This window comes from Pelosinus sp. sgz500959 (assembly GCF_042610375.1).
Lineage (GTDB): Bacteria > Bacillota > Negativicutes > DSM-13327 > DSM-13327 > CTSoil-075.
On record NZ_JBGJZL010000016.1, the window covers coordinates 1 to 57,671 of the forward strand.

General features: G+C 38.8%; 49 protein-coding genes and 2 pseudogenes (1 of these 51 running past the window's edge). 43 read left to right on the forward strand and 8 right to left on the reverse strand.

Features of this window, described 5'->3' with window-relative positions; genetic code table 11:
• From ACAN52_RS18945 to ACAN52_RS19005, 13 genes and pseudogenes are all read left to right on the forward strand, one after another.
• Positions 1-797, forward strand: a pseudogene (locus ACAN52_RS18945) (ABC transporter ATP-binding protein); the annotation flags it as partial.
• A 506-nt stretch (positions 798-1,303) separates the two neighbouring features.
• Positions 1,304-2,125 carry a nitrogenase iron protein gene (nifH, locus tag ACAN52_RS18950; protein WP_378956532.1) on the forward strand — a complete coding sequence of 274 codons (822 nt, stop codon included), beginning with the start codon at positions 1,304-1,306 and terminating at the stop codon, positions 2,123-2,125.
• A gap of 55 nt (positions 2,126-2,180) precedes the next feature.
• Positions 2,181-2,507, forward strand: a complete 327-nt coding sequence (locus ACAN52_RS18955) for a P-II family nitrogen regulator (RefSeq protein WP_378956534.1) — start codon at positions 2,181-2,183, stop codon at positions 2,505-2,507.
• Positions 2,508-2,519: 12 nt separating this feature from the next.
• Positions 2,520-2,930, forward strand: a complete 411-nt coding sequence (locus ACAN52_RS18960; protein ID WP_378956535.1) for a P-II family nitrogen regulator — start codon at positions 2,520-2,522, stop codon at positions 2,928-2,930.
• Positions 2,931-2,945: 15 nt separating this feature from the next.
• Positions 2,946-4,559 carry a nitrogenase molybdenum-iron protein alpha chain gene (nifD, locus tag ACAN52_RS18965; protein WP_378956536.1) on the forward strand — a complete coding sequence of 538 codons (1,614 nt, stop codon included), beginning with the start codon at positions 2,946-2,948 and terminating at the stop codon, positions 4,557-4,559.
• A gap of 1 nt (position 4,560) precedes the next feature.
• Positions 4,561-5,949, forward strand: coding sequence for a nitrogenase molybdenum-iron protein subunit beta (gene nifK, locus ACAN52_RS18970; RefSeq protein WP_378956537.1), 1,389 nt, complete (start codon positions 4,561-4,563; stop codon positions 5,947-5,949).
• Positions 5,950-6,085: 136 nt separating this feature from the next.
• Complete coding sequence (gene nifE, locus ACAN52_RS18975) at positions 6,086-7,465, forward strand: nitrogenase iron-molybdenum cofactor biosynthesis protein NifE (RefSeq protein WP_378956538.1); 1,380 nt, start codon at positions 6,086-6,088, stop codon at positions 7,463-7,465.
• The gene (locus ACAN52_RS18980; RefSeq protein ID WP_378956539.1) at positions 7,458-8,837 is read left to right on the forward strand and encodes a nitrogenase component 1; all 1,380 of its coding nucleotides are present in this window, start codon (positions 7,458-7,460) and stop codon (positions 8,835-8,837) included. The genes nifE and ACAN52_RS18980 overlap by 8 nt, the downstream gene beginning before the upstream one ends.
• Before the next feature lie 151 nt (positions 8,838-8,988).
• Positions 8,989-10,215 carry a nitrogenase cofactor biosynthesis protein NifB gene (gene nifB / locus ACAN52_RS18985; protein WP_378956540.1) on the forward strand — a complete coding sequence of 409 codons (1,227 nt, stop codon included), beginning with the start codon at positions 8,989-8,991 and terminating at the stop codon, positions 10,213-10,215.
• A 14-nt stretch (positions 10,216-10,229) separates the two neighbouring features.
• Positions 10,230-10,538: a 2Fe-2S ferredoxin gene (locus tag ACAN52_RS18990; RefSeq protein ID WP_378956541.1), complete on the forward strand. Its 309-nt coding sequence runs from the start codon at positions 10,230-10,232 to the stop codon at positions 10,536-10,538.
• A 39-nt stretch (positions 10,539-10,577) separates the two neighbouring features.
• On the forward strand, positions 10,578-11,207 hold the full coding sequence (locus ACAN52_RS18995; protein ID WP_378956542.1) for a Fe-only nitrogenase accessory AnfO family protein: 630 nt from the start codon (positions 10,578-10,580) through the stop codon (positions 11,205-11,207).
• Entirely contained in the window at positions 11,204-12,256 is a 1,053-nt protein-coding gene (locus ACAN52_RS19000; RefSeq protein ID WP_378956543.1) for a pyruvate carboxyltransferase, read from the forward strand. The genes ACAN52_RS18995 and ACAN52_RS19000 overlap by 4 nt, the downstream gene beginning before the upstream one ends.
• Before the next feature lie 14 nt (positions 12,257-12,270).
• Complete coding sequence (locus ACAN52_RS19005; RefSeq protein WP_378956544.1) at positions 12,271-13,128, forward strand: homocitrate synthase; 858 nt, start codon at positions 12,271-12,273, stop codon at positions 13,126-13,128.
• 104 nt (positions 13,129-13,232) lie between these two features.
• On the opposite strand, the gene ACAN52_RS19010 is transcribed toward ACAN52_RS19005, so the two are convergent.
• Entirely contained in the window at positions 13,233-14,156 is a 924-nt protein-coding gene (locus tag ACAN52_RS19010; RefSeq protein ID WP_378956545.1) for a LysR family transcriptional regulator, read from the reverse strand.
• A gap of 252 nt (positions 14,157-14,408) precedes the next feature.
• Between ACAN52_RS19010 and buk the strand changes: the two genes are divergently transcribed.
• The 9 genes from buk (at position 14,409) to ACAN52_RS19055 (ending at position 21,437) form a co-directional block, all read left to right on the forward strand.
• On the forward strand, positions 14,409-15,470 hold the full coding sequence (buk, locus tag ACAN52_RS19015; RefSeq protein WP_378956546.1) for a butyrate kinase: 1,062 nt from the start codon (positions 14,409-14,411) through the stop codon (positions 15,468-15,470).
• A 15-nt stretch (positions 15,471-15,485) separates the two neighbouring features.
• Positions 15,486-16,406: a phosphate acyltransferase gene (locus ACAN52_RS19020; RefSeq protein WP_378956547.1), complete on the forward strand. Its 921-nt coding sequence runs from the start codon at positions 15,486-15,488 to the stop codon at positions 16,404-16,406.
• Between the two features lies 1 nt (position 16,407).
• Complete coding sequence (locus tag ACAN52_RS19025) at positions 16,408-16,611, forward strand: ferredoxin family protein (RefSeq protein ID WP_378956549.1); 204 nt, start codon at positions 16,408-16,410, stop codon at positions 16,609-16,611.
• Positions 16,612-16,631: 20 nt separating this feature from the next.
• Positions 16,632-17,693, forward strand: coding sequence for a 3-methyl-2-oxobutanoate dehydrogenase subunit VorB (vorB, locus tag ACAN52_RS19030; protein ID WP_378956550.1), 1,062 nt, complete (start codon positions 16,632-16,634; stop codon positions 17,691-17,693).
• Position 17,694: 1 nt separating this feature from the next.
• Positions 17,695-18,447 carry a thiamine pyrophosphate-dependent enzyme gene (locus ACAN52_RS19035; protein ID WP_378956551.1) on the forward strand — a complete coding sequence of 251 codons (753 nt, stop codon included), beginning with the start codon at positions 17,695-17,697 and terminating at the stop codon, positions 18,445-18,447.
• Positions 18,444-18,977 (forward strand): 2-oxoacid:acceptor oxidoreductase family protein, encoded by a 534-nt coding sequence (locus ACAN52_RS19040; RefSeq protein WP_378956552.1) that lies wholly within the window; start codon positions 18,444-18,446, stop codon positions 18,975-18,977. Before ACAN52_RS19035 ends, ACAN52_RS19040 begins: the two co-directional genes overlap by 4 nt.
• Before the next feature lie 101 nt (positions 18,978-19,078).
• Positions 19,079-19,786, forward strand: coding sequence for an MgtC/SapB family protein (locus ACAN52_RS19045; RefSeq protein ID WP_378956553.1), 708 nt, complete (start codon positions 19,079-19,081; stop codon positions 19,784-19,786).
• 36 nt (positions 19,787-19,822) lie between these two features.
• The gene (locus ACAN52_RS19050) at positions 19,823-20,446 is read left to right on the forward strand and encodes a trimeric intracellular cation channel family protein (protein WP_378956554.1); all 624 of its coding nucleotides are present in this window, start codon (positions 19,823-19,825) and stop codon (positions 20,444-20,446) included.
• A 22-nt stretch (positions 20,447-20,468) separates the two neighbouring features.
• Positions 20,469-21,437: a 3'-5' exoribonuclease YhaM family protein gene (locus tag ACAN52_RS19055; RefSeq protein WP_378956555.1), complete on the forward strand. Its 969-nt coding sequence runs from the start codon at positions 20,469-20,471 to the stop codon at positions 21,435-21,437.
• Between the two features lie 46 nt (positions 21,438-21,483).
• Here the strand turns inward: ACAN52_RS19055 and ACAN52_RS19060 are convergent, their stop codons facing one another.
• Positions 21,484-22,716 (reverse strand): LL-diaminopimelate aminotransferase, encoded by a 1,233-nt coding sequence (locus tag ACAN52_RS19060; protein WP_378956556.1) that lies wholly within the window; start codon positions 22,714-22,716, stop codon positions 21,484-21,486.
• 294 nt (positions 22,717-23,010) lie between these two features.
• Between ACAN52_RS19060 and ACAN52_RS19065 the strand changes: the two genes are divergently transcribed.
• The gene (locus tag ACAN52_RS19065; protein ID WP_378956557.1) at positions 23,011-23,433 is read left to right on the forward strand and encodes a bacteriohemerythrin; all 423 of its coding nucleotides are present in this window, start codon (positions 23,011-23,013) and stop codon (positions 23,431-23,433) included.
• A gap of 178 nt (positions 23,434-23,611) precedes the next feature.
• On the opposite strand, the gene ACAN52_RS19070 is transcribed toward ACAN52_RS19065, so the two are convergent.
• Positions 23,612-24,181 (reverse strand): hypothetical protein, encoded by a 570-nt coding sequence (locus ACAN52_RS19070; protein ID WP_378956558.1) that lies wholly within the window; start codon positions 24,179-24,181, stop codon positions 23,612-23,614.
• Between the two features lie 278 nt (positions 24,182-24,459).
• On the opposite strand from ACAN52_RS19070, the pseudogene ACAN52_RS19075 reads away from it, so the two are divergent.
• From ACAN52_RS19075 to ACAN52_RS19100, 6 genes and pseudogenes are all read left to right on the forward strand, one after another.
• Positions 24,460-25,854: pseudogene (locus tag ACAN52_RS19075) on the forward strand (PTS mannitol transporter subunit IICB); the annotation flags it as partial.
• A gap of 156 nt (positions 25,855-26,010) precedes the next feature.
• Positions 26,011-28,149, forward strand: a complete 2,139-nt coding sequence (locus ACAN52_RS19080) for a BglG family transcription antiterminator (protein ID WP_378956559.1) — start codon at positions 26,011-26,013, stop codon at positions 28,147-28,149.
• A gap of 2 nt (positions 28,150-28,151) precedes the next feature.
• The gene (locus ACAN52_RS19085) at positions 28,152-30,002 is read left to right on the forward strand and encodes a PTS mannitol transporter subunit IICBA (protein ID WP_378956560.1); all 1,851 of its coding nucleotides are present in this window, start codon (positions 28,152-28,154) and stop codon (positions 30,000-30,002) included.
• A gap of 201 nt (positions 30,003-30,203) precedes the next feature.
• Entirely contained in the window at positions 30,204-31,136 is a 933-nt protein-coding gene (pfkB, locus tag ACAN52_RS19090; protein WP_378956562.1) for a 1-phosphofructokinase, read from the forward strand.
• Between the two features lie 36 nt (positions 31,137-31,172).
• Entirely contained in the window at positions 31,173-32,435 is a 1,263-nt protein-coding gene (locus ACAN52_RS19095; protein ID WP_378956563.1) for a zinc-binding dehydrogenase, read from the forward strand.
• A 133-nt stretch (positions 32,436-32,568) separates the two neighbouring features.
• The gene (locus ACAN52_RS19100) at positions 32,569-34,806 is read left to right on the forward strand and encodes an EAL domain-containing protein (protein ID WP_378956564.1); all 2,238 of its coding nucleotides are present in this window, start codon (positions 32,569-32,571) and stop codon (positions 34,804-34,806) included.
• A gap of 70 nt (positions 34,807-34,876) precedes the next feature.
• Here ACAN52_RS19100 and ACAN52_RS19105 read toward each other — a convergent pair whose 3' ends face one another.
• The 3 genes from ACAN52_RS19105 to ACAN52_RS19115 all read right to left on the reverse strand — a co-directional run bounded on the left by ACAN52_RS19105 (position 34,877) and on the right by ACAN52_RS19115 (position 39,771).
• On the reverse strand, positions 34,877-36,049 hold the full coding sequence (locus ACAN52_RS19105; protein ID WP_378956565.1) for a metallophosphoesterase: 1,173 nt from the start codon (positions 36,047-36,049) through the stop codon (positions 34,877-34,879).
• 135 nt (positions 36,050-36,184) lie between these two features.
• Complete coding sequence (hcp, locus tag ACAN52_RS19110) at positions 36,185-37,486, reverse strand: hydroxylamine reductase (protein WP_378956566.1); 1,302 nt, start codon at positions 37,484-37,486, stop codon at positions 36,185-36,187.
• Positions 37,487-37,614: 128 nt separating this feature from the next.
• Complete coding sequence (locus ACAN52_RS19115; RefSeq protein ID WP_378956567.1) at positions 37,615-39,771, reverse strand: cell division protein FtsA; 2,157 nt, start codon at positions 39,769-39,771, stop codon at positions 37,615-37,617.
• A 218-nt stretch (positions 39,772-39,989) separates the two neighbouring features.
• Between ACAN52_RS19115 and ACAN52_RS19120 the strand changes: the two genes are divergently transcribed.
• The 5 genes from ACAN52_RS19120 to ACAN52_RS19140 all read left to right on the forward strand — a co-directional run bounded on the left by ACAN52_RS19120 (position 39,990) and on the right by ACAN52_RS19140 (position 44,001).
• A complete protein-coding gene (locus ACAN52_RS19120; protein ID WP_378956568.1) occupies positions 39,990-40,832 on the forward strand; it encodes a DegV family protein in 843 nt (280 codons plus the stop codon).
• Positions 40,833-40,864: 32 nt separating this feature from the next.
• The gene (locus tag ACAN52_RS19125; protein ID WP_378956569.1) at positions 40,865-42,481 is read left to right on the forward strand and encodes a DAK2 domain-containing protein; all 1,617 of its coding nucleotides are present in this window, start codon (positions 40,865-40,867) and stop codon (positions 42,479-42,481) included.
• A gap of 104 nt (positions 42,482-42,585) precedes the next feature.
• The gene (locus ACAN52_RS19130) at positions 42,586-42,855 is read left to right on the forward strand and encodes a hypothetical protein (protein WP_378956570.1); all 270 of its coding nucleotides are present in this window, start codon (positions 42,586-42,588) and stop codon (positions 42,853-42,855) included.
• 6 nt (positions 42,856-42,861) lie between these two features.
• Positions 42,862-43,326 (forward strand): hypothetical protein, encoded by a 465-nt coding sequence (locus ACAN52_RS19135; RefSeq protein ID WP_378956571.1) that lies wholly within the window; start codon positions 42,862-42,864, stop codon positions 43,324-43,326.
• A gap of 207 nt (positions 43,327-43,533) precedes the next feature.
• A complete protein-coding gene (locus ACAN52_RS19140; protein WP_378956573.1) occupies positions 43,534-44,001 on the forward strand; it encodes a nucleoside deaminase in 468 nt (155 codons plus the stop codon).
• 59 nt (positions 44,002-44,060) lie between these two features.
• Here the strand turns inward: ACAN52_RS19140 and ACAN52_RS19145 are convergent, their stop codons facing one another.
• Complete coding sequence (locus tag ACAN52_RS19145; RefSeq protein WP_378956574.1) at positions 44,061-46,232, reverse strand: Tex family protein; 2,172 nt, start codon at positions 46,230-46,232, stop codon at positions 44,061-44,063.
• A 226-nt stretch (positions 46,233-46,458) separates the two neighbouring features.
• Between ACAN52_RS19145 and ACAN52_RS19150 the strand changes: the two genes are divergently transcribed.
• The 6 genes from ACAN52_RS19150 to ACAN52_RS19175 all read left to right on the forward strand — a co-directional run bounded on the left by ACAN52_RS19150 (position 46,459) and on the right by ACAN52_RS19175 (position 52,126).
• Positions 46,459-48,156, forward strand: a complete 1,698-nt coding sequence (locus ACAN52_RS19150; protein WP_378956605.1) for a LytS/YhcK type 5TM receptor domain-containing protein — start codon at positions 46,459-46,461, stop codon at positions 48,154-48,156.
• Entirely contained in the window at positions 48,149-48,907 is a 759-nt protein-coding gene (locus ACAN52_RS19155; protein ID WP_378956575.1) for a LytR/AlgR family response regulator transcription factor, read from the forward strand. Before ACAN52_RS19150 ends, ACAN52_RS19155 begins: the two co-directional genes overlap by 8 nt.
• A gap of 159 nt (positions 48,908-49,066) precedes the next feature.
• The gene (locus tag ACAN52_RS19160; RefSeq protein WP_378956576.1) at positions 49,067-50,860 is read left to right on the forward strand and encodes a carbon starvation protein A; all 1,794 of its coding nucleotides are present in this window, start codon (positions 49,067-49,069) and stop codon (positions 50,858-50,860) included.
• A 132-nt stretch (positions 50,861-50,992) separates the two neighbouring features.
• Positions 50,993-51,190, forward strand: coding sequence for a ferritin-like domain-containing protein (locus ACAN52_RS19165; protein ID WP_378956577.1), 198 nt, complete (start codon positions 50,993-50,995; stop codon positions 51,188-51,190).
• A gap of 20 nt (positions 51,191-51,210) precedes the next feature.
• The gene (locus ACAN52_RS19170; RefSeq protein ID WP_378956578.1) at positions 51,211-51,537 is read left to right on the forward strand and encodes a spore coat protein; all 327 of its coding nucleotides are present in this window, start codon (positions 51,211-51,213) and stop codon (positions 51,535-51,537) included.
• 163 nt (positions 51,538-51,700) lie between these two features.
• Positions 51,701-52,126 carry a Fur family transcriptional regulator gene (locus ACAN52_RS19175; protein ID WP_378956579.1) on the forward strand — a complete coding sequence of 142 codons (426 nt, stop codon included), beginning with the start codon at positions 51,701-51,703 and terminating at the stop codon, positions 52,124-52,126.
• A gap of 104 nt (positions 52,127-52,230) precedes the next feature.
• Here the strand turns inward: ACAN52_RS19175 and ACAN52_RS19180 are convergent, their stop codons facing one another.
• Positions 52,231-53,952 carry a SulP family inorganic anion transporter gene (locus ACAN52_RS19180; protein ID WP_378956580.1) on the reverse strand — a complete coding sequence of 574 codons (1,722 nt, stop codon included), beginning with the start codon at positions 53,950-53,952 and terminating at the stop codon, positions 52,231-52,233.
• Between the two features lie 193 nt (positions 53,953-54,145).
• Here ACAN52_RS19180 and ACAN52_RS19185 point away from each other — a divergent pair, with 193 nt between their 5' ends.
• The 3 genes from ACAN52_RS19185 to ACAN52_RS19195 all read left to right on the forward strand — a co-directional run.
• On the forward strand, positions 54,146-54,481 hold the full coding sequence (locus tag ACAN52_RS19185) for an ArsR/SmtB family transcription factor (RefSeq protein ID WP_378956581.1): 336 nt from the start codon (positions 54,146-54,148) through the stop codon (positions 54,479-54,481).
• Positions 54,482-54,575: 94 nt separating this feature from the next.
• Entirely contained in the window at positions 54,576-55,988 is a 1,413-nt protein-coding gene (locus ACAN52_RS19190; RefSeq protein ID WP_378956582.1) for a sigma-54 interaction domain-containing protein, read from the forward strand.
• 311 nt (positions 55,989-56,299) lie between these two features.
• Positions 56,300-57,671, forward strand: partial view of a hypothetical protein gene (locus ACAN52_RS19195; RefSeq protein ID WP_378956583.1) — the 5' portion only. 41 nt of this gene lie beyond the right edge of the window; 1,372 of the gene's 1,413 nt are visible here — the first part of the coding sequence; it begins with the start codon at positions 56,300-56,302; its stop codon lies beyond the right edge, outside the window.

Genomic DNA, 57,671 nt, shown 5'->3' on the forward strand with positions numbered 1-57,671 from the left:
AAAATTGATAATATTAATGTCTATTATGGTGCGATTCATGCGCTCAAAGGAATTAGTGTTGACGTTAAGGAAGGTGAAATTGTCACCTTAATCGGTGCCAATGGCGCTGGTAAGAGTACGATACTTCGTACGATTTCCGGTCTTTTAAAACCCAAGACTGGTGAAATTACCTTTGAAGGTCAAAATATAGCAGGGAAAGCTGCACAAGATATTGTGAAAATGAGTATTTCTCAGGTTCCAGAAGGCCGTCGTGTATTTGCAAATATGACAGTCATGGAAAATTTGGAGCTTGGTGCTTATATTCGTACAGATAGCAAAGGGATCAAGGAAGATTTTGATCAAGTCTTTACACGTTTTCCTAAACTTGCTGAACGTCGGAGTCAGCTTGCAGGTACCATGTCAGGTGGTGAGCAGCAGATGTTAGCCATGGGGAGAGCTCTCATGAGCCGTCCGCGTTTACTGCTTCTTGATGAACCTTCGATGGGTCTTGCTCCGCTTTTAGTCCGAGAAATTTTCTCGATTGTGAAAGATATTAATGCCAGTGGCACAACGGTCTTACTGGTTGAACAAAATGCTCATATGGCTTTATCCATTGCTCATCGTGCTTATGTANCTCGATTGTGAAAGATATTAATGCCAGTGGCACAACGGTCTTACTGGTTGAACAAAATGCTCATATGGCTTTATCCATTGCTCATCGTGCTTATGTACTGGAAACAGGACGCATTACTTTAGCTGGTGATGCGAAGGAACTAGCAGCGAGTGAAGACATACGAAAAGCATATTTGGGTGGCTAATGGTTAATGACATAAAGAAGAACGTCCCTTCTGTTTAGAGATGGGACGTTCTTTTCTATGTTAAATGTTATTATTTTACTTTGAAAATTTAATATTGCGACTATTAATAAAGGTATTGCTCTAGTAAATGATCTATGTTATACTCAACTCAAGTTAATAAGCAAAAGCAATGGCGCTTACAAGTGGATTCATTCCCTTGTAAGCTTTCTGTCTTTTGTTAGGTAATGTAATTTATAAGCAATGGAGCTTATAAACGTCAAGGCGTTTATGAGCTCCATCTGTCTTTTTCTAGACATTGAAGGAGGTGGTATTATCGATTACAGACAGATGAAAGTAAGAAAAATGCTCCATAGATATTTGCGGTATCTATGAAGCGTAGGTAATCTTTTAACTCCCAGCGGACACTAGGGTCTATTTGACGTACCCATATTTCATTATAATTTAAATCAAACTTATTTTCAACTCAAAATAAAAAATAAATTCAAAATATGAGGAGGATTTCAATCATGAGACAAATCGCGATATATGGTAAAGGTGGTATTGGTAAATCCACTACAACTCAAAATACAGTAGGTGCTTTAGCTGAAGCCGGTAAACATATTATGGTGGTTGGATGCGATCCTAAAGCTGACTCCACTCGACTTTTACTTCATGGATTGTGTCAAAAAACAGTACTAGATACTTTACGTGATGAAGGCGACGATATTGATCTAGAAGATATCCTCAAACCAGGTTTTGGTGGTACTATGTGTGTTGAGTCAGGCGGTCCTGAGCCAGGTGTTGGTTGCGCAGGTCGTGGTATCATTACTTCCATTAATATGCTTGAATCTTTAGGTGCTTACACTGATGATCTTGATTATGTATTCTACGATGTACTAGGTGACGTTGTATGCGGCGGGTTTGCAATGCCGATTCGTGAAGGTAAAGCTGAAGAAATTTACATTGTTGCTTCTGGAGAGCTCATGGCACTATATGCTGCTAACAACATTGCAAAAGGTATTCAAAAATATGCTGTAAACGGTAAAGTAAGACTAGGCGGTATTATTTGCAACAGCCGTAAAGTTGACAAAGAATATGAACTATTAAAAGCATTCGCTGAAGAAATTGGTTCCCAATTGATCTATTTTGTACCTCGCGACAATCTGGTTCAACGTGCAGAAATTAATAAAAAGACAGTTGTTGACTTTGACCCAGAATCAGGTCAAGCCAATGAGTATCGTGCACTAGCTAAAGCGATTGACAGTAACAAAATGTTTGTTATCCCTAAACCAATGACACAAGACAGACTTGAAGAAATCATGATGCAATATGGTTTTATGGATCTATAATTCATAAAAAAATACGTACTGTTTAAAAAATAAAGAAATTTTAGGGGGAAACAGCATGTTAATGGTAAGAGCAATTGTTAGACCTGAGAAAAAAGATGAAGTATTAAGCGAACTTTCAAGAGCTGGCTTTCATGCCGCAACTGTTGTCGATGTAGTTGGGCGCGGTAAACAAAAAGGGATTAAAATATCCGGTGTTATTTATGACGAAATTCCTAAAGTGATGATCATGATGGCAATTCGTGATGAGGATAAAGAGGATCTAGTTCGTATCGTTTTAAAATACGCTAAAACTGGTGAACAAGGTGCGTATGGCGACGGTAAAATTTTCGTTGGACCAGTTGAAGAGGCTTATACAATTTCTAGTGGCATTCCAACTCTATAAGGAGGGCTGAAGATGAAAGAGATTATCGCTGTAGTGCGTATGAATAAGACTGGAGCTACTAAGCAAGCCTTGGTAGAGTCTGGAGTTGCTGGTTTCACAGCTATAAAAGTAGAAGGCCGTGGAAAACTTGTCACCAATCCAACGCTCATTTCAGATCGTAAAAAAGAGCTTCTAATGATGGCAGGAGACGATGAGACTGGGGAAGCAGAAAAATTGATTACAGATTTTCTGGTAGGAACTAGCTTATTTCCTCGCAGACTCTTTACCATCCTTGCCCATGATGAGGATGTAACAAAAATAGTGCAGGCCATTATTCTCGCAAATAAAACTTGCAACAATGTTGGTGATGGTAAAATATTCGTCTTGCCAGTGAGCGATGTTGTGCGTGTTCGTACTGGTGAAACAGGAGAAAGCGCTGTATAAAAGGAGGTAATAAAAATGGGAATGACAGAAAGTCAATTGCAAGAGATACTTGATCAGTATCCATCTAAAGTGCAAAAAAATCGTAAAAAACATATATTTATTAAAAATGGGGAGTTAGAAGCTCAACAAATCGAAGCAAATACTCGAACCATTCCTGGTATTATTACCAATAGAGGCTGTGCTTATGCAGGCTGTAAAGGCGTTGTTCTTGGCCCAATAAAAGATATGGTGCATATTGTTCATGGACCAATCGGTTGCGGTTATTATGCATGGGCAACACGTAGAAATAAAGCACAAAGTGACGATCCTACGAACAATTTCATCAATTATTGTATCTCTACTGATATGCAAGAAAGTGATATTGTATTTGGCGGCGAAAAGAAACTGGCTAAGGTTATCGATGAAGTCATGGAAATTTTTAATCCGAAAGCAATTACCTTATCTGCAACTTGCCCAGTCGGTCTAATCGGTGATGATATGGGTGCTGTCGCAAAAGTTGCTGAAGAAAAACATGGCGTTCAAGTATTGTCCTTTAGCTGTGAAGGTTATAAAGGCGTTAGCCAATCCGCAGGTCACCATATTGCAAATAATATCCTGATGGAAAAGGTCATTGGTACTGGTGATCTAGAAAAAGCACCCGCTAAATTCCCGATTAATCTCCTTGGTGAGTATAATATCGGTGGTGATGGCTGGGAAGTTGAACGTATTCTTGAAGACGTCGGTTATCATGTAGTATCAGTTATGACTGGTGATGGTGCTTATGAAGATCTCAAAAATGCTCATGTAGCAGAGCTTAACTTAGTTCAATGTCACCGTTCCATTAACTACATTGCAGAAATGTTAGAAAAGAAATATGGAACACCATGGCTGAAAGTTAACTTTGTTGGTATTCAGGCAACCATTGAGACACTACGTAACATGGCTCTATACTTTGATGACGAAGAATTAACAAAAAATACAGAAGCTGTTATCGCTAGAGAATTATCAAGAATCGAACCAATCATTGATCAGTACAAGAAAATTTGTGAAGGAAAAACTGCATTCTGCTTTGTTGGTGGATCACGTGGTCATCACTTCCAAAATTTATTTACTGAACTTGGTGTTGAAACATTATTGGCAGGTTATGAATTTGCCCATCGCGATGATTATGAAGGACGTCATGTTATTCCTACCATCAAAACAGATGCAGATAGCAAAAATATCCCTCACTATATGCCTGAGGCCGATGAAAAACGTTTCAAACTGAAAGTTTCTCCAGAGAGATTAGAAGAACTAAAAACTAAAATTCCGCTCAGTGAATATAAGGGCATGCGTTTTGATATGAAAGATGGCAGCATCATTGTTGATGATCTCAACCATTTCGAAACAGAAGAATTTATCAAAATCTTAAAACCAGATATTTTTACTTCAGGGATCAAGGACAAATACGTCATTCAAAAAATGGGTATTCCGTCGAAACAATTACATTCCTATGATTATAGTGGACCATATGCTGGTTTTAATGGTGCTGTAAATTTTGCTAGAGATATTAGCATGGGTTTTTCGACTCCTACGTGGAATTACATTACTCCACCATGGAAAGATCAACCATTATTAGAAGGAAAATTCGCTGAGGAAGGAGTGGCATAACATGTTAGATTGCACACCAAAAGAGATAAAAGAACGTACAAGTGGCGGTATGATTAACCCAGCAAAAACTTGTCAACCAATTGGTGCAATGTATGCTGCTCTTGGTATTCATGGATGCTTGCCGCATAGTCATGGTTCACAAGGTTGCTGCTCATATCACCGCATGCACTTAACTCGTCATTTCCGTGATCCGGTAATGGCGTCGACTAGTAGTTTTACTGAAGGATCATCCGTATTTGGTGGTGGTGCAAACTTAAAAGCATCCATCCAAAACGTTTTTCACCTTTATAAACCAGAAGTGATCGCGGTTCATACCACTTGCTTAACTGAAACAATCGGTGATGATGTTCCAAGTATCATCAAAACCGCTGACGTTCCTGAGGGCAAAGTCGTTATTCATGCTAATACTCCTAGTTATGTAGGATCTCATGTTACTGGTTTTTCTAATATGACAAAAGCTATGGTGACTTATTTCGCAGAAAGTGCTTCCAATGAGAAAAAAGAACAAGTTAATTTGATTCCTGGTTTTGTGAACCCTGGTGATATGCGGGAAATTAAGCGTTTAACAGAAAGCATGGGTATTAAATATATCATGTTCCCGGATACATCAGGTGTTGTTGACTCACCAATGACTGGCGAGTTTCAAATGTATCCTGAAGGCGGCGCAACAGTTGCGCAGATAAAAGATACAGGTAATTCTAAAATTACAGTAGCACTTGGACGTTTTGCATCGAATGATGCGGCGGAACTATTAACTAAAAAATGCAATGTTCCAGCTACTGTTTTAAATACGCCGATTGGCATTAAAGCAACTGATGCATTCTTAATGGCACTTCGTAAAAACTTTGCCACTGAAATTCCTAAAGAAGTAGAAGTTGAACGCGGTCAATTAGTAGATATTATGACAGATACTCACTTTCATTTCCATGGTAAGACAGTAGCTATATTTGGTGATCCTGATATTGTTACTGGCGTTACTGAATTAGTACTCAGTTTAGGTATGAAACCCATTCATGTATTGACAGGTACTCCAGGCGGAACTTCAAACTCTCTCTCAGGAAGTTTTGAAGACAATATTCGCACAATGATGGAAGGTACTGGAATTGAGGCGAATATCAAGAGTGCAGGTGACTTATTTACCTTGCATCAATGGATGAAAAATCAACCAGTTGATTTATTAATTGGTAATACCTATGGTAAATATATTGCTCGGGCTGAAGATGTTCCATTTGTACGGATTGGCTTCCCAATCCTAGATCGTAGTGTACATTCCTACTTGCCAATCGTTGGTTATCGTGGAGCGCTTCGTGTAGTAGAAATGATTAGTAATGCACTACTTGATCGAGCTGACCGTGATGCAAGTGATGAAGATTTCGAATTGGTTATGTAATGAATAGTTAAACTGCTGGTTTGCTGGGAATATCATATAGAGGGTCTGTGTGATATCCCCAGTAATCCCTTTAGTCTTAATTAAGATAGTATAATTGCTTATTCTATATGTTTTCGGGAGAGGAGTGAGATGTGCAATGGTTGAGAACAATACGGGAACAATTGCAGAAAGAGATGGGTTTATTCTAACTAAAGGAAAAAATAAAAAACAACTACAATGTGATACTGACAGTTCCGCTGGCTGTGTAAGTCAAAGAGCCTGTGTGTATTGTGGAGCCAGAGTGGTTCTCAATCCAATTACAGATGCCATACATTTGGTACATGGGCCGATTGGCTGTGCTAGCTACACTTGGGATATTCGCGGTAGTCTTAGCAGCGGCGCTGAGTTATATCGCAATAGCTTTTCCACTGATTTGAAAGAGCGAGACGTCATTTTTGGTGGCGGGAAGAAACTCACGACTGCCATTGACGAGCTAATGGAGAAGTACCGGGCTAAGCTGATTTTTGTGTATTCGACATGTATAGTGGGCGTAATTGGTGATGACCTAAAAGCCATCTGCGCAGAAGCCTCCCGAAAGCATAATATTGAAGTTATACCTGTAGAGTCTAGCGGATTTATTGGCAATAAATCCGCAGGCTACAGGGCGGCAGCAGACGCTCTTTTGACATTGATAAAGCCGACAGAAGAAATTGTCATTCAAAAAACAGAGAGTATCAATTATCTAGGTGACTTTAATTTAGCTGGTGAAGCATGGATTATTCATAATTATCTACGAGAAATTGGTGTTCAAATTAATGTTACTTTTACTGGTGATTCTAACTATGAAGCATTGAAATTAGCTCCGAAAGCCAAGCTTAATATCATACAATGTGCTGGTTCTATGATCTATCTTGCAGGGAAAATGGAAGAGTTATACGGTATTCCTTATGTTCAAATCTCTTTTCTTGGAATTGAAGATACAGCGACTTCACTTCGCAAAATTGCTGCAGCCATAGGTAATGACTCAACCATTCGTAAAACAGAAGAGTTGATTTCAAGAGAAACAGCACGTGTGGAAAAGATTATTGCAGGATACCGCAGTAAACTCCAAGGTAAGAAAGCAGCCGTTTATGTTGGTGGTGGATTTAAAGCAATCTCTCTCATTAAACAATTTAGAGAAATTGGTATTGATGTCGTCATGATTGGGACACAAACAGGCAGAGAAGAAGAATATCAAACTATCAACAACTTAGTTGATGATGGAACGGTGATTTTGGATGATGCCAACCCTGCTGAATTAGAACGATTTATGATGGAAAAAGGTGCTCATTTACTAGTAGGTGGTGTGAAAGAAAGACCTCTCGCTTATAAGCTAGGAGTGGCTTTCATCGATCATAACCATGATCGTAAGCATCCGTTGAGTGGTTTTGAAGGTGCTGTAAATTTTGCGGAAGAAGTGTACTCCACCGTTTGTTCCCCTGTGTGGAACAGTCTTATCGAATCCGAGTTTGGCAAGGGGGTGACAGACCATGGCTGAGAAGTTAAACGATCATGTGCAATATCGTAATGTGAATGAAAATCCATGTAATATGTGTATGCCAATGGGTGGAATTTTAGCACTAAAAGGTATTGAACAGTCCATGGTAATTGTTCATGGGTCCCAAGGCTGTAGTACCTATATGCGTAGACATATTGCTGAACATTTTAATGAACCCGTAGATGTAGGTTCCTCTTCTCTTAATGAAAAAGGTACGATTTATGGTGGTGAAAAGAATCTGCGGCTCGCTTTTGATAATATTATAAAAGTCTATCATCCTAAACTGATTGGTGTGGTCACAACCTGTTTGGCAGAAACGATTGGTGAGGATATTGAACGAATTTCTAGCCAATATCTCCTTGACCGCGAAATGGATGGCTTTCCAATTGTAACAGCATCAACACCTGGATATGGTGGAAGTCATTTTGAAGGATATTTTTTTACGATTAAAAGAGTGCTGATGCAGTTGGTAGAAGAGACGCAAAAAAACAATAAAATTAATATTATTATTCCGAATATGAGTCCTGCTGATATCCGTGAATTAAAACGTATTTTACAAGAAATGAAAGTAGACTATGTATTATGTCCTGATTTTTCCGACACATTAGATCGTCCTTTTATCCGTCCGTATACAAAAATGAGTGCTGGCGGGACGAAAATTGAGGATATAAAAAATATGGGTGGCGCATTGGCGACCATTCAAATGGGTATTACCGTTGATGATGAAATATCTCCAGGAAAATATTTAGAAGAAAAATTTAATGTTCCTTTATATAATTTGCCCTTGCCGATTGGTGTGGAAAATACAGATCGTTTCATTAATACTCTAATCGAAATTACCGGTCATAGTGTAACTGATGGGTTAAAGAGAGAACGTGGACGTTTGCTGGATGGGATGGTTGATTCCCATAAATATAATTTTGCCGGTCGGTGTGTTATTTTTGGTGAACCAGAAATGGTTTATGCGATCACCAAAACTTGCTTAGAAAATGGAGTTTTCCCAGCTGTTATTGCGACAGGGAGTCAAGTGGGTAAATTAAACCAGTTATTAGCAGCGGCATTAGCCGATGGGGTAGAGGACAGTACTATCTTAATTGAAACTGATTTTGCCCATATTTTAGCTGCCAGCCAGGAAGCAAGAGTCAATGTTGGAATTGGTCCTTCAGATGGTCGTTATTTGACTGAAAAAGGCGAGATTCCATTGGTTCGATTGGGATTTCCCATTCATGACCGGGTTGGCGGACAGCGATTGTTATCCTTAGGCTATACTGGGACTATGATGCTGCTTGATCGAATTACCAATACGCTGCTGGAAAACAAATATAAATCTTACAGAAGTTCTATGTATGAGAAATTTTATCAAAAAGCTTAAAAGTAACTCTTTAACTTTAAATAGGAAGTACGTCTGTAGGGTATGAGTATACCTCATACCCTATGATTCCTTTAGTAATAATTGTCCGAATTTATATCTTATTAATGATAATATTACCCTACAATCTTTAGGGAAAATTGAGGTGAAAGTGATGGATAATAGTAAACATCCTTGTTACAATGCGGATGCTCATACTAAGTATTCGCGGATGCATTTACCAGTAGCGCCACAGTGCAACATAAGCTGTAATTATTGTAATCGTAAATTTGATTGCGTGAATGAAAGTCGACCAGGTGTAACGAGCGAAGTGCTTACACCTGATATGGCGAGCCAAAAGTTTTCTTGGGTGAAAGAAAAGATTGAGAATTTAAGTGTAGTGGGTATTGCTGGTCCAGGGGATGCCTTGGCAAATTGGGATGTAGCGCGAAAATCCATTGAACTTATTCAGGCCAAGGGTGAAGATGTCTTATTTTGTTTATCGACGAATGGTTTAATGTTACCCAAATATGCCCATGAACTGATCGAGCTTGGCATTCATCATGTGACAGTGACAGTGAACTGTCTTGATCCTGAGATTGGTGCAAAATTGTATAAGGTTGTCAATTATGAGGGGCAAGCCTATACAGGGGCTGTGGGGGCTGAGATTTTACTTAAAAACCAGCTTGAAGGAATTGCCTACTTAGTGGCACATGGTGTATTGGTTAAAATCAATATTGTCATGGTCAAAGGTATTAATGACCATCATATTCCTGAAGTCGTAAAAAAGATGAAAGAGTTAGGCGTTTTTATGACGAATATTATGCCGCTCATTCCAGCTCCCGGAAGTGCTTTTGAGCAATTTCCTCAGACTAGCATGAAAGAAATTAATGAAATGAGAGATCTTTGTCAACTTGATGTGCAGCAAATGCGCCACTGTAAGCAGTGTCGTGCTGATGCCATTGGTTTACTTGGCAACGACCGATCCAATGAATTCCGTATGACACAACCTAAAGAAGAAGTTTCCGTGGAAAAAAGTGATGCCAGTAAAGAATATAAGATTGCCGTGACTTCCAAGCATGGTAAGCTAGTGGATAAACATTTTGGTCATGTAACAGAATTTTTGATTTATGAAGGCGATGGCAAAAATTTTAAATTATTAGAAAATCGTAAAACTGAGCAATATTGCTTAGGTAGTGAAGAGTGTGATTCTGAAGAAGGACGAAAAGATGCAACGATTCAGGCTCTTAGTGATTGTGATGCAGTGCTCACCATGCGAATTGGTTATCATGGTAAGCAACGATTAGCAGAGCACGGTATTATGAGTGTTGAATATTGTTATACCATTGAAGACGGTTTGGGATATGCGGTCAAGCAATTAGAATTAAAAAAAGCAATTTGAAAGGATGATGCACAATGAATAAACCTAAAGCTCATATCTTTGTATGTACGAGTTCAAGAATTAATGGACAACAAAAGGGGTATTGCCACTCAAAAGAAAGCGTAGATCTTGTAATGAAATTTATGGAAGAAATTGAAGAAAGAGATCTTGGTGGTGAAGTATTTGTCACGAATACAGGATGTTTTGGCATTTGTGAAAAAGGACCGATCGTTGTTGTATATCCTGATAATGTTTGGTACGGATCAGTGACTGCTGACGATGTGGAAGCGATTATGGAAGAACATATCGAAGGCGGTACGCCTGTTGCACGCTTAGAAATATAAATCAAATGATTTGTAATCGAGGTGAAGGGAGGAATTTATGTGGCTCCGGATATTGCAGTATGCATGAATGAAAATGGCGTAACGAGTTCTTTCTATGATGGAAGTCTGCTTGTCATTTATCAAAAGGTACAAGGTCAGTGGACCATTAGTCGTGAACAAAAAATTTCTTTAGAGCAAAAAGGCGGTATGGCTGGACTGCGTCGGCAAATGGCTGAGATTGGGTTGTTTTTAGGTCAATGTAAAATCGTTGTTGGTGCATCGATTGTAGGTATGCCTTATTTTGAGTTGGAAAAAATGCAGTGTAGTATTTGGGAGTTTGAAGGCGAACCACTTTCTTTCTTAGATTATGTGTTAGGACAAGAGGAAGAAAAATTGGCAGCAAGTAAGTTGCCAAAGAGTGAGATCATTCCTGTTCCTGTTGAAAGAGAAAATGGAGATTATTATATTTCCATTAAGGAGGTACAGGAAACGGGTGGTGGAATTACTTCCAAACAAGTGTTGATGGGTTTTTTACAACAAGGTCAATTTTATAGTCTTGAAGTTCTTTGTAATCATATTCCCCCTTGGCTAGAAATCCAGTTACAAAGTGGTCCTTTAGTTGGCAGAATCGACAAGAAATCACCAACTGAAACTCATGTTTATATCACGAAACGAGGCTGTGCCCAATGATCTGGGTCGATCAAACCTTAAATGAAGGATTGCGTATCGGCATGGACAAGGGGAATATAGAAAAATTATTGGATCTTTTACAAGAACTTCAACTTGGTATGATTGATTGTAGGGTCATAGAGTCGGAAAAATATGATTGGGCTTTTAGTAATAAAGTAACTCCTGTACAAGTGCGTGGCATCATTCATGCTACAGTGGAAGACGTGAAGTTCGCTCATGAATTGGGATTTACGAATATCATGCTCACTTACGCACCAATTTCTGGCAAGGAAATCACTGATCGGATCAGTGATTCCTTGTTAGCGGCTCAAAAATTTAACATGAACATTGCTTTATGCATAGAAAATGCATCACATTTTTCCATAGAAGAACTTGAAGGATTATGGAGGGAACTTCCCACTGCTGAGGCTATGACCTTTGTGTATGGTGATGGAGAAAGCCTCCTTAATCCTTTATCTACTTTTAAGATACTGAGTGAATTGATAGCTCGGCTTTCAGTCCCTGTAGAATTTCATGGACATAATGCCTATGGTTTGGCAACAGCCAATGCTTTAGGCGCTATGCAAGCTGGTGTGAAAGGGATTGGGGTCTCTGTGGCTGGTGTGGGACAATATGGACATGCTGCCTTGGAAGAACTGATTATGGCGCAAAAGTGCTTATTCGTGCAGGAAATCGGTGAAACGGGGAAGTTGGCATCGATTTGTTCACAAGTATTAGCGGCCATTGGTGTCGTACTTCCTAAGACAAAAGCAATTATTGGTGAAGATATTTTCGCCCATGAATCAGGTATCCATGTCGATGGAGTGATGAAAAATCCACAGTTATATGAATCTTTTTCACCAGAAGACGTAGGGGCATCGCGAAAAATTATCATTGGTAAACATTCAGGTACAGCATCAATCTTGGCTAAATTTAAACAATGGGATGTTTTGTTGACGGCAATTGAAGCTCAATATTTATTAAAAGAAGTACGCAGACGCGCAGTGCTTTATAAAAAATCCGTAGATGATGATATGTTATGGCAGCTCTATCAAGGGCAAGTGGTATGAAAGGATTGAGCCTTATGAAATATGGACGAGGAATTGGGATTGTAGATACGACTTTGCGAGATGGGGAGCAGTCTCCAGGCATTGTTTTTTCTGCCCAGGATAAACTAAATATAGCAGTGGCTCTTGATCAATCTGGTGTAGAGTGGATTGAAGCTGGTGTGCCGATCATGGGCGAAGACGAACAGGAAGCTATGAAATTGATCTTAGCAGCTCCTCTAAGAAGCAAAATCGTTGCTTGGAATCGTGCTTTTAAAGAAGATATTTTATCCTCTGTTGCTTGTGGTTTTTCTTATGTTCATATTTCAGTTCCTGTTTCAGATTTGCATATTACACAAAAAATAAAAAAAAGTCGGGAATGGGTACTCACCCAATTAGAACAAGCAATTCATTTAGCCCATAGCTTTGGTTGTATTGTTTCAGTCGGAGCTGAAGATGCTTCTCGTGCTGATTTGAATTTTTTTCTTCAAGTCGCTCATCTGGCGGAAAAAATGGGAGCCATTCGCATTCGATATGCGGATACTGTTGGCTGCTTAACACCTTTTAGCGTGGATGCTATTTTTAAGGAGTTAGTTCCCCGTTGTCCCTTGCCTATTGAAGTTCATATGCATAATGACTTTGGTTTGGCAACGGCAAATACCTTAGTTGCCCTTGATGCGGGGGCTAGGTTTGCAAGCACCACTGTTGTTGGTATTGGTGAACGGGCGGGTAATGCTGGGTTTGAAGAAGTCGTTACTGCATTACACAATTTATACGGCATTGATACAGGGATTGATATTAAAACTTTTAAGGAATTAAGTGAACTGGTTATGTTAGCGAGCCAACGAAATATTTTTCCATATAGGCCAGTTTGCGGTCGTGTTTTTCTAGGATAACTCTGTCTTTCATATTTATTCAATGCCTTATAGAACTTCTATATCATGAAAATAAACCTCAGCCTACACATAGGCTGAGGTTTATTTTCATGGGGCGAGAAGGATTAGCAGTCTATAGGAGTATTGACAGCTTTATGATTTTTAATGGTTTCTAGAAACATGGGAATCAAGGGATTCGTACTGGCTTCTTTCCACGCAATCACTCGGTCAACACGATAATCATAATTTGCAATTTCGATAAAACGCACATTGGGACCCGCAAAAGCTTTGGTATGTTTGGCTAAAATTGTAATTCCAATGCCTGTTTCAACCATCAATAACAAGTTTTCAAGCACGGGAGTCTCGAATACAATGTTAGGATGAAATCCATGGGTCGTGCAAAGACGCTCCATATGATCGTAATTTGGAGCTTCTCCACGTGAAATAATGACGAAGGGTTCACGAGCTACTTCAGAAATACAAATTTGCTCTCGATGGGCAAGAGGGTGCTCAAGAGGTAAGACAATGCACATGGGGTGTGATTTGGGATAAAAAGGGCATATCTCCCATTTTAGACCCACCATTTCTTCAAGACCATAAGAAAAGGTAAAGGCAATGTCGAGATTTCCTTGATCGAGAGACTGATTTAGAGGTGTTATATTACATCGCAATAAAGAAAGATTGATGCTCGGATGATTGAGACGAAATTGTTTGATAAAAGCGGGAAGTTTATCTTTTTCTTGTTCCATCGATCCAGTAAAGCCGATACGTAGCGTACCAATGCTTCCTGCCGCTGCCAAGTGAGCACGGCTGATCGCTTCTTCTGATTTCGCGATAATCTCAGTCGCGTACTTTAACAATTCAGTTCCAGATGCTGTTAGTTTTACGGAACGAGTCGTCCGGATAAAAAGCTTAAGACCGATGCGTCCTTCTAAATCTGCAATTTGTTTGCTTAGGGCCGATTGATCCATGTGAGCTTCTTTGGCGGCTGCAGTAAAATTCAAATGTTTAGCTACTAAGCTAAAGTAGCGCAATTGACGAATATCCATAGCTCCTCCTTGATGGTTCTAACGATCGGAGAGGTAAGGCTCATTGAGTTGATTATACAACAATTACTTAGAACTCGCTATAGGGAGTAAAAGCTTTAAGAGAGTACATTTTCAATTAATGCAATTTTCACATAAGTGTAAGTCGAAGACCGCCTTTCTCATGATGACATTAGCCAAGTTATAATAAAAAAAGGTTGAATTTAACTATAATGTGCGGGAAGAATACTCGCTTTTATCAATAAGGGGGAACGTATGAAAACACTTTTAGTCATCAATCCAGGAGCGACCTCTACTAAAATTGCTGTTTTTGTTGGTGAAAAGCTTACACTTGATGAGACGGTGCAGCACTTAGGGCAGGATTTAGGCTGTTTTGAGCGAGTTGTTGATCAAGGACAATACCGTTTAGATTTGATTTTAAAAGTAATAGCCAATGCTGATCTATCTTTAAAAGCTCTTGATGGGATTGTGGCGCGCGGTGGTCTATTAAAACCTTTGATTGGTGGAACCTATGCCGTTAATGAAGAAATGTTAGAAGATCTTAAACAAGGAAAAAGAGGGGAACATGCATCCAATCTTGGTGCCTTGATGGCTGATATCTTAGCTAAACAACTCAATATACCAGCGTATATTGTTGATCCCGTATCTGTAGATGAATTAGAACCGATGGCTCGTATCTCTGGTTTGCCGAAGCTGCCAAGAGTCAGTATGGTTCATGCGTTAAATAGTAAAGCTGTTGCTCGCAAAGTCGCGAAGAAGCTAGGTAAAGAGTACGAAGAATTGAATCTGGTTGTTGCCCATTTAGGTACAGGTATTTCAGTGACTCCTCACCATAAGGGGCGAATGATTGATGTGAATAATGCCTTAGAGGAAGGACCTTTTTCCCCTGACAGATGTGGCGGATTGCCAGCGCGATCACTAGTGAAATTATGCTTTAGCGGAAAATATACAGAAAAAGAAATGTTGAATCAGATTTCAGGTTCGGGAGGAATGTTTGCTTACCTGGGTACTAAGGATCTGCGCGAGGCTGAGAAACGATCATCGGCAGGGGACGAACAAGCTCAGTTGGTACTTGATGCCATGGCTTATCAAATCAGTAAAGAAATAGGAGCAATGGCAGCAGCTTTATCTGGAAAAGTCGACAGAGTTATTCTGACTGGTGGCATGGCCTATTCTGCACAACTCGTTCAGAAAATTAGCGCAAAGATTGGTTTCATTGCTCCTATTGAAATTTTACCAGGAGAGGAAGAAATGGAAGCTCTCGCCGCTGGTGCACTTCGTGTACTCAGAGGAGAGGAGCAGGTCTTAATTTATTAAGTGGAGGAGATCTGGATGTTGCGTAGTTTTGAGGAAGTCGTAAAGAGAGCCAAAGAGTTGGATCAAGAAATAACCATTAGCGTTGCAGCAGCTCAAGATAAAGATGTATTATTGGCAATTAAAAGTGCTCAGGATATGGGGCTAGCTAAGGCCATTCTTGTTGGAGATGCCGACCTAATTAAACCATTAATGATAGAAATCGGATTATCACCAGAGATGAGTATCATTCATGAACCTGATATGAGCAAAGTCGGCTTGGTAGCTGTGTCTTTAATTAGAGAGGGAAAAGCCCAAGTGCTAATGAAAGGCCTACTCAATAGCAGTGATTTTCTACGTGCTGTACTAAACGGTCAAGAGGGGCTGAGGACTGGGCGGTTACTCAGTCATTTAGCTTGCCTAGAGATTCCTGGTGAAGAAAAATTAGTATTTCTCAGTGATGGCGGCATGAATATTGCGCCAACACTCGCAGAAAAAAAAGATATCTTGATCAATTCTCTGCTCGCCCTTCAGAATGTTGGAATCAATTGTCCGAATGTAGCGATACTGACAGCTAATGAAATGGTAAATCCTAAGATGCCAGCAACTGTTGATGCTCAGGCTCTTGTTGCAATGAGTGATGCGGGAGAACTTCTATCGTGCATCATAGAAGGACCGATCGCAATGGATGTAGCAATGAATCCTGAGGCTGGAAAGCATAAAGGAATCACCAGTAAAATTGCAGGGAAGGTAGACTTGTTTCTTGTGCCAAATATTGAAACTGGTAATGTAGCGAGCAAAGTACTCATTCATTTTGCCAAAGCTCAGATGGCGGGTATTGTACTTGGGGCAACTCATCCAATTGTGTTGACGTCTCGTGCTGAAACTCCTAAAGGAAAATTATATTCAATGGCACTGGCCTGCCTCGCAGCGAGCGGCGTACAGAAAGGGGGGCAGTAATATGGCAAAAGTAGAAATACACAGTGAACGTTGTAAAAGTTGTGGTCTATGTGTTGAGATTTGTCCTAAAAAAGTATTGAATATAGGAACAAAAACCAATCCTAAAGGTTACTATTTTGTAGAAACAATTGAGTCTGAAAACTGTATCGGTTGCGCTCTTTGTGGGATGGTGTGTCCCGATATTGTTCTTGAAATTTATAAATAAAACAAAAGGAGATGGGATCTTTGATAAAAAAACTATTAAAGGGCAATGAAGCAATTGGCGAAGCGGCTATTCATGCTGGTTGTAAATTGTTTTTTGGATATCCAATTACTCCATCAACAGAGATTATCGAATATTTATCAAAGCATATGCCTAAAGTTGGCGGAACTGTACTACAAGGTGAAGATGAAATTGCATCCATTAACATGTGTTATGGCGCTTCTGCCGTTGGTGCAAGAGTAATGACTGCATCGTCGAGTCCAGGATTTAGTTTGAAGCAAGAAGGTATGTCTTATCTGGCAGCCAATCAGTTACCAGTTGTTGTGGTCAATGTCAATCGGAGTGGACCTGGACTTGGTGGGCTCGGACCCAATCAGGGAGATTATTTTCAATGTGTCAAGGGTGGTGGTCATGGAGATTATCGGACAATTGTACTTGCACCTTCCAAAGGGCAGGAAATGTATGATTATACAATGGAAGCCTTTGATCTAGCTGATCAATACAGAACACCAGTGGTTATTTTGGCAGATGGAATGCTCGGGCAGACCATGGAATCTATTGAATTAAAAGAACGACCAACGGTCACGTTACCAGAAAAAGATTGGGCTGCGGATGGTTGTCGAGGGCGGGCAAAACGCAAGATTGCTATGTATAACCTTACCAATGAAGAAGGAGAGGTCACTGCCTTGCGTTTACAGGAAAATATAGAACGCATGCGTGAAACTGAGCAACGCTGGGAGAACTACTACACGGAAGATGCTGAATATTTGCTAGTTGGTTATGGTACATGTGGTCGTGTTGCCAAAAGTGCTGTACAACTGGCGCGTGAACAAGGTATTAAATTAGGACTCATTCGTCCTATTACCTTATGGCCCTTCCCGGAAAAAGCCTTTCAAGAGTTGGCTCATATAAAAGGAATTTTGACGATAGAGCTTAATGCAGGACAAATGATTGAAGATGTTAAACTCGCTACGGATCGTACTATACCAGTTCACCTTCATAATCGGATGGGTGGTATGCTCATCAGTGAACATTCAATTCTTCGAAAAATCGCTCAAATTTTTAATCTGGAGGTGAAGGTGTAATATGGAAAAAATATTTGGCAGACCTAAAGGACTGACTGAAGTTCCCTTTCACTACTGTCCTGGATGTACCCATGGTATCATTCATCGGTTGATTGGTGAGGTACTTGAAGAACTTGATATTATCGAAGATACAATTGGTGTCGCACCAGTAGGCTGTTCGGGCTTTATGCTAGATATGTTTAGTTGTGACATGGTAGGGGGAGCCCATGGTCGGGCACAAGCAGTCGCGACTGGAATAAAGCGGGCTCTCCCTGACCGTATGGTGTTTACTTATCAGGGAGACGGCGATATTGCTGCTATCGGTATGAGCCATGCCATTCATACTGCTGCTCGCGGGGAAAAAATTACATCGATCATGGTGAATAACGCTGTATTTGGTATGACTGGCGGGCAGATGGCACCAACAACATTGACCGGGCAGATTAGTACGACAAGTCCTTATGGACGGGATAACGTATTTGCAGGGCCGCCGATCGATTTGCCGAAGACGATTGCAACCCTTGCGGGAGCTGTTTATGTCGCAGCAGGTTCCGTTGATTCACCGAAAAATATTATAGAGGCTAAGAAAATGATCAAGAAAGCCTTTCAAGTTCAAGAGCAAGGTCTGGGTTTTGCCTTTGTGAGTATTTTATCTACTTGTCCTTCTAATTGGAGATTATCGCCAGTTGATAGTTTGAAATGGCTGCGCGAAAATATGATACCAGCTTATCAAATGGGAGAGATCAAAGCTACTGAGGAGGTCAAGGCTTTATGATTGATAAAATAGTACTTGCGGGTTTTGGCGGTCAGGGTGTTTTGTTTCTTGGTAAAATTTTAGCCTATGCTGGTATGCTTGATGAGCGACAAGTTTGTTGGATTCCTTCTTATGGCCCGGAAATGCGTGGTGGAACGGCCAATTGCTCGGTGATTATCTCTGATCATGAAATTAATTCCACGGTTCTTGAATATGCGGATGCTGGAATCGTGCTAAATCAACCAGCTTACGAAAAATTTTTACCTTTTATCAAGCCAGGTGGAGCGTTAATTGTCAATAGTTCCATCGTTGATACGGCAAATACACGCCAAGATATTCAAGTTATTTCTGTTCCAGCGAGTGAAATTGCCAAAGAGTTAGGCAATCCGAGTTTGGGAAATATGGTTTGTTTGGGAACATTGCTCAATCATTTACAGACTGCTAATTTGGTAAGTATTCAAAAATCTGTTGATAAGGTCGTAGGCAGTACAAAATCACACTTATGCCAAAGTAACCTTGCCGCAGTGGAAAAAGGATTGACATATCAATAGACTTGGCATATGCCAAGTCTTTTCTTACTTTTTTTAAGCAGGAATTTATTAATTTGGTATGGAAGTAGTCATGATATAAGAAACTAATGGGGGTGAACGATATGGAATTTGCTGATTTTGCTTTGCGCCTTGGGATGGCCTTGCTTTTTGGGACGATGATTGGTTTTGAACGTCAACGGCGACAACGTATGGCAGGGATTAGGACGAATGCCTTGGTATGTATTGGGTCATGCATATTTGTCATGTTAGGAATACTCACGCCTCATGAAGCCAGTCCTACGCGAATTGCCGCCCAAGTTGTTACTGGTATTGGTTTTCTTGGGGCTGGGGTTATTATGCGTGATGGGCTGAATGTTCGTGGCATGAATACTGCAGCGACCATGTGGTGTGTAGCAGCGGTGGGAACTTTGACAGGTATGGGTTTTCTATTGCATGCGGGACTCGGCGTTGTAGCCATTTTAAGTGCAAATGTATTACTAAGACCTGTGGCACGTATGATTAATGCCAAACCTATGCTCATGGAAGATACTGAAGTGCGTTATTTTTTTAGGACCGTATGTCGTGCTGATGGGGAAGTGAATGTACGAGCTTTGATTTTACATGTTGTTCATGAAGAACCTGTCATGTTAAGAGCCATTCATAGTGAGGATATTGAGAATTCAGAAATGGTAGAAGTAATTGCTCAATTTATTGCGACAAAACGGACGGATAAATCCATGGAACAGATCGTGAGTCGATTAAGTATGGAGTCTTCTGTAAATGCTGTAAGTTGGAGAATCATGGAGAATGTTGATAATGATGCCGATTAAGGGATTGACCTGTTAACAATCATAGGGAGAAGTTAAATGAACGTATTAAATATCGTTGAAATTATTGGAACAATTGCTTTTGCAGCAGCTGGTGCTTTGGCAGGAATCGAAAAACGGTTAGATATTTTTGGTGTATTTATGTTGGCTCTCACGACTGCAGTAGGAGGTGGAATCGTTCGTGATATTTTGGTTGGCATTACGCCGCCAACAGCTTTTGTATTTCCTACATCAGCAATTATCAGTTTAATTACAGCAATTATTGCATGTTTTACTTATCGTTGGCTTACTCGATTTACTCACATTATCTTGATCTGTGATGCCATTGGCCTAGGTGCTTTTACGGCAGCTGGCGCTAATATGTCCTTTATATATGAATATAATCGATTGTTTTTGACTGTGATGATGGCTGTACTGACTGGCGTAGGTGGAGGCGTAATCCGCGATATTTTCGTAGGAGATGTTCCATTCATTTTTCATAAAGAGGTTTATGCAGTGGCGTCTATGATTGGTGCCATATGCTTTTTTTATACAAAACCATTACTTCCAGAGAATGGAGCCATGTATTTATGTTTTTTTATTACTGTACTGATCCGTATGGTTTGCATGAAATATGATATCAATCTGCCAGTAGTGGGAATAAAACAGATTAGAAAAGAATAGTAAGAATATAGGAGTGCTAGGGATGGATAATAAGAAAATTAAAAACTTACAAGCTGGTGATAGTGTACAGAGCTTTTTTCTAGTAAAAGCTGCTGATTGTAAAACAACAAATAATAATAAACACTATCTTGATTTGACTCTTGTTGATCAGACGGGTGAAATTAATGCCAAACTTTGGGATCATAATCCAGAAGAAGGACCACAGTATTCCCCTAATTCCTTAGTTAAAGTAAAAGGGACGACAAATGAGTGGCAAAATCGGTTGCAATTGAAGATTGAAAAAATCAGGATGGCTACAGATGGAGATGGTTTAGAAATCGGTGATTTTGTACCCGCTGCACCCTATAGCCCTGAATTCATGTATACTGAAATTGAAAGCTATATGAATAAGATTAAAAACCAAGATATGCGCAATATTGTTAAAAGTATTGTTACAGCGAATAAAGAAAAGTTATTACTGTACCCAGCAGCCAAACAAAATCATCATGCCGTGCGTTCAGGTCTCATGTATCATATTATGACCATGCTCCAGATGGGAGAAAAGGCCAGTGAGGTTTATGTAGGGCTCAATCGGGATTTACTATTTTCAGGTATTATCTTACATGATATTGCTAAAACAGCTGAAATGAATGCCAGTGAACTAGGAATTGTATCGGAATATACCATAGAAGGTGAACTCTTAGGACATATTATCCAGGGGATTAAAATGATTGAACAAACAGCAATTGCAGTTGGAGCAGATCGAGAAGTATCCTTGTTACTGCAGCACATGATTTTATCTCATCACTATGAACCTGAGTTTGGCAGTCCTAAACGACCCATGATCCCTGAGGCTGAAATACTGCATTATCTGGATATGATGGATGCTCGCATGTATGATATGGGGCGGGTACTTGGAAGTGTGGAAGAAGGAAAACTATCAGAGAAGGTTTGGTTACTCAATAATCGAAAATTATACAAACCTAGTTTAAAGAATGAAGATCAACAATAAAGAAAAGACACAACGTGCACGATGGCAACGTTGTGTCCTTTTTATTTTATAAACTTAATCTTGTTTTGATTCTTTCCACTGCTTCAAGAGTATTTTCTTTATTACCGAAAGCGGTTAATCTGAAATAACCCTGTCCTGATGGGCCAAAGCCTGTACCTGGAGTACCGACAATATGTGCTTCATTAAGAAGTTTATCAAAAAATTCCCATGAATCCATGCCGTTTGGTGTTTTGAGCCAAATATAAGGAGCATTTTCGCCACCGAAAGTTTCGAGACCAATGCTTTCTAGACCTTCTTTGATGATTCTTGCATTGTCCATATAATAGCTGACAACAGTCTTGATTTCAGCTTGACCTTCAGGGGTATAAATGGCCTCTGCACCTTTTTGGATGATATAAGGTGTACCGTTAAATTTCGTAGTTTGTCTGCGATTCCATAATTTGTTTAGAGGGTGGGATTCGCCTGCAGCTGTAAGTGCCATGACTGTTTTGGGTACAACAGTAAAGGCGCAACGTGTACCTGTAAAGCCTGCAGTTTTAGAGAATGATCTGAACTCGATAGCAACTTCGTTCGCGCCTTCGATTTCATAAATACTATGAGGAAGTTCTGGATCTTGGATATAAGCTTCATAAGCCGCATCAAAGAGAATGATTGAACCATTGGCTTTGGCATAATCAACCCATTTTTTTAATTCAGTTCTAGAGAGGGTAGTACCGGTCGGATTGTTAGGAACGCATAAGTAAATCAGGTCCACTTTTTCTGTAGGTAATGCAGGGATAAATTTATTTTCTGCATTGCATGGTAAGTAAGTGACATTCTCAAACATACCATTGATAAAGTCGCCAGTTCTACCTGCCATTACATTCGTGTCAAGATAGACAGGATATACAGGATCAGTAATCGCGACTCTATTATTAACTCCAAAAATTTCTTGAATATTACCTACGTCGCTTTTGGAGCCATCGCTAACGAACACTTCATCTACTTCGAGCTTAACACCGCGGGGGGTATAGTCTGTGGCAATAATTTTTTCAATCAAAAAATTATAACCTTGTTCTGGTCCATATCCACGAAAAGTTTCTGGATTTGCCATCTCATCAACGGCTTTGTGTAAACCATCAATAACGGCAGGCGTTAAAGGCTTAGTTACGTCGCCGATGCCCAGTCTGATAATATTTGCTTCTGGAAATTCAGCTTTAAAATTAGTGACTCTTTTAGCTATTTCAGCAAATAAATAGCTACCTGGTAGTTTTAAATAATTTTCATTCAGTAATGCCATGTTATAAACTCCTCTCAAAATGCCATATAGTACGAAGGTCAGAATTGTCTTGCCAGTGGGATAATACTTGTTCCATGGCAAAAACTAATTTGTTTCATATATAATCATTAAATTATACAATACACGTGCAGTTTCCTGCTTAATCCAAGAAAATATCGGTAAAAATCAAGATACATAGAAAATATGAAAATTATACATTGCCTTATGGTACCTACTTTTGTAATAATAGATGATAGAGTTGAAATAAATCGATTAAGGTGTTTATTTTTAAAATATAATGGAAAGAGGTATATTATGTCAATTGAATGGAAAACGGAATATAACTTAAATATTGCCGAAATTGATGAACAACATCAAAAACTAATTAGTTTAATTAGTGATATGCTTGATGTTACAAATCGAGATGATGATTTTGATCATTATGATGAAATCGTTGCTATTTTTGATGAACTAAGCGATTATACTGTCAAACATTTTGCATTTGAAGAAGAACTGCTAAATACGCATAATTACTCTTCGATGGACATGAAAATTCATGAATTAGAACATAGTTCATTTGTTAGGAAAGTCGTACAGATTCGTCAACAAGACTTAGATAAAAATGAACAAGGCATTCTTAAAGATACAATACAATTTTTATTAGGTTGGATTGGACAACACATTTTAGATACGGATCAAAAGTATGCTCAATTTCTGATCGAACGTGGGGTTAAATAAATTTTAAAAAACTTATCTATATTTTACAATATGTAAAACTCATTAGTGGTGTGAACTGCTAATGGGTTTTTATATTGTCTCTTTATGAAAATATGTAAGTTGTATGAGTATTTGCCGAAATTATAGCAAAGGCCGCCTACGAGACGGCCTTTGAGGTTCCAAGGGGGTTTTTAATGTTTTATAGTCTTGATACCGCATGATAAGTCGCTGGGAAATTTTCGTCACCGATACCCCTGATCACAACAACTTGCCAGTCACCGTAATTTCTTTCTAAGTCTAGTTTAAAGCGCTGTCCAGTAGCCTTATTAATGACCTGAACCGTTGCTTTATACCGTCCTTGATGAATGAGTGTAAAAGAATCGCGCAAAGTATCAAAACCGTATTGCGTAGCATAGGTTTTTACAAAATCCACAGGACTACTCACATCTTGGAAATATCCATCACGTTGATGTTCACTATAACGATTATGGTCATTCAAATAATAGATATGTCCATTCTCATACCATGCCTGATTATCATCCGAACTAGGCCAGTCATTTTTATGTTGATGCCAACCATTCCTAGCTGATTTCGTCATTTGTTCATTTTTTATAGGAGGAGAAGTGGGATTTTCAGATGCAAAGGCTTTACTGAAGAGTGGGATGCCAGGCAATGCTGCGCCCGTCATAATGGCAGTACCAACAATTGCAGCAGCGTAGCGTTTATATTTTCCGCGAAGACTCTTTCGTTTTGCTAACTTTTTCTCCATTGATTCATCCCTCCCTATTTTTATTCTTAGTATTTCATATTTTCATGATTTCAATTCCTGGTAATTTATAAATTAAAGATCTAAGTATAATATGCTGTAAAGTATTAGTACACTTGGATCTTTAATTTTGTCATTAATCACTATGGACTTATGGATAGATCTTTGAATTGAAGATAAGGAATAAAAGACCTATAATTGAATTACCGGAATAGAGAGAATATTTCTGCAGAAAGAGCTTGGCGATTTGCGGTGAAAAAAATGAGGGAGGTTCAGATTAGATGTCAACTGTTCAACTGAATACTCAGGCCACGACCACGAGCACGAGTCAAAAAAGCATTCAGAAGTTTGGCAGATTTTTAAGTGGCATGGTTATGCCCAATATTGGAGCTTTTATTGCATGGGGCTTAATTACAGCACTTTTTATCCCTACAGGTTGGTTACCTAATGCATATTTAAGCAAACTGGTTGGGCCTATGATTGTATACCTACTTCCACTACTCATTGGATACACTGGCGGTAAAATGGTCAGCGATACCCGAGGCGCTGTTCTTGGCGCGATTGCAACAATTGGTGTAATCGTTGGGGCTGATATTCCTATGTTTATTGGTGCTATGATTATGGGGCCTTTAGGTGGTTATGTCATCAAAAAGTTTGATGAGGCCATTGATGGTAATGTACCAGCTGGTTTTGAAATGTTAATTAACAATTTCTCAGCAGGTATCATCGGTGCAATGTTGGCCCTACTGGCGTATACCAGTATTGGACCTGTTGTATTATCGTTAAATAATATACTAAAATCAGGTGTAGAAGGCATTGTCAATGCAGGATTACTACCCTTCGCATCCTTATTCATTGAACCAGCTAAAATTTTGTTTTTAAATAATGCCATTAATCATGGTGTATTGGGTCCTATTGGTATCCAACAAGCCAAAGATGCAGGTCAATCGATTTTCTTCTTACTAGAAGCTAATCCTGGGCCTGGTATGGGAATTTTGTTAGCTTATTGGGTATTTTCTAAAGGTATGATTAAACAATCCGCTCCAGGCGCTATGATTATTCACTTTTTGGGTGGTATACACGAAATCTATTTCCCTTATGTACTAATGAATCCATTACTCTTAATTGCTGTTGTTTGCGGTGGCGCAAGTGGCGTATTTACTTTTAACTTATTAGGAGCAGGCCTTGTCGCAACTCCATCACCAGGGAGTATTTTTGCAGTCCTTGCAATGACGCCAAAAGGTGGCTACTTTGCAATTCTAGCAGGTGTACTCGTATCGACTGTTGTTACTTTCTTAGTTGCTTCCATTTTCGTAAAAAATGCTAATGACAAACAAGATGATTCTCAATTAGCAGAAGCAACTGAAAAAATGAGAGATCTTAAAGGAACAACTCAAGTAAAGAAAAATGTGACTCAAGTTATTTTTGCTTGTGATGCAGGTATGGGATCAAGTGCTATGGGAGCAACCACGTTGCGTAATAAATTTAAGAAAGCTGGACTCAATATCGATGTCATTAATTGTGCGATTGAAGCCATTCCAGCTGGTGCACAAGTTGTTATTACTCATGAAAGTCTGACCGAAAGAGCAAAAAACATTGCTCCAAAAGCAGAGCATATCTCTATTGATAATTTCCTTACTAGTTCGAAGTATGATGATTTGGTAAATCGTTTACGATAGTCAAAAGTTAATGTAGGTTCATTTCAAGTAAATGAGGGTTTTTGTACCCTCATTTACTTGGAGTTTTAAAGAAGGCACAGAAGAGACTATTTTCTTTAAAATGTAGTAATTACGATTGGTAAAAAGTTAGATGGTTACAGAGGAGGGGATTTTATGCAAGATAGTAAGATGAATGCACGAGTAAAAAAAATCTTGCTTAGAATTTGCGCAGAAGATAAGTATGTAACAATCTCAACGATTGCCAAAGAAGTAGGCGTTAGCGCAAAAACAATTTTACGAGAATTATATGAAGTCGAGCAATGGCTTGAATCTAAAGGCTGCAGTTTGAGTAAAAAGACAGGTGCTGGTATTAAAGTAAATGGTAGTATGGATCGCAAAGCAATTATCCTTGATATTTTAGAGGATGAAAAGGAAGAAAGTTTTTACTCACCTAAAGAACGACAAATTGTGATTGTAAGTGAATTATTACAGAATCAAGAAGCCGTAAAATTATATAATTTTACCAAAATGCTAAAAGTCACAGAAGGAACAATTAGTAATGATTTGGATAAAGTTGAAGAATGGTTTGCACGGCAACAGATTACTCTCATTCGAAAACCAGGGCTTGGCGTTTATATTGAGGGCCTGGAAAATAATATTAGAAAGGCCATGATCCATTTTATCTATGAGAATATTGAAGAAGATCAATTGCTGGGAGTCATACGCAATAGTTTAATGAAATCTGTTGATCAATCATCTAGCGACATTGAACTCAGAACCCAACGACGACTCTTAAATTTAATTAATAAAGAAGTGATTCATAAATTAGAGTCTTCTATACACGAGGCGGAAGACAAAATGGGTCATAAGTTGGCAGATAGTGCTTACGTAGGATTAATTGTTCATTTAGCGCTTGCCGTACAAAGGATTACCAAGAATGAAGAAATTATTATTGATCAAGATTTTTTAGCAGAACTAAGACAATATCCCGAATACTTGGTTGCAACAGATATGGTGGCGAGTATTGCCAAGAATTTTATGATTACAATTCCAGAATCTGAAATTGGTTACATTACCATGCATATTAGAGGGTCGAAAAATCGAAATGATTATCTAAAAGATCATGGTAAAATAATCGGTAATTTTGAACTCGTCAGAATTTCGAAGGAAATTATTAAAGTGGCAGAAGTTGAGACGGGTCGATTGTTAATGCAAAATAAAAATTTACTCATTGGTTTAGTCAATCATTTAGGCCCCTCAATTAGTCGATTAAAAATGAAGATGGAGATTCGAAATCCGCTGTTAGAAGAAATTAAAGCATATTATCCAGAATTAGTAGGAATCAGTAGAAAGTGTGCGACCGTCGTGGAAAAACATTTAGGTATCAAGATGCCTGATTCTGAAATTGCTTATATTGCCATGCATTTAGGGGCAGCGATTGAAACGGGCGAAAAGTTGCTCAAACCTGTATATCGTTGTGCGATTGCGTGTTCGACAGGTATCGGTACATCTCGTTTATTAGCGACAAAGATTGGTAAGGCATACGATAATATCCAGGTAGTAGAGGTTATTTCTACCATTCATATTGATGAAAGAAGATTAAGAGAAAAGAGAATTGATTTTATTATTTCTACAGTTACAATTGATTATTGTTCAATCCCAGTCGTTACTGTGAATCCCCTGCTTTTCGAAGAAGATAAAAATAAAATCAATCATCAAATGAAGTTATTAGCAGATAAAGTTGATTTTTATCCCAGTAAAAATCCTGAAGGAATAAATTTTCAAGATCGTTTGCTTTCATTGCAAAGTTATGGCAAAGCCATTATTGAAATTTTAGAGACTTTTTTCTTAGTGAAAGATGAACGATCAAAGACAATTGACGATGTCATTCAGAATGTGAGTTCCTTACTTGCTACGAGTGACGAAATCGAAAAACAACTTGCCGATTCTCTACAAGAAAGAGAAGAAAAAGGCGGAACATATATCACAGGGCATGGTTTTATCTTACTGCATTGTCGGACAGACGCAGTAAACAAGCTTTACTTTGGTGTAGTACAAATTAAAACCCCAATTTACGCTATAAAGATCAAGGGAGAAAAGGAAGAAATAAAATTGGGAATTGTTATGATTGCGCCAGAGAATAACAGTGAAGATGCAATGGAAACGATTAGCTATCTTAGCAAAATGCTCATTGAAAGACCTGATTTTATCAAGATATTACAAGAGAGCACTGAGCAAGAAGCCAGGGTGGAAATTAGTAATATATTAGAAGAATTTTATCGCTTTAAAAATGAAAAATTGATGGGGGAATAGAAATGGATGGGAATAAAGGTCAAGAGAAGATACAAAAATTTGGCAGATTTCTAAGCGGAATGGTGATGCCCAATATCGGAGCATTTATCGCATGGGGGTTGATCACAGCGCTGTTTATCCCTACTGGTTGGATGCCCAATGAATATTTGAGCAAACTCGTTGGACCAATGATTATATATTTACTTCCTCTGCTGATTGGGTTCACAGGAGGTAGAATGGTCGCTGACAGTCGTGGTGGTGTTCTTGGTGCGATTGCAACAATCGGTGTGATCGTTGGGGTCGATATTCCAATGTTCATTGGAGCGATGATCATGGGACCTTTGGGTGGCTATGTCATCAAAAAGTTTGATGAATCCATTGAGGGCAATGTGCCAGCTGGTTTTGAAATGTTGATAAACAATTTCTCAGCAGGTATCCTTGGTGCGATACTGGCATTATTAGCTTATACAAGTATTGGACCTGTAGTGTTAGGGCTAAACAATGCACTTAAAACTGGCGTAGAGATCATTATTAATGCAGGGTTATTACCTTTAGCATCCTTGTTTATTGAACCGGCTAAGATCTTGTTTTTAAATAATGCCATTAATCATGGGTTGCTAGGGCCTATTGGTATTCAACAAGCGAAAGACATGGGCCAATCAATTGTCTTTTTATTAGAAGCCAATCCTGGTCCAGGTATGGGAATTTTATTAGCGTACTGGGTATTCTCCAAAGGAATGATTAAACAATCCGCACCAGGGGCGATGATTATTCACTTTTTGGGTGGTATACATGAAATCTACTTCCCTTATGTATTGATGAATCCACTACTGTTACTTGCTGTTATTGGTGGGGGTGCAAGTGGAGTATTTACTTTTAACTTATTAGGAGCAGGACTTGTAGCAACTCCATCTCCAGGTAGTATCTTTGCAGTGATCGCGATGACACCGAAAGGCGGTTACTTTGCAGTTCTTACCGGAGTGCTCGTATCCACAGTTGTTTCCTTCTTGATTGCTTCAGTATTTGTAAAAAAATCCAGCGAAAAGCAAGATGACTCAGAGTTGGCAGAAGCGACAGAAAAAATGAAAAATCTTAAAGGAAATCAAAAAAGAACAACAGTTCAAAAAGTCATTTTTGCTTGTGATGCAGGTATGGGGTCAAGCGCTATGGGAGCAACCATTTTACGCAATAAGTGTAAAAAAGCTGGGTTTACTGTAGAAGTTATCAATTGTGCCATTGAAGCCATTCCAACAAATGCAGAAGTTGTTGTAACTCATGAGAAGTTAGCTGCTCGTGCTCAGCTTAAAGCGCCGCAGGCAGAACACATCTTTGTCAAAGATTTTATTGAAAATCAAGTATTTGAGCTGTTAAAACATAGACTGGTTTCTGCTAATGCAGCAACAAGTGTAGAAGAGAGTCAAGAGAGTGTACAGGATAACCTTATTCTTAGAAAAAGCAATATCCTATTGGGCTTAAAAACCATGGACAGAGATGAAGTCATCAGAATGGCTGGGCGCCTCTTACATGAGGGTGGATATGTAAATGAAGAGTATATCGAAGCTATGATTGAACGGGAAAATGATCTGACAACATATATTGGAAAAGGCATTGCCATTCCTCATGGTGTGGGAAAAGCAAAAGAAAATATTAAAAAATCAGGAATGGTTGTACTGCAATTTCCAGAGGGCATTTCTTTTGGTGAAGAAAAAGCTTATCTAGTCATTGGGATAGCTGGAATGGGAAATGAGCACTTAAGTATTCTTTCTAATATTGCAACAGCCATTAATGATGAAGATGATAGTATTGTGGAAGTGCTGCGTACAACAACGGATGTTGATTATATTTACAATCTTTTTCATAGCCAAGAGTCATAAAAGGACTCTAAGCATGAAAAGATCTTTACTATAAGCTGTAATACAAAAAATCATAGCTTATGGTTGATCCCGAGGATGTGATATAAAGTATTGCTTGCTTGCCACGTAGTAATGCTAAGGCTTTGTATCGCATTTTCGGTAATAACCATTAAAAAATTTGAATGCTATTACGCGATTAAATTAACTGCTGGAGGATAAACAATGATTATTACCGTTACATTAAATCCAGCTGTCGACAAAACAGTGGAAATTAATAATGTCCAAATTAATAGCGTCAACAGAGTCTCTTCTATCCGCTTAGATGCAGGTGGTAAAGGGATTAATGTTTCAAAAATCATATTGAGCTTAAGAGGACAAAGCAAAGCCTTAGGTTTTCTTGGAGGCAGAGCAGGAACCTTTATCAAAAATTATTTAGATGAAATGCACATCGATAATGATTTTGTTATGGTGAATGGAGAAACAAGAACAAATCTCAAAATTGTAGATCCAATGCAGCATACGAATACAGATATCAACGAAATGGGACCACAGATCACTCCAAAAGATATAGAAGAAATTGAAAAACAACTGTTGCAATCTGTAAATGATAAGGCTATTATAGTATTTTCAGGAAGTGTGCCACCTAATATTGAACCGAATATCTATCAAAAATGGATCAATCAGGTCAAAGAAAAAGGTGGAAAAAGTATATTAGATGCAGATGGGGAAATAATGCGTTTAGGGATTGCTGCAGGCCCTTATCTGATAAAACCTAATATTCATGAACTAGAAAGATTATTGGGAAGAAAGATAACAACGATTGATGAAGTGATCAAAGCCTCTCGATCACTTATGCAAGAATATGGCATAGAAGTTGTAGTTGTTTCCATGGGAGGAGACGGTGCCTTGTTTTTAAATAAAGAAGTTACCATCTTGGCAGAGGGACTAGTCGTTGAGGTGAAAAGTACGGTAGGAGCAGGTGATTCTATGGTCGCTGCTCTTGCTTATGCTCTTGACAATGGGGAAACTTTTGAAAAGTCAGTGACTTTAGCCGTTGCTGCAGGTACAGCTAATGTAATGACCCATGGTACCGAACCTAGCAGTTTGGAAATCATTCAAGAATTAGAGAAGAAAGTACAATGGAAATATTTGTAGAATTTATAAAAGCAAATGAAAGAAGGTAAAAATAAAATGAAGACACGTGCAGTTCGCTTATATGGAAAAAATGATTTACGCTTAGATGAATTTGAGCTACCGCCAATCAAAGATGATGAAATTTTAGTTCAGGTTGTTTCCGATAGTATTTGTATGTCAAGTTATAAAGCGGCCTCACTCGCAACAGATCATAAGAGAGTTCCGGCAGATATTGCAGAATTTCCTATTATTATTGGCCATGAAATGGCAGGTAATATTGTTGAGGTCGGTGCGAAGTGGAGTCATCAATTTAAAGCAGGAGAAAAATTCTCCATGCAACCAGCCTTAAATTATAAAGGCAGTATGGATTCACCTGGTTATTCTTATCGTTATTGTGGTGGGGCGGCAACCTATGTGATTATGCCTCAAGAAGTGATGGAGCTTGGATGTCTGCTCAAATATGAAGGGGAATCTTATTATGAAGCATCTTTAGCAGAACCTATGTCTTGCATTATTGGTTCATTCCATGCAAATTATCATACAACTATGGGCAGTTATGAACATAAAATGGGTATTGTAGAAGGTGGAAAACTTGCTATCTTAGCAGGTGCAGGACCTATGGGATTAGGCGCTATTGATTATGCCATGAATTGTGATCGCAGACCAAGTATGATTGTTGTTACTGATGTGGATCAAAAAAGATTAGAACGTGCAGAAAGTGTATTCTCTACTACAGAAGCCAAAGAAAAAGGTATAGAGCTTATTTTTGTAAATACTAAAGAGTTGGAAGACGCACCAGCCTATCTAAAATCCTTGACAGGTGGTACAGGATTTGATGATGTATATGTATTTGCTCCAGTAAAACCTCTCGTTGAACAAGGCGATAAAATACTTGGTCGCGATGGCTGCTTGAATTTCTTTGCAGGTCCTACAGATACTCAGTTCTCAGGTCTGTGCAATTTCTATAATGTTCATTATAATTCCACTCATATTGTTGGGACTACTGGTGGAAATACAGATGATATGATTGAATCACTGCGTATGACCGAAAAAGGATTAATTAATCCTGCAGTCATGGTTACACATATCGGAGGGCTCGATAGTGCTGCAGAGGCTACCTTACGTTTGCCAGAAGCACCAGCAGGGAAAAAACTCATTTATACCAGCATTAACATGGAGTTAACAGCTATTATTGATTTTGAAGAAAAAGGTAAAACAGATCCTCGCTATGCAAAACTAGCTGAAATAACTAGCCGAAATAAAGGCTTATGGTGCACTGAGGCTGAACAATATTTACTAGAAAATTGGAGCCTATCATAAATAAATAATAGTAAACAAGAAGAACCTACAACCGTTTAGTTGGTTGTAGGTTCTTCTTATTTTGATGATCGATGATACTCATATTATTTAGAACAATAAAGAGGATAATTGTAGAAAAAAGTCGAACTTATCGATGAAGCAAGAAAGCAAAGGTGAAGGGGATATTATGCTCACATCTTCCAATAAAAATTCTTTACGTATTACTATTTTATATGCTACTGTTTCTAGCATATGGATACTTTTTTCTGATAGCGTATTAAATTTGATGGTTGCAGATCCACAGATGATTCTTCGATTATCAATAGTTAAAGGCTGGATTTTTATTGCTTTAACAAGTATGATGTTATATTTTCTGATACAACATCATACTTTACAGTACGAAATCAAAAATCAAGAGTTAGAAAAAAACAATCTTGAACTTATGGCAGCTTATGAAGAGTTAAGGGCATTAGAAGAAGAATTGCGTGATCAGTTGGCCACCTTAGAAAAAAATCAAGAATTGCTTCGAGAAAATAAAGAATTACTGGTTACAAAAAATACATATCTGAATACATTATTCGGAACAACATTAACAATGGTAAAACGCATGAATATGAATGCTTTATATCAAAGGATTGTCGAAGGGGCAGCAGAACTTGCTGATTCAGCTGACGCTTTTATCTTTTTAGTAGATCCTACAGGCGAATACTTAGAATTAAAAACGAGTACTGGTGGTCCTCATACAGAAAATACTGGAATGATCCTCAAACGGGGAGAGGGGTTATCTGGTAGGGTATGGCAGAAGGGGCATAGTATCATTATTGATAACTATAATTCTTGGTCTGAAAAAGTGACAGGGCATAATTTTAGTAGCATGGGGGCAATGGTCAGTGTGCCTGTCTATCGTGAAAGTCAGATCGTAGCGATCTTAGGTTTAAGTTATTCAAATCATAGTGGAAAAACTTTTACAGAAGAGAAAATGACTGTACTTGAACAGTTCGCAAACATTGCATCATTAAGTATTGATAATGCTCGCTTATATGATTCACTGCAGATGGAATTAGAGAAACGGCAAAAACAGCAAGAAAAAATTTCCTACCTTGCTTATCATGAACCTATCACAGGTTTGTACAATCGAAATTTCATCAAAGAAACTTTTGGAGAGTTGTTAGCATCAAACAATAAAATTGCGGTGTTGATGTTAGACTTGGATGGTTTTAAGATTGTCAATGATATTGCAGGTCATGATGCAGGTGATAATTTACTAAAGATCATGGCTAAACGTTTGAAAAGTATTAATATCCCTTGTCATATTGCTAGTATGGGGGTGGATAAATTTATTATTATCTACCAACCGCCAAATGAAGGAGAAGGGTATGTAGAAAAAATCGCTGAAATGTTACTTGATGCATGCAGTGAGCCATTTGAGGTTGATGGCTATGATTTTTCTTTGACAGGTAGTGTAGGGATCGCTGTGTATCCTGATGATGGTCATGACATTGGTGTATTAATCAAAAATGCAGATATTGCAATGGCACGTGCTAAAGAAAAGAAGGAAAATAGTTATCATTTATATACGAAGGAACTATCCAAGCAAATTGTGAGTCGACTCAATTTAGAAAGAGACTTGCGGGATGCTCTTGAAAGAGATGAATTAGTTCTTTATTATCAGCCTCGCGTCAATATTAAAACTGGAGAGATTCAGTCTCTTGAAGCGTTAGTACGTTGGCAGCATCCAGAACGTGGGTTGATTTTTCCTGATCGTTTTATCCCCTTAGCTGAAGAAACAGGGCTGATTGTTCCCTTAGGAACGTTGGTTTTAGAGCAAGCCTGCCGGCAAATTAAAACATGGTACGATGCGGGAAAATGGATGACAATTTCAGTGAATCTTTCTGCCAAACAATTTTATCATGGTAATCTTTTAGAGACAATCAGGGGTATTTTAGAAAAGACAGGTGCTTTGCCAGAACTATTAGAATTAGAAATTACAGAAACCTTGTGCTTATACGATATTGCATCTGCAATTGAAACAATGAAGGCATTAGGGAAACTGAAAATACGTATTTCCATGGATGATTTTGGTACTGGTCAGTCCTCTTTAGTCAATTTGAAACGATTACCCATAGATACATTGAAAATTGATAAATCTTTTATCCAAGATGCAGAGGTGTCCTTAGAAAGTGCTTCAATTGTAAAAACCATTGTTATTCTTGGTAAAACCATGCACCTTAACGTAACAGCAGAAGGCGTTGAAACTGTAGGACAATTAGAACTTTTACAGCAATATGAGTGTGATGAAGTGCAAGGTTATCTTTTTAGCAAGCCCTTGCCTTTAGAAAATATTGAAGCATATTTAGAAAATAATAAAAATCTAGAAATTATAGGTAGCTAAAACGGCAAATAACCCCATCGTGGAAGGTTTTGCATGAATCGCAAAACTTTCCACGATGGGGTTTTCTTAATCAATATGACTGATGTTCAGGTTTTTGAAAATGTATCGTTATGTTGACGATTTCTGGATGGTTACCGATGCGAATCGGTGGACCCCACGTGCCGACACCACAGGAGACAATGATTTGCATGCCTTCTTTGCGAAGATAGCCCCAGTCTAATTCATAGATCTTTTTAGTTAATAAGTTATTGGGAAACAGTTGTCCTAGGTGAGTGTGCCCTGATAGTTGCAAATCAACACCTTGCTCGATGCCATCTTGTAGATTATGTGGCTGATGATCAAGTAAGATAATCGGCAATGCATGGTCAGTGCCAGTCATAACTGTACTTAGTTCTTCCCGTTCAATACCTGTATAACGTTTCTTGGAGAGATCATCCCGACCGACGAGATAGAAAGCGTCAGCTACACGTGTTGACTGATCGCGTAACATATGAACATGACCTTGTTCCAAGTACTGAATAGCCAAATCGGTTTTTTTGTCAAAATATTCATGGTTGCCTAAAATTCCATATGTGCCGAACTTAGGTTTTAATCTCGCGAAGTTATCAATCATATTTTGATTTTGGAGTACATCAACATTGCTATCAATAATATCGCCAGTAAAGAGTACAAGATCAGGTTCCAATTGGTTAATACGATTGATAAGTTTAGTTAAGCGCTTATTCGTAATGATATTTCCCAAATGAATGTCTGAGACCATCACAACCTGTAGTGTTTCCAGAGAACCTGCAGGTTTGGGAATCGTAATCTCATAATTTTGGGTCAAGGGATGGCGGGCATTCCAAGTGCCATAACTAATCAAGAGTAATGTCGTACAGAAGATTGTAGTCGTTATGATAAAAGGATGTTTTGTTAATTTTTCTGGTAAAAAAATTTTTCGTCGATTAATGAATCGTAATAGATCAATCAATAAGGTAAATAAGCATAAATAATAAAGAGTACCTACCCAAAGAGCACCAAGGAATGTAAGGTTATCGATCCACATAGATGGAAGATAGGATTCTCCTAATCGAGCGAGGGGGTAAGCTGCTGCAAGCAAGCATACAACAATTTTATAACATAGACCTCTTACTGGGGCAGTACTTAGATTTAATCCTTGCCAACCTCGCCAACCTACATAATAATTAGCAGTGCTATAAATGGCTAAGAATATTGTTATCATTAAGACTAAGTTGCTGTTCATGGTGATGTTTATTCTCCTTCAGATTATCAGCATATTCTGCGATCTCTTATTATCATTTCGCGATTCTGCTAGTTTTTCCTGCAGAAGAAAACTGCTAGCTGGCAATATGCCAACTAGCAGTTTTTGTTTAAAAAGTTATTCACCAAGAATGGCTTTCATATCTTCTTCAGCCGTAGTGATGAGTTGTAAACCAAAGGTTTCATTAAGGACTTTGAAAACATTTGGCGAAATGAATGCAGGAGGTGTAGGTCCAATGCGAATGTTCTTCACACCTAAGTGGAGAAGAGTTAAGAGGATGGCTACAGCCTTTTGCTCATACCAAGAAAGAACAAAGGAAAGAGGCAGATCATTTACGCCACATTTAAAGACGCTAGCCAAGGCTACAGCGACTTGAATACCAGAGTAAGCATTATTACATTGACCTAAATCAAGCAGACGAGGAATGCCATCAATATCACCAAATTCAAGATCATTAAAGCGATATTTACCGCAGGCTACAGTTAAAATTACGCAATCTTTAGGTACTTTTTGTGCCATTTCAGTATAGTAGTTACGACCAGTTTTGGCACCATCACAGCCACCGATGAGGAAGAAACGTTTAATTTTACCAGTTTTAACGGCTTCAACAACTTTATCAGCCAAGCTAAGGATCACGTTGTGATGGAAACCTGTATCTAAAGTATATGTGCCTTCAGTTTCAGTCAGTGCAGGCAAAGCTTTTGCATGAGCAATGATTTCAGAAAAATCACGGTCAAGGATTTGTTTGCCGCCTTGCAGACCTGTGATGTTACGCATGTAGATGCGATCGCCATAAGTACATTTAGCAGTAAGAGGCATTACGCAGTTCGTAGTGACTAAAATTGCACCAGGGAAATTTTCAAACTCAGTACGTTGGTTTTGCCATGCAGTACCGAAGTTTCCTACTAAATGTTTGTATTTTTTCAGCTCAGGATAACCATGAGCAGGTAACATTTCTCCATGAGTATAAACATTGACGCCTGTACCTTCTGTTTGTTTCAACAGTTCTTCAAGATCGAGTAGATCATGACCAGTGATGACAATACCAGGTCCAGGTTTCGTGCCAGTAAAGACTTTGGCAGGGGTTGGAGAACCAAAATGATCAACATGAGCTTTATCAAGTACTTCCATAATTCTAAGGTTCATTTCACCACATTTTAAGACCATTTCAATATGTCTTTCTAGGCTAAAATTAACGTTAGTTAATGTAAAGAACAAAGCATCATGCATAAACGCATCGACTTGTTCATCTCTAGCACCAAGTTCGCGTGCATGATGGGCATAAGCAGAGATTCCTTTTAGTCCAAAAATAAGTGTATCTTGAAGGCTGGCGATATCTTCGTTTTTACCGCAAACCCCCACGGTAGTACAGCCTGTACCTGCTGCAGTTTGTTCACATTGATGGCAAAACATACTCATTATTCATATCCCCCTCGTATTTTTTAATTACATAACTTATTATAACGAGGTTAAGATAAAATGAATGTGATGTACATCACAATTTTAGCAAAAAAGATAAAAAAATGTCAGAATAGTAAAAATATCGATTAAATCTTCTTGAATTTTTTTATGGTAGTGACTAAAATGTCAACTTCATCTCCATTTTTTACAATGGCTGTATATTCTGTTGGCTGCTGATTTAAGTGAATCATTACACTGCTGCCTCGTGGCAGATCGCGTGTATTAAAATCAGCAGCTAGTAGTACATCACTAATCATTGGGTGTGGTTGCTCTGTGCAAGAAAAATCTATGATACTGCCCTTGGGAGCGATATCTGTTGGCAGAGCTTGAATACCATTCATTGTAATACTAAAGCGACGTAGAGGGATCTGACATTTAGCGCCATTGAATAAGAGGGTAAGGGCATCTTCAGATGGATCATGCAAACCGAGAAGTTCACTAATTGTAGGTTCTGGTGGATTGATCACTCGAATCGTATCACCAGCCTTAACAGGTGTAGAGGCTTGAGCTAAGGTTTGGTTAAGAGTATATTGCGGCCATACGCTATAGATGCGTTCACTTCCATTAATGGTATATATATATTGAATCGGTTCGCTTTCACTACCGGTTGCCGTTAATACTTCTCCAAGGGTGAGAGGCAATCGGCATGTCACTTGATCACGATCAGTGAGTTGTGATTCAGGATCAGCGACGATACCGTTAACCGTAAGAATAGAAGGAATATAGTGAGATTGTTCATTAATAAAAAGAGGTAATGCCATAGATGTATCTACGATATCCCGGAGATAGACGACAGGTACAGAACCGTCGACACCTTTAATAACCGTGATTGTATCATCTTCATGTAAAGGATGATCCAGTGAAGTTTCACTGCCATTTAATTCAATGCGCCCAGGTTTTCCATACGTTCCAGAAAAAAACTTAGTTTGTCCATTCGTATTGATGGTGATACCCATTCCTGGACGACCGCGTAGACTACGAATATCAATACCAGCTGCTAAGAGAGCATCGGCAATTGTCAGTTGTCCAAGATTAAATAAATGTAATGGTTGCTTATTTAATGTAACGTTAATAAAATTTAGGGTTGGACTTGCTGAAAGTTTTAAAATACCTAAAGGTGTTACAGCATCAGGGGCACAAAGATCAGTAGGGATATTGTGAAGACCTTCTATTGTATCAGGACAGCGAACAGCTACTCTTGAAGCTGGCATATCAAGGGCTTGGGCCAGCAGTTCGGGGAGCATAGGAGTCAGAGAACCACCACCGACGAGTAGTACTGCCTGCGGCGCAACGTTATTTAAGGTTACAATTTGTAAGGCGATGGCTTGAGCAAGTTGGGCGACGTCTTGTGTAATACTATCAATTATTTCACTAGTCGGCACTTCATGGCTAAAACCTAAGACATCATTAAATGTAACTTTATTTATTTCTGGATCAGTAAGTTGCCTTTTAATTTTTTCAGCGACATTAAAGTCGAGGAGGTGTTTTTGGGAAATGGATTCGGTAATTTCATCGCCAGCACAAGGAACCATGCCATAACCGATAACCGAACCATCTTTAGTAATGGCTACATCAGATGTGCCTGCTCCTACATCAACTAAGACAAGATTAAGATGGCGCATAGTCTGAGGGATCAGTACGTTAATAGCCGCAATTGGTTCAAGGGTTAAGGTGGCCATCTCAAGATTGACCATCGTAATGGCTGATTGCAAGGAATCAATAACTTGTTTAGGAAGAAAAGTTGCAATTAGTTCAATGCTAGCTAGTTTACCTCGTTGTCCTACTAAAGTTTTGAGTGGGGTAGTATCGAGTGTAAAACTGACAACACTGTAACCAACACAATAGTATGCAGTCGGATCATTAATGGCGTTGGAAGTCGATAGTTGCTGCTGAGCCGACTGGATAGCTGCTAATTCTAAAGCATGCTCATCGATTTTTGTCAGTATACCCCGATCATAGGCTTCAATTTCGGCTTGGGATTTTATTGTACATAAAGCCCGTCCAGCTGCTGCTACGGATACTTTCTGTAAGGGACCACATGTTTCTTCCAATTTATTTTTAATAATAGCAATAATTTTGGCAACTTCTGGGACGTCTTTAATTTGTCCATCTAGCATGGCGCGTGTATGATGTTCTCGGCGTTCGGAAGCTATGATTTCGATACCATGTTCTGTTTGTTCCCCAACTAATCCGACAACACTGCGTGTGCCAATATCTAATGCAAATAGCAGGTTTTTTTTCATAAAAGGCTCCTTTATGCATTGCTTTTTTTTACCGATCAAACATTTTTAAATAGGGATAGAGTGAGTAAAACCTTTGTGGTTCTTAAGTTCGCTTTTTGTTGCCGATTTCCTTTTTGACTGGTATAATTGCTGTGTCTATAAAAAGAATTTTTTTGTTTTAAAATAGAATAAACGGTCGAATTTGATAAGTATTTGTTGATATTGAGAGGAGTTAGATTGTGTCCCACATTCACATTGTTGTTGATACTAGTGCGCAGCTTACGAAAGAAATGTTTGAAAAACATCCTAATTTACATAGTGTGTCTATGAAAGTACGGATCGGTGAAGAAGAATGGCCTGAAGATGAGATTTCCAACGCAGAGTTATTTAGGAGATCTAAGGAATGTAAACAACATCCTCAAACTTCACAGCCTGCGCCGGGTGATTTTATTGAGATATGTAAACCCTTGCTTGAGGCGGGCAAAGAAATTATTGTGATTGCAGTATCAGGTGGGCTCAGTGGCACTGCACAAGGTGCAAGATCCGTAGCCAAGATGCTTGATGAAAAACGAATGCATGTTATTGACTCGAGTACAGCCTCCATTGGAATGGTGCAACTGGCTAAAGGGGCATTAGCAATGGCGGATTCTGGTATGGAGACTTCCGTGATCATTAGTAAATTATTAGCGATGGTTGAAGCAACACATACCCTCATTCTGGTTGATACCTTAGATTATTTATATAAGGGTGGACGTATTGGTGGGGCTGCTGCGTTATTTGGTACTATTTTTCAAATTAGACCAGTCATTCATTTAATAGATGGTAAAGTTGCAGTTTTAGATAAAGTACGTACGAAACAAAGAGCAGTGACTCGGATGCTTGATGAGCTTAAGCGCTATAATGAATTAGAGTATATTGGTATTGGTAATGTGGATGCTCCTCTTGAAGAAGAGATGATTGTAGAGCGAGTCAAAGAAATATATCCAGATGTTCCCATACTCCATGCTGGGATTGGCTCCGTATTGGGTGCCCATTTAGGACCCGGTATGATCGGGGTTGTTTTTCAAGAGAAAATAAAATAAAGCAGTATTTTGGTAAGTGGGAGGGATTCATAGTGCAGGAAAAAATGGAATGGATTACTGGTAATGATTTTCGCCAGATGATTATAGGAGCCTATCAGACTTTTATGCGTGAACATGAATACATTAACAGTTTGAATGTTTTCCCAGTTCCTGATGGTGATACAGGTACCAATATGTTATTAACCCTAGGATCAGTGGCGCGGGCTGTTAGTGAAGCCACTGATAGTGATATTGGTTCATTGAGTAAGCGGGCGGCCGATAGTGCAATTATGGGAGCGCGGGGTAATTCTGGTGTGATCTTATCCCAGATTTTTCGTGGGATTGCCCGTGGTTTGAGTGGTAAACAACAAGCTACATCAGCAGAGGTTGGTAAAGCTTTTCAATATGGTGTCTTATATGCCTATCGAGCAGTGTCAAAACCAGTAGAAGGGACAATTTTGACTGTTGCGAAAGGCATTGCTAAGGGGACTCAGCAGGCAGTACGTGATCGTTTATCTTTTGTTGAGATTTTAACTTGTGCAATTACTGCAGGTGAGCAGGAACTTGAAAGAACTCCTGAATTGTTGCCGATTTTAAAAGCTGCTGGAGTCGTCGATGCTGGTGGTAAAGGATTGATCGTATTTTTATCAGGTTGTCTTGAAGGTTTGGGTGGCGAATATAGTGGACCTGAAGCGAATATTGATAGTCATTTGCAGGCAGATTTTCCTAATGCGTTGGAAGTTGATTTAGTCCATCCTTATTGCACGGAATTTTTGGTTAAACGGGCAAGTATTAGCACTGCTGATGTGAAAAAACACTTGCATAATATGGGAGACTCTCTTGTTGTAGCCCAAGGCAGTGATTTTTTGAAAGTTCATATTCATACGGCCCATCCTGGTGGAATATTGGAATTAGCGACAGCTTGGGGTACTTTGCATGATATCAAAATTGACAATATGGCTGATCAACATCAGCACCGTCAAGAAATGTCCATAACTCCTGAAGAAGAAGCTACTGGCATTGTTGTGATTAGCGTAGCTGCAGGTTCTGGGGTGGCTGAAATCATGAATCAAATGGGTGCTGGCATTGTGATTATGGGCGGGCAGACGATGAATCCGCCTGTTGAAGATTTTGTCGATGCTGTACATCGGGGGAATGGGGCACAGTATATTATTTTGCCTAATAATAAAAATATCATCTTAGCCGCTGAACAAGTAAAAAAATTACTTGGTGACAGGGTCGAAATTGTGCCGACGACCAATGTTCCCCAGGGCCTTGCTGCGTTAGTAGCTTTTGATGCTGAGCTAGATATGGCTACGAATATTGAACGTATGATGAGTCGTCTTGGCGACGTAACTGCGGCTGCCGTTACAACAGCAGTGCGAGATAGTATGGTTGATGGGCGTACTGTTGTGTCAGGAAAGTTCATTGGTGTAGTGGACAATCGGGTGATGGTGGATGCGGATGAAGTCGGTATTGCCTTGAGCAAAATGGTAAATTTATTACTGCAGCCCGAACATGAAATGATTAGCCTGTATTATGGTGCTGATCTTGCTGAAACTGAAGCCCAGGAATTAACCGAATCCTTGAGACGTGATTTACCGAATCTAGAAATAGTGTTATATTTCGGTGGACAACCCCATTATCATTTCATCTTCAGCATTGAGTAAAAATAGAATTTACTTCTTCCTTTTTGAACTCATTGTGTATATAATAAAGGGATAGGGTGTATAATGTTTTTGATGGTTATCCTGACTAAGGAAAGGAGATTTTTATGTCTCAAAGAATAAGTTTACAAGATGTGCTTCGGGACTATGGTGTGCCACTAGTGACGTTAGATGTTACGGCCTCAGAAGCAGAAAGTCATAAATTACGTGAGCATTTAAAAAAATTAGCTAAAGATAAGGAACAGGGTTATTTGGAAGTTAATTGTTCCTTCTTTATTGATATTCATGATATTGATCGTTATTTATTAGGTGAACTTCCTAATTTATCAGCCATTTATGCCTTTCCGGAAGATGTGAAAGTCCATAAGGAGGAATAGTGGTTTATGAAAAAAGTCATAGCTTTCACGCTGATGCTACTCATGCTTGGAAGTACAGTGTGTTTAGCTGCTGTTAGTAGTTCGGGAGCGAAACCTTCTTCTAGTAGTAGTAGCAAACCGTCCACATCAACTCCTTCATTAAATAAGCAAACAGCACCAGCGAATAATGCTGGAGAGTATAAACCTTCCGCACCAGCCAATAGTTATGGTGATAAGGCGCCAGAGAAACAAGTAGCGCCTAGTGTACAGCAGGGAACTCAGTCTCCATCGTCAACAAATAGCTTTTGGCGTAATGCCAGTATGTTTGGTGGTGGTATGCTTGCAGGTAGTCTGCTTGGCAATCTATTTGGTTCAAGTCATATGGGTGGAGGATCATCTATATTCGGTATGCTCATGAATCTTATAATGATTGGTGGGGTCGTGCTCGGTATCCGCTATTTGTGGAATAAAAGTCGGAATAAAGATCGATGAATAAGGGAAAACTTGGTTGAAATCAAGTTTTCCCTTATTTTTTTGCAGTATGCTTAGGGCGATCGATCATCGTATAATCAGGACTTTAGATAGCTGTTCATTGATGTTATAATGAGAATATACTGTTAATTTTTATTATAAATTGATAGTGAAAGAGTTAATCCGTAATGAGCTGCTAAATCATAGTTGAGAAGGAAGTGGATTTTGGTGAATAAATTTATGGAAGTTGCTAACGAAGAAGCCTTTCATGGCATGACAAAGAATGAAGGGGGGCCTTTTGGTGCTGCTATTATTAAAGATGGCGTTATTATTGCCCAAGGCCATAATGAAGTTCTTAAGACAAATGATCCAACAGCACATGCTGAAGTGGTTGCCATTCGGAAAGCTGCAGCTTTATTAGGAAAATTTGATTTATCAGATTGTGAAATTTATTCCTCTTGTGAACCTTGCCCTATGTGTTTGTCAGCTATCTTTTGGTCTCGAATCAAAACGATACATTATGGTTGTACGAAGGAAGATGCTGCGAGGATCGGTTTTGATGATAATCTCATTTATGAATTTATAAAAAATCCTGAATTATATAGTGATTCTCTAAAGTTGATTCCTCAAGATCGTGAGGAATGCCTGAAGAGTTTTGAGTTATGGCGTACTAAAGAAGACAAAGTCGGTTATTAAATAAAAATAAACGCCCACATCTTGTGTGAAGATGTGGGCGTTTATTATAGTCATCTATTTTAGCGTGGTACCTGTTTCAAACTCAACGCGATACGGTTGCGCTGTTCATCAACGCTGAGAATCATGACATCGACAATATCGCCTACTGAAACGATATCGAGTGGATGGCGGAAGTTTTTGTGGCTGAGTTCTGAACGATGGATAAGACCATTGATTTTGATACCAATATCGACGAAAGCACCAAAATCAATGACGTTGTGCACCGTGCCTTTTACAATCGCACCAGGTGTTAATTCTGATAATTTGACAATGTTTTTACGAGTCATTGGAGCAGGCATATCTTCCCGAGGATCACGACCAGGTTTGGCAAGAGCTGCTAAGATATCACGAAGGGTAGGTTCGCCAGCTTCGAGTTCGGTAGCCAAGAGAGCAACATTGGCTTCTTTAGCGGCTTCTTGGATAACTTGGAGCGTCTCTTTATCTTTAAGATCTTTAGGCGAAAAGCCTAGCTTATCTAAAACAGTAGAAGCAAGTTTGTAAGATTCAGGATGAACAGGTGTATTATCAAGAGGATTATCACCTTCTTTAATGCGTAAGAAACCAGCGCATTGGACAAAGGTAGCCTGTCCTAACCGAGGTACTTTTAGGAGTTGGGCTCGATTTTTAAAAGAGCCATTTTGATCGCGATAAGCGACAATATTTTTAGCAACTGTTGCGTTAATACCTGAGACATGTTTTAAAAGTTCAATGGAAGCCGTATTGAGCTCTACACCGACATGATTTACGGCTGATTCTACAACATTTGATAAGGTGCCGCTGAGTTCTTTTTGATTGACATCATGCTGGTATTGGCCAACGCCGATGGATTTGGGATCAATTTTGACTAGTTCGGCTAGAGGGTCTTGTACCCTGCGGGCAATGGATACTGCACCACGAAGTGTAACATCAAGGTCAGGCAATTCATCTTTTGCGAGTTTAGACGCTGAGTAGATGGATGCTCCTGCTTCATTGGTAATGAGATAATGAACAGGCAGATTATGATTGCTAATGAGCTGGGCCGTAAATTCTTCCGTTTCATAGGAAGCGGTCCCGTTACCAATAGCGATCAATGTCACGCCATGTTTTTTGATGGCTTCAAGAACTGTTTGGGCCGATTTCTCTTTTTGCCCTTCTCCCATAGTGACATAGATGACACCTGTCATCAAGACTGTGCCTGTAGGGCTTACTACTGTGGTTTTACAACCAGTACGATAGCCCGGATCAAGTCCCATGACCGTATGACCAGCAAAGGGTGGTTGAAGGAGTAATTGGCGAAGATTAAGTCCAAATACACGGATGGCTTGCTTTTCTGCATTTTCCGTTAGTAAGGAACGGATTTCTCGATCCAGTGCAGGTAATAACAATCTCTTGTAACCATCTGTGATTGCAGCTAAAATACATTCGCTAAAAATAGATGCTCCCTTATTGATTTCGCGGTTAATCAGATCAATATTGGTTTCATGAGGAACGACAAGTTGGACTTTGAGCACATCCTTCGCTTGTCCCCGATTAATTGCCAAAATGCGATGAGAAGGGATACGATTTACAGGTTCTTTATATTCTTTGTAGGTCAGGAATTCTTTCCCAGCATCTTCTGTGACTGCAAGCAACGTACTAATTTCAGCTGTTTGCCAAAGTTTCTTTCGCAGGAGAGCACGAATATCAGCCCGCTCACTGATCATTTCTGCAATAATATCAGAAGCACCAGCAAGAGCTTCTTCAGGAGTGTTAATTTCTTTTTCTTCATTAATATAAGAGGCGGCAATATCTAGAGGAAGACCTTCTTTTAACTGTTGGGCAAGGATCATTTCAGCGAGGGGCTCTAAACCTTTTTCCCGTGCAATTTGTGCACGAGTACGTTTTTTTTGTTTAAATGGTAGGTATAGGTCTTCTAAGTCTTGTAACTTCGTAGTTCCATTAATCGCGATTGTCAGCTCAGGTGTTAATTTGCCTTGCTCTTCAATCGTGGCAATAATATCTTCTTGGCGTTTGACTAAGTTGCGTAAATATTGAAGTCTTTCTTCCGTCGTACGAAGTTGCTCTTCATCAAGCTCACCTGTCACTTCTTTTCGGTAGCGAGCAATAAAAGGAACGGTATTTCCTTCGTCTAATAGCTTGATCGTAGCAATAACTTGTGGAACTTTTATTCCTAGCTCACGAGCAATTAATGTAGTAATATCAGTATGTAACATAATGCACCAACTTTATGATTTTTAGATAGTTTCTATATTATATCACAAAAAATACTTTATCATCTAAAGAAGACTTGAGTAAGGTAGAGTTTCAACGCATTTGATAAAATTTAGGAGATTATTAAATAAGAAATTCTGATGATATTGCTTGGTGCGTTCGTACATGATATTATTTTTTTGGGTATTGTTTTATCCTATTGAGATGAGGTGACATGATATGATGTTTATCGATCATTATTTATTATGGAAAATGGTTGAACGTATGAGTGTTGCTGCTACACTCGCTTTTTTATTATCGCAATTTGCAATCTTTAGACGGATGATTTATCGTCAAGGAAGTTTAGGTGAACAGGCGGCCATTACCATTGTATTTGGCTTAATTGGAATTTTGGGAACTTATTTTGGTATTCCCGTAGGTGATGCCTTAGCGAATTCCCGAGTGATTGGTGTGATGGCAGCAGGACTCATCGGTGGGCCGATGATGGGGGTATCAGCGGGGATTATTGCAGGAGGGCACCGCTATCTGCTAGGAGGTTTTACTGCATTTTCTTGTGGAATTTCCAATGTATGTGAAGGTTTACTTGCAGGAATGGTCCATCGTTATTATCCAGAAAAATTAATTCCTTGGTGGATGGCATTAGCCGCTGGTATTGTGGGGGAAGTCATGCAAATGGGAATTATTTTGCTAACGGCTCGTCCTTATGATTTAGCACGAGAATTGGTCGATGCCATTGCCCTTCCTATGATTGTGGTGAATTCTCTTGGGGTTGCGATTTTTATGTTGATTATTAAAACAGCGATGTATACTCAAGAGCAAGTGGGAGCTGAACAATCTCACAAAGCACTTGATATTGCGACAAAAACCTTACCATATCTTAGACATGGGCTTGATCGTAAATCGGCTCAGGCTACAGCGAAAATTATTTTTGATGCAGGTGGGTATGAGGCCGTTGCTATTACCGATAGCAATCAGGTTCTTGCTTTCGTAGGCGTTGAATCCGCTCATCATTCTCCGGATACCTTAGGGCTTACAAGTTCTACACGGCAAGTACTCGGGAGTGGAGAGATGTACATTGCCCAAAGTCCGATTGGAATTGGTTGCGCTTGTGTGAATTGCAAATTAGCCAGTGGAATCGTTGTACCCTTGAAGAGAGCCAATCATGTGATTGGTACTCTCAAACTCTATTATACGCGGACAAATGCAGTTGGACAGGCCGATAAAGTATTTGCTTCTGGTGTTGCTCATTTATTTTCCACCCAATTGGAATTGACCGAAATTGACAGGCAAGCAAAACTAGTTGTGCGGGCCGAGCTTAAAGCTCTCTATGCCCAAATTAACCCACATTTTCTTTTTAATACGCTTAATACCATTACATCCTTAGTTCGTACTAAACCAGATCTTGCTAGAGAATTATTGATTAAGCTAGGGGCAATGTTTCGCTATACCTTGCATAAGACAGGGCGCATTATTACTTTGAATGAAGAGTTAGAGCAAGTAAGGGCTTATTTGATGATTGAACAAGCACGGCATGGTGAAAAATTATTAATCGAAGAAGAGATTTCTCCTGCCCTTGAGAAATGTAGAATTCCCTTTTTGACCATTCAACCTTTAGTGGAAAATGCTATTAAACATGGATTACAGCCTAAAGAAAATGGCGGTCGTATTATCATCAGTGCAACAGAAGTCGATGAAGATATGATTATCAATATTATCGATGATGGTGTTGGTATGGATGTAGGAGGACGATGCCCTCTCACGGCACCAGCACCGGAATGCATTGGTTTATCAAATGTTCATGAACGATTGCGTGGGCAATATGGAGCAGGATATGGTTTGTCCATTGCAAGTGTGATGGGGCGTGGTACGACAGTCACATTGCGGATACCTAAAAAAATGGTTGATGAGGGGGACGAGTGTGCTTAGGATTTTGAGTGTTGATGATGAAAGTCCAGCCCGAGATGAACTTAAATATCTGTTGTCTTTGGAAAATGAAGTGGAAGTCATCGGGGAAGCCGATAGCGGCGCAGCTGCCATTACCATGGCAGCTCAGCTAAAACCAAATGTTATTTTCCTCGATGTACAAATGCGTGGTATGAATGGTTTGGAGACGGCTTCTGTTTTACGTACTGTTGTTCCCGAAACGTTGATTGTTTTTGCGACAGCCTATGATGAATATGCTGTGAGGGCGTTTGAAGTGGGAGCTGTGGATTATATTTTAAAACCTTTTGAAAGCCACCGTATTCACACCACTGTGGAACGACTCAAAAATTACCACCCTGATGAGTGGTTAGAAGCCGTTGGGCGCATCGATACTGCCTTAAGTAAAACAAAAATTATTATAAAAAAACTACCATTAGAAAAAAACGGGAAAATCATTATGGTTCATTATCAGGATCTTATTTATGCCTATACACAAAAAGGACTTGTCAATGTGGTGACGATGGTAGGCGAGTTTGTTTATGGGGGGACATTAACGGATCTAGAAGTGAGACTTGCTCATACCAATTTGGTGCGAGTGCATAAAAGTTATATTGTTAATATGGATAGAGTTAAGGAAGTAGTTCCTTGGTTTAAGGGGACATACTGGCTAAAAGTTGAAGGTGATCATGAAGCAGAAATTCCAGTCAGTAAAAGTCAGATCAAAGAGATCAAAGAAATGTTAGGTTTGAAATAATAGGCAAAGTGATAAGCTTTGCCTATTTTCTATTGACCCTCTAATTGTTTCCAATCAGGTGTTAATTTGTTCTATTGATACGATTGTACTATCTAGAAAGACAAAAGGCATGTATGATTCATTTAAAGATTCAGTTTATTTTATAAAGGGGGATTTTTTATGAATGCTATTTATTTAGTTATTGTAGCGGCCTTAGTGCTGACGTTGGCGTACCGCTTTTATGGCGCGTTTATGGCGACGAAAGTATTGGTTCTTGATTCTAACCGAGTGACTCCAGCCGTGCGTATGAATGATGGTCATGATTATGTGCCCACCAATAAATGGGTAACGTTTGGTCATCACTTTGCAGCCATTGCTGGTGCAGGTCCACTCGTTGGTCCGGTGCTTGCAGCCCAATTTGGTTATTTACCAGGCACTATTTGGTTGTTAGTAGGGGCTGTGGTTGCTGGGGCAGTCCATGATATGGTCATTTTATTTGCTTCTGTCCGATATGATGGTTTATCCATTGCTGAAATTGCAAAAAAAGAAATTAGTAAAGCGTCTGGCATAGCTACAAGCGTTGCGGTATTATTTATCTTAATTATTACAATGGCTGGACTTGCCATTGCTGTTGTCAATGCTTTGTATGATAGCCCATGGGGAACCTTTACTGTTGGTGTAACAATTCCTATTGCGATTTTTATTGGACTTTATTTACGGTATTTACGTCCAGGACAAATTGGCGAAGGTACTGTGATTGGTGTATCTTTAGTATTACTTGGTGTATTCGTTGGTCCTATGGTTCAGAATTCTTGGATTGCACCTTATTTTACTTTTAGTAAAGGGCAAATATCAGTAATGATGGCCGTTTATGGTTTCGTTGCTGCAGCTCTTCCTGTATGGCTACTTTTAGCACCTCGTGATTATTTAAGTACTTATATGAAAATTGGTACCATTTTAGCCTTGGCTTTAGGTATTTTGATTGTACAACCTGAAATCCAAATGCCAGCGTTCACTTCCTTTATTAGTGGTGGTGGTCCGATTATTCCAGGTCCTGCATGGCCATTTTTATTCATTACAATTGCTTGTGGTGCGATTTCAGGCTTTCATGCTCTGATTGCCACAGGTACAACGTCTAAAATGTTAACGAATGAAGCTGAAATACGTGCCGTTGGTTTTGGCGGTATGTTAGTCGAGTCCTTTGTAGCCTTAATGGCTTTGATTGCGGCTACAAGTTTATTCCCAGGAGATTATTTTGCGATCAATACAACTCCGGCAGTGTTTGCAACTCTCAATATGCAAACTCTTGATTTGAACAGTCTTTCTAGTATGGTTGGTGAAAATGTTGCTGGACGCCCAGGTGGTGCTGTATCCCTTGCTGTAGGGATGGCTTATATTTTTGCTAAGATTCCTGGTCTTGAGCATCTCATGTCCTTTTGGTATCATTTCTGCATTATGTTTGAAGCCTTATTTATTCTTACAACCATTGATGCAGGTACACGTGTTGGACGTTATTTGATTCAGGAACTTGGTGGCATGGTGTATCAACCATTAAAAGATCCTCACTGGATGCCTGGTTTGGTTGGCGCTAGTGCTCTCATGTCCTTCTCTTGGGGTTATCTAGTATATGGTGGATCCATATCGACGATTTGGCCATTATTTGGTGTAGCAAATCAACTCCTTGCTAGTATGTCCCTTGCGATTGGTACAACCATGTTATTTAGAATGGGTAAAGGTCGTTATGCTTGGACTACGATTACTCCTATGAGTTTCTTGGCAGTCACGACTGTAGCGGCAGGTTATCTTAATATCACAACAAACTACTTGCCTAAAAATAATTATCTGCTGGCAGGCGCTAGCGCGGTTATGATTGTATTAGTTGTATTTGTTATCAGTGATGCAGTGCGTACTTGGTTACGTATTAGCGCTGAACAAAAGGCAAATAGTTCACCAATTAAAACTAAAGTTGGTTAAGTAAATTTTGGAAACCGTCTGATTCTATCAGACGGTTTTTTTTATGCGCAAAAAGTTGTACATAAGATTTTTATATCTAGTGAATACTAGATTAGGCGTGAACAAAGCAAAATATTGAGAGGAGGTATTTGAATGTTATCTTCAAAAGAATTGATGCAACTCGAGGATATTTTAGGTATGGAACAGACTACGATTAATGCATTGAATAATTTTGCTAGCACAATCCAATGCAATCAAAGCAAACAATTATTTCAACAAATGGCTCAAAAAAATCAACAACATTTTCAAACGTTGAGTAAACATTTAAATGCAGGGCAAACATTACAATAATAATGAAATGAGGTGATTTTATGGCACAAGTCAATCAACAAAGTCAAAAACCAGGTCAACAAGGGCAAAGAATGCAAAGTGGACAAGGTACACAATTTGCTGATAAAGATATTCTTCAGCTTGCATTAAATGAAAGTAAGCATACTGCTGAAGCCCTTAATTCCTTTATTTTAGAATCTACCAATGAACAACTTAGACGTGACTACATGACTGTTCTTGGTGATGTTTATAATCAACAGAAGCAAGTCTTTGATTTAATGCAGCAAAAAGGGTTTTATAGTGTAGAAAATGCTACAGCTCAACAAATTAGCCAAGTGCAAAGTAAATTTAGTGGTCAATTACAATAAACCTTAGTATAATTAATCAGTCCTGTGAAAATACTTCACAGGACTGATTAATTATACTAAGGTTTCTATTGACAATACTTTTTCATCTATATTAGAATAGAGATATAATTATTCAATAATTGTTTTCTAATAGTAATGAATTTAATAGATAGGCGGTGAGTATATGGAAATCTGTATAACTTCTCTACTCCGCGAAAAAGGATTTAAAGTGACTCCCCAACGGCTAGCGATTTATAATATGTTAGCGTCAACTCACTCACATCCTAATGCGGAGATGATTTTTAATGAACTCCAAGCGATGTACCCAACAATGAGTTTAGCAACTGTTTATAAGACGATGGAGATTCTTAAAGAAATAGGATTAGTAAAGATTCTAAACGCAGGCGAAGATAGTTTTCGTTATGATGCTGATACTAGTGATCATCCTCATGTAAGATGCATGGAATGTGGTCAGGTCGAGGATGTTGACAATATTGATTCTGTTGATTTTGTGAAGCAAGTAGCCCAGGGGACTAATTATAAATTGGTCAATCAACAGTTTTATTTCTATGGAATTTGTCCGAGCTGTCAGCGTAAAGAGTTAAACTAAGAACGTATTTTCTAAATAAGCATTAAGAAAAGTCTGGTCAATATGGCCAGACTTTTTTTCGTAATTAGAAGGTATAACACTTTCTCGATTACAAGTAAGAGCAACTAAGATATCTTCTTTTCAGATAACAAGCATTCTTTAAAAATATGCTTATTGCACTTGTGGCAATGATCTTTATTTATGTGTTCAATCGCATAGGTTATGGCATTTGAAGTATGAGGAAATAAATGATCAGGGCCAATTTGCTCATAAAGTCCTGTTGTTTTTAATTTTTTTTCAGGTTGTCCACTTAAACCACACATTAATACGATAATCCCTTTTTTTTGTAGGTTCTCAACAATCGTACGAAGATGGTTTTCACCAGTCAGATCAATTAAAGGAACTTTACTCATACGCAAAATAATAACTTTAGGATCATAATGAATGGTGTTCATAATGCTGTGAGAAAACATTTGAGCTGCTCCAAAAAATAAAGGACCTTCAATGCTGAAAATACTAATTTGTGGGCAATCATGTGTTTCTGCCACATCTTGATCCGAAATCTCAACAAGATAATTCTCTTGGTCTGGAACGACCTGTGTGACCACTAAAATGGCACTCATTCGTTTCACAAAGTTCATCATTGCCAATAGCAGACCAATTTCTACGGCGACTGTTAAATTGGCTAATACAGTAAGGAAAAATGTAATTAATAATACTCCAGCATTAAATGGTCGTACTTTTACAATGCTGATAAAGGCATGGTGTTCACTCATATTATAAGCTACAATCATTAAGACTGGAGCCATACTCGCTAGTGGAATCAGACCCGCATATGGTGCAAGAAGGAGCATTGTGATGAGTACAAAAATTGCAGAAATGATAATGGAATATCGTGTTGCCGCTCCGCATTTGATATTTGTTGCTGTACGAGCAATGGCACCCGTTGCTGGGATGCCGCCAAATAATGGAGCCACCATATTGGCGATACCCTGACCGATTAATTCCCGATTGCTGTTATGTTGTGTGCCTGACATCCCGTCAGCAACGACAGCTGACATTAAAGATTCAATGGCTCCTAATATAGCAATCGTCAGTGCTGGTTGAAGTAATTGATTTAACTTATCTAAGGTAAAAGTAGGAATTTTTAATTGCGGTAGATTACTGGGGATTCCGCCGAAGGTTGAGGCAATTGTACTGACATCAGTAGGAAAAAAGATAGAAGCGATGAGGGTTGAAACGATAATTCCTACCAATGAGCCAGGGACTTTTGGCAAAAAACGTGGTGTAAGTAGGATGAATGCCAAACAGATGGATGCCGTGAGTGCGCTATAAGGATTGATCGTATTAAGGTGAACAATAATGTCACTCATATTGGCAATGAAACTTTCATGACGTTCAAGACCTGTCAGACCTAAAAAGTTACCAATTTGACCAGTAAAGATATTTACGGCAATACCCGCTGTAAATCCTATTGTTACAGAGCGTGGTATGAATTTGATTAATGAACCCATATCTAAAAAACCCATTACAATTAAGATAATTCCAGAAATAAATCCAGCAATGAGTAAATTTTCATAGCCATAGGTTAAGACAATGGATAATAATATAGGAACAAAAGCACCTGTAGGACCTGCGACCTGATATTTACTGCCACCAAATAAGGCAACTAAGCAAGCAGCAATAATTGTAGTATAAATACCATGCTCTGGATTGACGCCAGAGGCAATGGCGAATGCCATGGCAAGTGGTAATGAAATAACACCGACAGTAAGACCTGCAAGTAGATCTTTTTTGAAAAAACGAGTAAAATAACGTTTAAGTGGTACCCGGATGGCACGTGGCATATGAAAACCCCTTTCAAATTCCCCAGAAAATAGATATGTCCACTATTATACACCTATATCAAAAATATGTGCAATAACAATATGTTGAAATGTTTATATATATATAGTATTATAAAGTTTATAGATTTGAATATTTGAATATTTGAAGATAAAATGTCATTGATAATAAAGTAAGTAAAGAAGGAGTGAACTCATGAATCGCGAAGTTCAACAATTTAAGGCTGAATTTTTTAAAGCTTTATCCCATCCATTGCGAGTCCATATTTTAGAAATTTTATGTGAGGGCGATAAGAATGTTAATGAGTTACAATCTTTATGCGGTGTAGAAGGATCAGCCATTTCACAGCAATTGGCTATTTTGCGTAATAAAAAAATTGTCACAGCACGCAAAGAAGGAACGCGCGTGTTGTATTCTTTGCAAGATCCGATGATCAAAGAGCTGCTTGGGATTGCTCGGCAAATTTTTAATAATCATCTTATTGATACCATTAGCATGTTGGATCGTTTTCATAAAGAATCATTAGTATAGAGAGATTGTTTATATTTAAAGAATTTTAATGTCATTTCTAGCACAGGAGTGACATTAAAATTATGTTTCTTACTATGATTGAGGAGGAATGTAGATGCTAGATGTGCTGAATAGAGAGAATTTTCCTACAGAATTAACATTGGCACAAGAATTATTTCATGAGCTAGAGGCAATTATCAGTTCTTCTTATGATGGTATGTTCATTACCGACGGAGAGGGAGTTGTACTGCGGGTTAATAGTGCTTATGAACGTATTACAGGTATTAAAGTAAATGAAGTATTAGGAAGAAATGTTAAAATCCTTGTAGAGGAAGGATATTATGATGAATCTGTGACTGTGTTAGTTATGGAGAAACTTGAAACCATAACGATAAATCAAACAATCAAAAAAAATCGTAAGATATTAGTGACAGGAAATCCAATTTTTGATGAACTCGGCAACTTATTTCGAGTTGTAACGAATGTGCGGGATATTACAGAATTAGCTGATTTGCAAAGTAAATTGCTAAAAACAAAAGAGCAAACCTTGAAATATAAAGCTGAATTATCTCATTTGCGATCCCTACATATTCAAGATAAGGAAATGATTTCTCGCAGTAGTAAGATGGCGCAAGTTGTTGAGCTTGCAATGAAAATTGCTGATGTGGATTCGACAGTGATGATCAATGGTGAATCAGGTACTGGTAAAGAATTAATTGCCAAGCTCATTCACAAACAAGGGAAAGGTGCCTCGAAGCCTTTTATTAAAATTAACTGTGCTGCCATTCCTGAACAATTGCTGGAATCTGAGTTATTTGGTTATGAGGGGGGAGCATTTACTGGAGCGAGGAAAGAAGGTAAACCAGGTTTATTTGAATTAGCACATCGTGGAACTCTCTTTCTTGATGAAGTAGGAGATTTACCCTTACTATTGCAAGTCAAATTGCTTCGAGCAATACAAGAAAAAGAAGTTTTGCGCGTTGGCGGTACAAAGACCATTCCTATTAATGCACGAATTATTGCTGCTACACATCGAGATCTGAGCAGTATGGTCAAAAAAGGGACTTTCCGTGAAGATTTATATTATCGATTGATGGTTGTACCCATTTATCTACCCCCATTACGTGAGCGTAAAGAAGATATTTCCTTATTGGCAATGCACTTTATTGACAAATTTAATCATCGTTTTGGCTATAACAAAAAACTTATGCCCCAAGTTATTGATAAATTAATGAGTTATCCATGGCCAGGTAATGTTCGCGAATTAGAAAATGTAATAGAACGCATGGTGGTGACAGCACCGAGTGAAGAGATGACGGCTAATCTTCTTCCAGAGAATATTGGAAATAAAATATTTTTGCCGAAAAGAGGAACAAAGTTAAAAGAAGCTGTAGAACAAACTGAGGCATATCTCTTAGCTGAGAGTTATAACGAATATAAATCTTGGCAAAAAGTCGCTGAGATATTGGGTGTCGACCGAACGACTATTTTTCGCAAGGTGGTCCGATATAAGCTAGGAAAAGCTTAATGTTGCATTATTACTACTGTAGCAACTATGCACAAAGTCAATAATAGAGTAAGAAAAAACGATGAACTAAGAAAAAATGTTGCATTATTGCACAATAAAAAGAATTATCTAAATAGTTTAAAAACTAGGAAACCCGCGGGTGTTTCCTAGTTTTTTTATTTTGGCATGATAGTTGCAATATTAAAATAGTATAAAGTGAACGTTAAGACGATGAGCAAAGTAGTAATGAGTAATCATGACAAGGGGGTGATTTTGAACGATCGGAATGAGTCAAGATACTGAATAAAAAAAGAATAGGAAAGGGTGTTATTATGAGCTGGTTAGGTCCTACTTATAAACGCAATTTTGGTGAGGTTCAACCTCATATTCCGCTTGGTCCATTTCAGTTGAGATTGCCATTTATCCATTATCGTTTTGAAGTACCTGATTTTATTCAAGGATTATTGATGTGTGCTGTATGCTTAGGTATTATTCCAGTGTTACAAGAATATCTGGGCATGCCTTTTGAAATTGCCATTACGGTAGTTATCTTAAATGGTTTCTTTTATTTATGGCATGCTCATTTGGGAGATCCTGTTATTCCTGGCTGGATTACACCAGCAATACCATTACTGCTATTGTGGCTTAAAGCCTTCCCTGAAGGGGTGGATAGAATCCATGCTCTGATTGCATTTGAAATGGAATTAGGTATTTTTGCATTATTTTTGGGAGCAACAGGGTTAGCGAAAAAATTTGTTGATATCGTACCTGATGCTTTAAAGGCTGGTATCTTAATTGGCGCTGGGATTGCAGCTGTGAGATTGGTCTTTGAAAAAGGAGGACGTTTTGATTCTTACCCATGGACCATTACGATTGCAATTGGTTTTGCTTTTTATATTCTATTCTCCAATCATTTTAAAACCTTAAGAAATAAACACATTATTTTTAAATATTTATCTGATTTAGGTCTTATGCCAGCACTTGTTTTAGCAATCATCATTGCACCGCTGCTTGGAGAATTGCCATGGCCTACGATCACTTGGAGTATTACCATTCCTCAATTTTACACTTTATTTACCGAGTGGACTCCTTTCTCTGCAAGAATTGGATGGCCGCCTCTAAGCCTATTTGCTGATGCATTTCCTTTAGTAGCAGCAACATATGTCGTACTTTTTGGTGAGTTAATTCAAGCAGAAGCATTGATTGATGAAGCCCGTGAATTCCGTCATGGTGATGAAAACGTTCATTATGATGCAAATCGTAATAATATTATCTGTGGCATTCGCAATATTAGCATGTCGATGCTAGGTCCAGATTTGTCCATGTGCGGTCCGTTGTGGGCAGCGATGCAAGTTGTAACTTGCGAACGATATAAACATGGTCGAGAAGCCATGGATAGCTTATTTGGTGGTGTAGCATCCTTTAGGCTCGGTACATTTTGCAGTTATTTTTTAATGCCTATTGTCACTTTAGTAAAACCAATCCTGCCTATTTCTCTTTCCCTTACTATGTTAGTGCAAGGATATGTAGCCATTCGGGTAGGTGTTTTGAAAGCTCGTACTTTTAACGACCTGGGTGTGGCGGGGATTGTTGCTTCCGTATTGATTTCCCGTGGTGCTGGATTTGCATTTGCAGTAGGTGTTGTTCTCTCGATATTGATCTATGGTAAAGATTTTCTGCGCAATTGGTCGACATATGATGTCA

Excerpts from the sequence above, each read along its gene's own strand:
- nifH (WP_378956532.1), top strand. The coding sequence starts at position 1,304 with ATGAGACAAATCGCGATATATGGTAAAGGTGGTATTGGTAAATCCACT.
- ACAN52_RS18955 (WP_378956534.1), top strand. The coding sequence starts at position 2,181 with ATGTTAATGGTAAGAGCAATTGTTAGACCTGAGAAAAAAGATGAAGTA.
- ACAN52_RS18960 (WP_378956535.1), top strand. The coding sequence starts at position 2,520 with ATGAAAGAGATTATCGCTGTAGTGCGTATGAATAAGACTGGAGCTACT.
- nifD (WP_378956536.1), top strand. The coding sequence starts at position 2,946 with ATGGGAATGACAGAAAGTCAATTGCAAGAGATACTTGATCAGTATCCA.
- nifK (WP_378956537.1), top strand. The coding sequence starts at position 4,561 with ATGTTAGATTGCACACCAAAAGAGATAAAAGAACGTACAAGTGGCGGT.
- nifE (WP_378956538.1), top strand. The coding sequence starts at position 6,086 with ATGGTTGAGAACAATACGGGAACAATTGCAGAAAGAGATGGGTTTATT.
- ACAN52_RS18980 (WP_378956539.1), top strand. The coding sequence starts at position 7,458 with ATGGCTGAGAAGTTAAACGATCATGTGCAATATCGTAATGTGAATGAA.
- nifB (WP_378956540.1), top strand. The coding sequence starts at position 8,989 with ATGGATAATAGTAAACATCCTTGTTACAATGCGGATGCTCATACTAAG.
- ACAN52_RS18990 (WP_378956541.1), top strand. The coding sequence starts at position 10,230 with ATGAATAAACCTAAAGCTCATATCTTTGTATGTACGAGTTCAAGAATT.
- ACAN52_RS19000 (WP_378956543.1), top strand. The coding sequence starts at position 11,204 with ATGATCTGGGTCGATCAAACCTTAAATGAAGGATTGCGTATCGGCATG.
- ACAN52_RS19005 (WP_378956544.1), top strand. The coding sequence starts at position 12,271 with ATGAAATATGGACGAGGAATTGGGATTGTAGATACGACTTTGCGAGAT.
- ACAN52_RS19010 (WP_378956545.1), bottom strand. The coding sequence starts at position 14,156 with ATGGATATTCGTCAATTGCGCTACTTTAGCTTAGTAGCTAAACATTTG.
- buk (WP_378956546.1), top strand. The coding sequence starts at position 14,409 with ATGAAAACACTTTTAGTCATCAATCCAGGAGCGACCTCTACTAAAATT.
- ACAN52_RS19020 (WP_378956547.1), top strand. The coding sequence starts at position 15,486 with ATGTTGCGTAGTTTTGAGGAAGTCGTAAAGAGAGCCAAAGAGTTGGAT.
- ACAN52_RS19025 (WP_378956549.1), top strand. The coding sequence starts at position 16,408 with ATGGCAAAAGTAGAAATACACAGTGAACGTTGTAAAAGTTGTGGTCTA.
- ACAN52_RS19035 (WP_378956551.1), top strand. The coding sequence starts at position 17,695 with ATGGAAAAAATATTTGGCAGACCTAAAGGACTGACTGAAGTTCCCTTT.
- ACAN52_RS19040 (WP_378956552.1), top strand. The coding sequence starts at position 18,444 with ATGATTGATAAAATAGTACTTGCGGGTTTTGGCGGTCAGGGTGTTTTG.
- ACAN52_RS19045 (WP_378956553.1), top strand. The coding sequence starts at position 19,079 with ATGGAATTTGCTGATTTTGCTTTGCGCCTTGGGATGGCCTTGCTTTTT.
- ACAN52_RS19050 (WP_378956554.1), top strand. The coding sequence starts at position 19,823 with ATGAACGTATTAAATATCGTTGAAATTATTGGAACAATTGCTTTTGCA.
- ACAN52_RS19055 (WP_378956555.1), top strand. The coding sequence starts at position 20,469 with ATGGATAATAAGAAAATTAAAAACTTACAAGCTGGTGATAGTGTACAG.
- ACAN52_RS19060 (WP_378956556.1), bottom strand. The coding sequence starts at position 22,716 with ATGGCATTACTGAATGAAAATTATTTAAAACTACCAGGTAGCTATTTA.
- ACAN52_RS19065 (WP_378956557.1), top strand. The coding sequence starts at position 23,011 with ATGTCAATTGAATGGAAAACGGAATATAACTTAAATATTGCCGAAATT.
- ACAN52_RS19070 (WP_378956558.1), bottom strand. The coding sequence starts at position 24,181 with ATGGAGAAAAAGTTAGCAAAACGAAAGAGTCTTCGCGGAAAATATAAA.
- ACAN52_RS19080 (WP_378956559.1), top strand. The coding sequence starts at position 26,011 with ATGCAAGATAGTAAGATGAATGCACGAGTAAAAAAAATCTTGCTTAGA.
- ACAN52_RS19085 (WP_378956560.1), top strand. The coding sequence starts at position 28,152 with ATGGATGGGAATAAAGGTCAAGAGAAGATACAAAAATTTGGCAGATTT.
- pfkB (WP_378956562.1), top strand. The coding sequence starts at position 30,204 with ATGATTATTACCGTTACATTAAATCCAGCTGTCGACAAAACAGTGGAA.
- ACAN52_RS19095 (WP_378956563.1), top strand. The coding sequence starts at position 31,173 with ATGAAGACACGTGCAGTTCGCTTATATGGAAAAAATGATTTACGCTTA.
- ACAN52_RS19100 (WP_378956564.1), top strand. The coding sequence starts at position 32,569 with ATGAAGCAAGAAAGCAAAGGTGAAGGGGATATTATGCTCACATCTTCC.
- ACAN52_RS19105 (WP_378956565.1), bottom strand. The coding sequence starts at position 36,049 with ATGAACAGCAACTTAGTCTTAATGATAACAATATTCTTAGCCATTTAT.
- hcp (WP_378956566.1), bottom strand. The coding sequence starts at position 37,486 with ATGAGTATGTTTTGCCATCAATGTGAACAAACTGCAGCAGGTACAGGC.
- ACAN52_RS19115 (WP_378956567.1), bottom strand. The coding sequence starts at position 39,771 with ATGAAAAAAAACCTGCTATTTGCATTAGATATTGGCACACGCAGTGTT.
- ACAN52_RS19130 (WP_378956570.1), top strand. The coding sequence starts at position 42,586 with ATGTCTCAAAGAATAAGTTTACAAGATGTGCTTCGGGACTATGGTGTG.
- ACAN52_RS19135 (WP_378956571.1), top strand. The coding sequence starts at position 42,862 with ATGAAAAAAGTCATAGCTTTCACGCTGATGCTACTCATGCTTGGAAGT.
- ACAN52_RS19145 (WP_378956574.1), bottom strand. The coding sequence starts at position 46,232 with ATGTTACATACTGATATTACTACATTAATTGCTCGTGAGCTAGGAATA.
- ACAN52_RS19160 (WP_378956576.1), top strand. The coding sequence starts at position 49,067 with ATGAATGCTATTTATTTAGTTATTGTAGCGGCCTTAGTGCTGACGTTG.
- ACAN52_RS19165 (WP_378956577.1), top strand. The coding sequence starts at position 50,993 with ATGTTATCTTCAAAAGAATTGATGCAACTCGAGGATATTTTAGGTATG.
- ACAN52_RS19170 (WP_378956578.1), top strand. The coding sequence starts at position 51,211 with ATGGCACAAGTCAATCAACAAAGTCAAAAACCAGGTCAACAAGGGCAA.
- ACAN52_RS19175 (WP_378956579.1), top strand. The coding sequence starts at position 51,701 with ATGGAAATCTGTATAACTTCTCTACTCCGCGAAAAAGGATTTAAAGTG.
- ACAN52_RS19180 (WP_378956580.1), bottom strand. The coding sequence starts at position 53,952 with ATGCCACGTGCCATCCGGGTACCACTTAAACGTTATTTTACTCGTTTT.
- ACAN52_RS19185 (WP_378956581.1), top strand. The coding sequence starts at position 54,146 with ATGAATCGCGAAGTTCAACAATTTAAGGCTGAATTTTTTAAAGCTTTA.
- ACAN52_RS19190 (WP_378956582.1), top strand. The coding sequence starts at position 54,576 with ATGCTAGATGTGCTGAATAGAGAGAATTTTCCTACAGAATTAACATTG.